We start from the raw sequence: 55870 nt of genomic DNA, 5'->3' as shown, positions 1-55870 counted from the left end.
CCCGGCGGACCGTGCGGCCGACCTCCTCGCGGACGGCGCCGTCCAGCTCGGGCAGGCGGTTGTCCAGCCGGAGCAGTTCGGCGTCGACGACCTCGGCCGCGCGGCGGCGCAGCGCGGTCACGGTCGGCGTCACCTCGGCGCTGCGCTGCCCGGCGAGGTACTCGCGCACCTCGTCGAGCACGATCCCGGTCGCCTTGGCGGTCTGGCGCTCGGTGGTCGGCGTGCCCGCCTCGCGCATCCGGCGCTGGATGGTGGCCAGGTCGACCACCCGGACGCCGTCGAGCTCGCCGACCTCGGGGTCGACGTCCCGGGGCAGGCCGAGGTCGCAGACGACGAGGGCGCGGCCGCCGCGCGGCAGCACGTGCTCGGGGCCGAAGACGGCGTCCTGCGCGCCGGTGCAGCAGATCACGACGTCGGCTTCGCGGACCGCGTCGGCGACGGCGGACAGCGGGACCGCGCGGGCCGGCACGCCCTGCTCGGTGACGTTCGCGGCGAGCCGGCGGGCGCGGGCGTCGGTGCGGTTGGCGACGGTGATCTCGCCGATCCCGGCCTTCCGCAGCTGCGACGCGCTCAGCGCGCCCATCGAGCCGGCGCCGACGATGACGGCGTGCTTGCCGCTGACGTCCCCGGCCGCGGCGAGCGCTTCGGACACGACCGACGCGCCGAGCTGGTCGAGCCCGGTTTCGGTGTGCACGCGCTTGCCGACGCGCAGGGTGGTCTGGATCAGCTCGTGCAGCGTGCGGCCGACGGTGCCGGCCTCGCGCGCGGTGGCGTAGGCGGACCGGATCTGGCCGAGGATCTGCGTCTCGCCGACGACCATCGAGTCCAGGCCCGAGGTGACGGAGAACAGGTGCTCGACGGCGGCACCGGCGTAGTGGACGTACAGGCTGTCGTAGAGCTCGGCGGGGGCCATCCCGGCCTGGCGGGCGAGCACCTCGGAGACGTCGTTGAGGCCGCCGTGGAAGGTCTCGACGACCGCGTAGACCTCGATCCGGTTGCAGGTCGAGACGAGCATGACCTCACTGACGTGTGTGGCCTGCTGCAGCTCGTCGAGCACCTTGCCGATCTCGGGCGCGGGGATCGCGACGCGTTCGAGCGTGCTCAGCTCCGCACTCCGATGCGAGAGACCGACCGCCAACACGCTCATTAGGCCACCATCCCTTCTGCAGCCCGAACCGATAGGGTTGTGACCACTCGGTCCCGGTGGGTGCATGGCCTAGCGTGCGTGCCGCTTGACGGCCAGCATGAGTACTGCCAGCCCCGCCGGGCCGAGGCCGCTTTACCGGCCTTAGGAACATGCCCCGACCTGGCCGAGGGCCGATTAATGAGCTTCCGGACAGCGTCCTCACCACCGAGCGGGTCCTTCACCGTCAGAGAAGGAGCACCGCGCGCGTGTTCGCGGGATGGGACTGGGCCAGCGGCTCGCACGATGTGACCGTGATCGACCAGGCCGGGACGAGGACCGACCGATGGGCGCTGGCCCACGCCGAAACCGGAATTGCCGGCACCCTGGCCAGGCTGCGCCGCCACGGCGATCCGGCCGGGCTGCCGGTAGCGATCGAGACCACCCGGGGACTGGTCGTGGACCGGCTGCTGGCTGCTGGGCACCCCGTGATTCCCATACACCCCAACGCCTTCAACGCCGTCCGGCCCCGCTGGGGCGCAGCCCGGGCCAAAAGCGACCCCGGCGACTCGTTCAAACTCGCGGACTACCTGCGCACCGACGGCCACCAGCTGCGGACCTTGACACCCACGCTGCCCGAGACACTGGAGCTGCAAGCGCTGACCCGGCAACGCGCCGACCACGTCGAAGCGCGCGTCGCGGCGGTCAACCAGCTCGCTGCGCTGCTGGATGAGCACTGGCCCGGCGGGAAAGCCGTGTTCGCAAGCCTGGACAGTGACATCGCCCTGGCCTTCCTGGACCGCTACCCCACGCCCGCGGACGCGGCCCGCTTGACCGCCGGCCGGCTGGAAGCGTTCTGCAAACGCCACGGCTACTCCGGCAAACGACCCGGCAGTGCGCTGATCGAGCGGCTGCGCACCGCCCCCGCGGCGGCCTCCCGGCTGGGCCGGACTGTGATCACCCGGCTGGTCGGTGTCCAAGTGCAGCTGGTGCGGTCCCTGCGTGTCACCATCCGCGAACTGGATGCCGCCATCGCCGAGGCAGTCAAGACGCATCCCTGGGCCGAACTGATCGCCGGACTGCCCCGGATCGGCTCCGTCAACCTCGGTCAAGTCATCGGTGAGATCGGCCCCATGCTCGAACGCGCCAACGGCTGCGCGCAACTGGCCGCCGAGACCGGTGCGGCACCGGTCACCAAGGAATCCGGGAAACACCGCCAGGTCAACTTCCGGCACGCGGTCAACCGCCGAGCCCGGCAAGCCCTGATGACCTTCGCCGACAACAGCCGGCACGACAGCGACTGGGCCGCCACGATCTACAACAACGCGCGTTCCCGAGGCAAACGCCACCCCCACGCGGTGCGGATCCTGGCCCGCGCCTGGCTGCGCGTCATCTGGGCCTGCTGGCGCGACAGAACCTGCTACGACCCTGCCATCCACCACACCACCACCAAGATCAACACAGTGGAAGGGTTGACTTAGGAAACTCATGCGCACACCTCGCTAACGCTCGGCGTGGCCTGAGCGGCGAGCGCTGTGTTGTTTGATTCACTCGCAAGCTCGCTCATGAGCGCACCACCATTTCCCGTCCGCCGTCCGGACCCGAGCCGTTCCGCCTGCCGTTCCCATTCTCGGCCTGGAGAACCCCACCCGGTAACCCGGAATTGCCCTGATTACCGGCGGCGTCGTCCGCTCGGCGGGCCACATGGAACGAGAGTATCTGCAGCTCCACGGCCAAATCCACTTTGCGGACCTCGATGTGAGCAGGAACCTGCAGCACGACGGGAGCAAAGTTGAGGATGCACTGGACACCGCCCGCGACCAGCCGGTCACACACCGACTGCGCCGCGGTGGGCGGGGTGGCGATGACGCCGATGGAGATGCCGCGCTCGGCGCAGATGCGCGGGATGTCGTCCATGTGCGAGACCGGGAGGCCGCCGACCGGCACCCCGATCAGGTCCGCGTCCAGGTCGAACAGGGCTTCGACCGGGAAGCCGCGCCCCGGGAAGCCGCCGTAGTTGGCCAGCGCGTGGCCCAGGTTCCCGATGCCGACCACGGCCACCTTGTGCTGGCGGGTCAGGCCCAGGATGCGCTCGATCTGGCTGACCAGGACGCCGACCTCGTAGCCGACGCCGCGGGTGCCGTAGGAGCCCAGATAGGAGAGGTCTTTGCGCAATTTCGCGGAATTGACGCCGGCCGCCTGCGACAGCTCTTCGCTGGACACGGTCGTCGCGCCCTGTTCGGACATCCCGGACAGCACGCGCAGGTAGACGGCGAGCCGCGCGACGGCGGCCTCGGGGATGGACTTCGCCCGGACGGCCTCGGGGGCATCCCCGTTGCGGCCCGGCTCACCGGCGGGCACCGCGGGCATCTCGGCGGTGGGGGCGTTGTCGGCGTCCGGGCCTGCCGGACGGCGGGGCCGCCGGGGCGCCCGGCCCGGGGAGTCCGCCGCGTCGCGCCTCCCCCGCTGTGTCACCACGCCGTCGTCTCCTGCCCGCTGTGCACGTCTGGCGGCCATCGCCATTCGGAACTGTGTCTTGACCCAGGACCCGGTGTCCGGTTCGATACCGGCCCGTCCCGGGCGATGGCCCTACGGTAGACCACTTGTGAACGCACGCACAAAGTCACTGGTCGGAGGCGGTTCCGCGGGCCGCGGGATCATGACGCGACGTCAGAATCCTTGTCCGCCAGGCACTTTCCGCTTCGGCGCGGTCCGGCGGTGATCGACTGCCGGTCCACGGGGGCGCGGCGAACGGGCCACCCGACCCGACGAGCGGCACCGGCGGACCGATCGCGGCGCGCTTTCAGCCGGGGATGGTGCCCGGCGTGAGGACCTGCCCGATCACGAACAGGGTCGCGTTCTTCGTCGGGATGTTGCCGCAGAGGACCGGCACGCCGTTGACGGCAAGGCGCTCGCCGGAGCCGTCGAACGCGAGCGGCCCGCCACCGCCGTCGCGGGTTCGCGCGCCGCCCGCGCGCTGCAGGCCCGCGGCGTCGAGGCGCTGGTCGAGCACGTGGTAGTCGAGCACGGACACCCGCCGGGCGGACGGCCCGGCCGCCGCGAAGGCCGCGTCCACCGGCGCGAAGACGGTGAGGGCCCGCGCACCGTCGAGCGGGTCGGCGGCGTGGGCCGCTTCGACCGCCTCGACCCACTCGCCGAGCACGGCACTCGCCGCCGCCGCGCGGACGACGGGCAGGTCCGCCATGGCCGCCAAGCGGCCGCGAAGCTGGCCACAGCCGGGCCCGAAGACGCCCGGGCCGGCGACGGGCGCGGTGGTGGTCACCGGGGCGGGCGGCGTGACGGAGGTCGCACCCGGTCCGGTGGTCGCGTCGCCGGCGTGGATGCCGTTGTCGCACCCGGCCAGCAGCGCCAGGGACGCGGCCAGCGGGACCACCCGGCGGAAAGGGCTCATCCGGTGATCTTCGCCGGGGTTTTCGCCCGCCTCATCCGCACTCACCACATCGGGCGACGGGCTCAGCGGGCGTCGAGGGTCACCGAGTGCCAGCCGGTGGCGCCGTCCGGGGCCGGGTCGGCGCGGTTCTCCGTCTGCGTGTAGCCGCCCTGGTCGGTCGCCCGGACCGACGCCTGGTGCGTGCCCTTCGGCACGTCGAGCTCGATCCACCACATCCGCCAGGTGTCCTTGCTCACCTCGGCCGACAGCGTGGCCTCCCGCCACTCCCCCTGGTCCAGCCGGACCTCGACCTTCGCGATCCCGATGTGCTGCGCCCACGCCGTGCCGGCCAGCCGGACCTTGCCCGCGGTGACACCCGCGAACCCGCTCGGCGTGTCGATCCGCGACTCGGTCTTGATCGGCGCCTGCTCCGCCCACCCGCGGCTCAGCCAGTACGCCTGCCGGGCGTCCCACTTCGCGAACTCCAGCGACTCGACCCACTTCGTCGCCGACACGTAGCCGTAGAGACCGGGGATGACGATCCGCGCCGGGAAGCCGTGCTCGACCGGCAGCGGTTCGCCGTTCATCCCGATCGCCAGCATCGCGCCGCGGGTCCGGTCGAGGGCGACGGCCGCCGGGGTGCCGCACGTCCAGCCGTCGACGCTGGTGGCGAACATCTGCTCCGCACCCGGCTGCACCCCTGCTTCGTCGAGCAGGTCGGCGAGGTCGACGCCGAGCCAGGCCGCGTTCGAGATCAGCGGCCCGCCGACCTCGTTGGACACGCACGCCAGCGTCACCCGGCGCTCGACCAGCGGCCGGTTGCGGATGTCGGCGTAGGAGAAGGTCACCTCGCGGTCGACCATCCCGTGGATCTTCAGGCTCCAGTCCTCGGCGCGCAGTTGCGGCACGACCAGCGCGGTGTCGATGCGGTAGAAGTCCGCGTTCGGCGTGATGAACGGCGGCGACCCGAGCTTCGCGAAGTCCGCGTCCGCGGGCAGCGGCGGCTCGGTGCGCGCGGGCACGAGCGGCCCGACGGCGGCCCGCGAGTCCTCGGCGTTCGTGCTGGTCCCGGCCACCTGGCCGACGACGGCCGCGATCCCCGACCCGGCGGCCACGCCGACCCCGGCCCGCAGGAACTTCCGCCGCGACGCCCCCGCCAAGCCTCCCCCCGAAACCTCCGAGGGGGCACTTTCACGTAAAAGTGCCCTCCGGTGGAGGAAGGTGAACACGGCCAGGCCGGCGACCAGGGCGGCGACCGGCGCGAGCAGGGAGACCTGGCCCAGGTCGCTGCGCACGTACACCGCCGCGACCCCGACGGCACCGAGCACGAAGACGAGCACCTGCCCGGCCCGCGGCGTCCGGCGCGACAGCTGCCCGGCCAGCAGCGCGCACAGCACCAGCACCACCGCGAGCCCGATCTTGAGGACCGGCTTGTCCCAGGTGCCCAGCGTCCGCTCGGCCCACTTCACGAGCACCGTCGGGCTGTGGTCGATGACGTAGTTCGCCACCGCGATGAACGGCGACGCCGTGTAGCCGACGAAGCCGGCGACCAGGTGCCCGACGCCGAGCGCGGCGGCCAGGGCGAGGAGGCCGATCAGCGTCGCGACCGGCAGGGAAAGCTGTCGCGGCGGCGCGTCCTGCAGAGTGCTCACGCCTCCATCTTCGGAGCGGGCGCGGGAAGCGGCTGCCCGATCCGGCTTACGGACGTGTTACGGCTGCCGCGGCGCCCGGTCCGAACGCCATGAAAGGGTCGTTCATGGCGTCCGACGTCATGAACGACCCTTTCATGACATTGCGGGCGCCGGATCAGGACAGCGCGCGCCGCAGCCTGTCCTCCTCGACGCGCCAGTACCCGTGCTCGGCGCCGTCGACCAGGATCACCGGCACGCGGTCGCCGTACTCCGCCCGCCACTCCGGGTCGGTGTCGACGTCCTCGGCCGTCCAGGCGACGCCGAGCTCGCCGCAGATCCGCGCGACCTCCGCCTCCGCGACCTCGCAGAGGTGGCAGCCGTCCCGGCCCATCACCGTCACTTCGTGCGCCATGCCGTCAGTACTACCGCAACCGGACCCGGCGCAGCTTGCCGGTCGCCGAATGCGGCAGCGACTCGGCGAACTCGACCAGGTGCGGCACCTTGTACCCGGCCAGGTGGGCCGCGCAGTGGTCGACCACCTGCTGCTCGGACAGCGAGGCCCCGGCCGCGGGCACGACGACGGCCTTGACCGCCTCGCCGCTGCGCTCGTCGACGACGCCGACGACCGCGGCCTCGGCCACCTCGGCCAGCTGCCCGATGACCTCCTCCACCTCGCGCGGGAAGACGTTGAAGCCGTTGACGATGATCAGGTCGTTGGCCCGGTCGACCAGGTGCAGGTCGCCGTCGGTGTCGAGGTAGCCGACGTCGCCGGTGCGGAACCAGCCCTCGTCGTCCGGCCCGTGGTCGCCGTCGGGCCAGTAGCCGGAGAACAGGTTGGCGCCGCGGATCGACACCAGCCCGGTCTCGCCCTCGGCCTCGAAGACGTCGTCGACGTCGTCCGGGTCGAGCGGCACGGCCTGGTCGGTGCCGTCGCTGTCCACCAGCCGCAGCTCGATCCCGGGCAGCGGCCGCCCGACCGAGCCCGGCTTCGGGTAGCCGGTGACCAGCGTGGACGTCACCACCGGCGCGCATTCGGTGAGGCCGTAGCCCTCGTAGACGTCGAGGCCGGTGGCCTCGCGGATGGCGGTGAGCACCTTCGGGTGCAGCGGCGCGGCGCCCGACGTCATCCGCCGCACGGTGGCCAGGCCGCGGCGGAGCTCGTCGGCGCCGAACGCGGCGAACTCGCCGTACATCGTCGGGACGCCGGTGATCGAGGTGACGCGGTGCTCGGCGCAGTCGTCCAGCGTGCGCTGGGCTTCGAAGCGCTCCGAGAGCACGGCGGTCGCGCCGACCGCGGTGGCCTGCAGCAGGCCGGGGCCGAGGCCGTAGACGTGGAAGAGCGGGATGGTGATCAGCACGCGGTCGTCCTGCTCGAGGGCGCCTTCGAGCGCGCTGATCTGCTCCAGGTTCGCCAGCAGCGCGCGGTGCGACAGCATCACCCCGCGCGGCGGCCCGGTGGTGCCGGACGTGTACGAAATGACCGCGATGTCCTCCCCGGACCGGCCGGCGTCGGCGGGCTCGCCTCCTCCGTCCGGGTCACCCCCGGACGTGACAACGCTCACGCCGTCCGGGAGGTCGTCCTCGGCGTCGCGCTGGACGACGACCTTCGCGCCGCTGTGGGCGAGCAGCTTCTCGAGCTCGGGCCCGGGCACCTGCGGTGACAGCGGCACGACGACGGCACCCGCCCGCAGCGCGCCGAAGAAGGCGACCACGAAGTCCACCGACGTCGGCAGCCGCAGCGCGACCCGGTCGCCGGGGCCGACGCCGGCGGCCACCAGCCGGCGGGCCAGGGCCTGGGCGGCCGCGTCGGCCTCGCGGTACGTCAGGCCGCGTCCGGTGCCGGTTTCGAGCACGGCCGGGTGCTCCGGCCACGTCGCCGCGGCCCGTGTGAGCAGCCCGCCGACCCCCGGCTGCGTCCCCTCTGGAGCACTCACCCGCGAACCACCTCTCCTCGCTCGGCGTGAACCGTTGCAAGTCTGTCATCTGAAGCGACGTCATGGGTGCTGACCGCGAGCGTCGCGTCTGCGCAACCCCGGAACCACTACCTACTTAGCGGTAACTACACGTATGCTGCACTGCGTCGCGCCGGTGTCGATGATCACCGGAGCGACCGGAGAGAGGGAGTCGCCGTGAGGAACTTGCCTGCCCACGAGGTCGTGGGGCATGCGAGCCGGCCGGCCCCTGCTCGTCCGGATTCCGGGGGTTCCCAGGCCCGCTGGGTCGAAGCCACCGCCGGAGGTGCCGCCCGATGACCGTGCCGACCGCCGTGAGCCGTGGGCCCGTCTTCATGTTCGCCGAGCGCGTCTTCGGCCGGACGTCCGCTGTGCCGCTGAGCAGGCAGGCGGCCGACGACGAGCGCGCCGAGGCGGCGAAGGCCGAGGCCTGGGACCTGGTGCGGGCCGCGCAGGACGGCGACTCGTCCGCGTTCGGCCGGCTCTACGACCGCTACGTCGACGTCGTCTACCGGTACGTGCTGTTCCGCCTCGGCGACCGCGACCTCGCCGAGGACGTCACCAGCGAGACGTTCCTGCGCGCGCTGCGCCGCATCACGTCGGTGAGCTACCAGGGCCGTGACGTCGGGGCCTGGTTCGTCACCATCGCCCGCAACCTCGTGCTCGACCACGTGAAGTCGAGCCGGTTCAAGCTCGAGGTGGTCACCGACGAGGTCACCGAGCCCGGTTCGGCGCCGTTCAGCGTCGGCGCGGCCGCCCAGGCCGGCCCCGAGCAGGAGGCGATCAGCCGCGCCACCCGCGCGGAGCTCCTGCGCTGCGTCGCGGAACTGGGCGACGACCAGCGGGAATGCATCGTCCTGCGGTTCCTGCAGGGCCTGTCGGTGGCCGAGACGGCCGAGATCATGAACCGCAACGAAGGCGCCATCAAGGCGCTCCAGCACCGCGCGGTACGCCGATTGGCACAACTTCTGCCCACCGGATTGCGCTGAACCCGCGAACTTTTCCGTTCGTCGACCGAAACCGGTAACCCTGGCGGCCTCCGGATCGTTACCCCACATGGACCGGTGTCAGGCCGGCCGAGGCCCGGATGGAGAGAGCAGCGCCGTGAGGTTTGCGCGTGAGCGAGCCGAGATCGAGCGGTTCGCGCGTGCCCTGGAGCCGTCGCCGGTACGCCGGGACGACGAGTTCGCCGACGAGCTCGCCCTCGTCGGCGCCCTGCGCGACCTCGGCGCGGCCGGTGCCCCGGACCTGGAGACCCGGCAGCGGATCCGCGCGGAGATCGCGGGCCGCCTGGAGACGGCGGCGGCCACCACCCCACGTCGGAGGTGGCGGCCGCGGACCGCCGACCTGGTGGCCGCCGCGCTGTTCCTCTTCCTGGTGCTGTCGGGGCTGACGCTGGTGCTCTCGCGCAGCGCGTTGCCCGGTGACCCGCTGTACGGCGTCAAACGAGCCGGCGAGTCGACGGCGCTGGGCCTGACGTTCGGCGAGCAGGAGAAGGCGCACAAGCACCTCGAGTTCGCCACCAACCGGATCACCGAGCTGGGCGAACTGGCCGCCGAAGGCGGGAGCGAGGCCGACTACCGGACGGCGTACGACGACTTCGCCGCCGACCTGCAGGCCGGCGTCGCCCAGCTGTCCGCCGTCGCGACCAGCGACGGCGGCGGCACGCAGGCGCTGTCGGACCTGCGGCTGTGGGCGCGCAACCAGGCGGCGCGGCTGACCGCGCAGCCGCTCCCGGCCGACGCGGCGCCGGTGTTCGGCGACGTCCGTGACCTGCTGGGCAAGGTCCAGGAGCGCACGACCGGGCTGGTGGCGCGGATGAACTGCTACCAGATCACCACGGGCGCGTCCGACGAGCTGGGCCCGCTCCCGGCGACCGGCGCGTGCACGCAGCGGCCCGCCCCGGCCGCAGGCGGCCAGCCGACGACGGCGCCGGTCTCGCCCTCGTCGGCGGAGGGCACGTCCCCGACGGCGACGGGCACGCAGCTGCCGCCGTCGGACGCCGCGGCGACCCCGGGCATCCCGGCACCGACCGGCGGGGTGACGCCACCCCCGGTGTATGGCGGGCCGGCGACGTCGTCCCGGCCGCCGTCGCCGACCACGACGACGTCCCAGCCGCCGCTGATCTCGGTCCCGCCCCTGCTGCCGGGCCTGCCGCCGATCGTCATCGGCTGAGGTCCGGCCCACACCTGCGACGACACGGTGGGCGGCTCGCTACGCTGTGCGAAGGAGACGTGGAGGCGGTGTACGTGTCAGCTTGGCGTGGCAAGGACAAGAGTCAGGAGCTCGAACGGCTCGCCGAGCTGGCGGGCGAGGCGTCGGCCGAGGCCGCGCACGCCCTGTCCGAACCGCCGGCCCCGCCCGCGCCCCCGGACCTGACCGCGGCCGCCTTCTTCGACGTCGACAACACGATGATGATGGGCGCGTCGATCTTCTACTTCGCCCGCGGCCTGGCGGCGCGCAAGTTCTTCACGTCGTCCGACCTGGCGGGCTTCGTGTGGGGCCAGATCAAGTTCCGGCTCGGTGGCCGCGAGAACAAAGAGGACATCAAGACCCACCGCGAGCGCGCACTGTCCTTTGTGGCCGGCCGCACGGTGGCGGAGCTGACGTCGATCAGCGAAGAGATCTACGACGAGCTGATGGCGGACAAGATCTGGTCCGGCACGCGCGCGCTCGCCCAGATGCACCTGGACGCGGGCCAGCGGGTCTGGCTGGTGACGGCCACGCCGATCGAGCTGGCGGCGATCATTTCGCGGCGGCTCGGTCTCACGGGTGCCCTGGGCACGGTGGCCGAAACCCGGGACGGCGTGTACACGGGCCGCCTGGTGGGCGACCTGCTGCACGGCCGGGCGAAGGCACACGCGGTGCGGGCGCTGGCCTCCCGCGAGGGCCTGAACCTCAAGCGCTGCACGGCGTACTCGGACTCGGCGAACGACATCCCGATGCTGTCGGTGGTCGGCACGGCGGTGGCGGTGAACCCGGACGGCGGCCTCCGGGACGTGGCCCGGGCCCGCGGCTGGGAGATCCGCGACTTCCGCACGGGCCGCAAGGCGGCGAAGATCGGCGTGCCGTCGGTGCTGGGCGCCGGGGCACTGGCCGGCGCCGTGGCGGCCGGGATGGCCTACCGCCGCCGCTGAGCCCGGGCCGAACACGCCCCAATGTGGCGTTGGGTGCGTCCAGCGCACCGAACGCCACATTCGGTGCGTCCAGCGCACCGAACGCCACATTCGGTGCGTCCAGCGCACCCAACGCCACATTCGGTGCGTCCAGCGCACCCAACGCCACATTCGGTGCGTCCAGCGCACCCAACGCCACATTCGGTGCACCCAACGCACCCAATGCCACATTGGGGCGCTTGAGACTTGAGCCGGGCTCGGCCGGTGAGTGCGGCGTCCGCCGGTAGCGCCTGCACTACCCCGTTTCGGGTGCGCGCGGGAATGACCCGACCGCCGCCGGCTGGTGTGCTTTTCCCATGGGAAAAGCAGCTTCGGCGAAGGGCAGTGCGGTGGCGACCCGAGTGGACATCGAAGAACGGACCGGCGGCGGGGGCGGGCTGCGGGACAGCATCCGCAGACGCCCGCTGACGTGCTTCTTCCTCCTGGCCAACCTGCTGAGCTGGGTGGCGTGGACGCCGTACATCCTCTCGGAGAACGGACTGGGCGTCCTGCACTTCCGGTTCCCCGAACTGCTCGGCACCGCGCAGTTCGCCGGCGTCCTGCCGGGCGCCTACCTCGGCCCGATCGGCGCCGCGTTCCTGGTCACCGCGATCGCCGACGGGCGCACCGGCCTGCGCCGCTGGGCCGGGCGGCTGTTCAGGTGGCGGGTCAGCTGGCTCTGGTACGTCGGCGTCGTGCTCAGCGTGCCCGCCCTGCTCACCCTCACCACGATGGCGCTGTCCGAGCAGAACCCGGTCGTCCCGGCCGTGGCGACGCTGGTGGCCTACCTGCCGGGCCTGGTGCTGCAGATGGTCACGACCGGGCTCGCGGAAGAACCCGGCTGGCGGGACTTCGCCCTCCCCCGCCTCCAGCAGCGCTACGGGCCGCTCGGCGGCACGCTGATCCTCGGCCCGCTCTGGGGCGTGTGGCACCTGCCGCTGTTCTTCAGCGAGTGGGGTGGCTGGCCGGACGTCACCTGGCTGACGGTGCTCGAGTTCGTCGCCACCTGCGTCACCTTCAGCATCATCATGACCTGGGTGTTCAACCGCACCGGCCAGAGCCTGCCGCTGGCGATGTTGCTGCACGTCAGCGTCAACAACTTCTTCTCCATCGCCTGGGCGGAGATGTTCCCGTCGCTGACGGTCCGTGACACGACGCACGCGTTCCTGCTCGCCTCGACGGCGGTGGCGCTGGTGCTGCTCGTCGCGACCCGGGGACGGCTGGGCTACCGGCCGAAAACCCGCGAACTGGCCGGCTGACCCCGCAGCTGGGCGGCTGAGCCCGGCGGCGGGGCTCAGCCGCGGAAGACGGACTTCCGCTGCGAAAGCCGCTGGTACAGCGTCTGCTGGATCGACTCGCGCACCTGGTCGGTCAGCTGGAACACCAGCATCGGGTCGTCGACCGCGTCCGGGCCGTAGGCGTCCGTCGCGATCGGCGCGCCGAACTCGATGCTCCACTTCGTCGGCAGCGGGACCGCGCCCAGCAGGCCGAACATCGGGAAGAACGGCGTCACCGGGAAGTACGGCAGGCCGAGCATCCGCGCCAGCACCTTGATGTCGCCGAGCTTCGGGTAGATCTCCTCGGCGCCGATCACCGACACCGGGATGATCGGCACGCCCGCCTTCAGCGCGGCCGACACGAAGCCGCCGCGGCCGAAGCGCTGCAGCTTGTAGCGGGAGGCGAACGGCTTGCCGACGCCCTTGAAGCCCTCCGGCCACACCCCGACCAGCTCGCCCTTGCGCAGCAGGCGCTCGGCGTCGGCGTGGCAGGCCAGCGTCTGGCCGGACTTGCGGGCGAACGACCCCACCAGCGGCACCTGGAACACCAGGTCGGCGCCGAGGCCGCGCAGGTGGCGGCCGCCGGTCTCGTCGTGGACCGCCACCGCCGTCATCAGGGAGTCGAGCGGGATCGTGCCCGAGTGGTTGGACACCAGCAGCGCACCGCCGGTCTCCGGGAGGTTTTCGACGCCGTAGGTGTCGACGCGGAACCACTTCTTGTACAGCGCGCGCAGCGGCGGGAGGAACACCGCCTCGGTCAGCTCGGCGTCGAAGCCGAACTCGTCGACCGTGTAGTCGCCGGTCAGCCGGTCGCGGAGGAAGCCGAGCGCCGAACGCGCGGCGTCCGAAAGCGACTCTTCCGGCCGGGGCGCCGCCGGGGAAGGCCGCTCGACGCCGCCGGGGAAGGCAACGACCGGCGCCTGCTCCTGTTCCCGGAGGTCGCGCTCGGCCTCCACGGCTTCCGGCTTCTCCCGGCCCGGTCCGTGCAGGGGGATGACCTGCGCCTCGGCACCGCCCACCGTTCCCGCCTCGCTTCCGAAGTCGTCCAAGTCGTGTGGCCTGCCTGTAACAATCGGAGCTTCGCTCCGGGCCGGGGGCTCCGCCACCCGGACCCCCGAAAAGCCCTTCATCGGCTCTGCCCCGTCGCCGCGGCGACGAGCACCTTGCCGGCCAGTCCGGCCAGCTTGCCGCCGTCGAGCACCGGACGGAGCCCGCGTCCCACGATGTAGTCGTCGAACGCCTCGCGCGTGGTCCACCGCGGGGTGTACCCGAACTCCTGCTTCAGCTTGGTGATGTCGACGACCCGGCCGAAGTTCAGCAACCGGACCTGGTCGGCGGAGAAGTCCACGACGCGGGCGCCGCGCAGAACCTTGCCGACCGACGGCACCACACTCCGCGGCATCGGCAGCTCGACCCGGCCGGCTCGCCGGATCGCCTGCGAGAGGGTGAGTACCCCCTCCGCGCCGACGTTGAACACGCCGGGCTTGTCGTGCAGGGTCGCCCGTTCCAGCACGGACAGCGCGTCCGCGGAGTGCAGCAGCTGGATGCGGGCGTCGTAGCCGAAGACCGTCGGCACCACCGGCAGCGCGAAGTAGCGCGCCAGCACTGTGTCGGTTTCCGGGCCGATGATGTTGGCGAAGCGGAACAGCGTGGTCGTGATGTCCGGGCGGCGGCGCACCAGGCCGCGCACGTACCCCTCCATCTCGACGGCGTCCTTCGCGTACCCGCTGGTCGACGTCGGGATGAGCTCGGAGTCCTCGGTGAACACCGCCTGCGAGCGGGCGCCGGCGCCGTAGACGGCCGCCGTCGACTTGACCACCAGCTTCCGGACCTGCGGCGAGCGCTGGCAGGCGGCGAGCAGCCGCATGGTGCCGATGACGTTGACTTCCTTGATCGCCGTGCGACGGCCTGGCCCGGCGGGGTGCGCGGTGACGGACGCGTGCACCACCGTGTCCACCTTGGCCGTGCTGATCACCTTGGCTATCAACGGGTTCCTGATATCCGCGCGGACGAACTCCGCGTGCCCCATGCGCTGCAGGACCGCCTTGTCGGGCGGGACGGTGTCGACACCGATGACCCGTTCGAAGTCGGGGTTGTTGCCCAGCCGGGCGAGCAGTTTCCCGCCCAGTTCGCCGGCGACCCCGGTGACGAGCACGATGTTCGACGGCATGCGACTCCCTGCGGCGTGGGGCAAGTGGGGGGTGGACGGTCACCCGAGGCGCGCGAACCTGCACTCACTGGAAGCATCGCGCGGACGCCCTTGAGATGTTACCGCTCTTCAGTGGTAGCTCCGGGCCGTCTCACGTGCTATTAACACCGGTTTCCCCGGAAAGCGACGAACGCCTCACTCGAACGGGCGGCACGTGCCCACCAAATGGACGTGGCCCGTCCAGAGACTGGACGGGCCACGGTCACGCTCAGCAGGCTTACTTGCCGGCCTTACGACGCTGGACGCGCGTACGGCGAAGCAGCTTGCGGTGCTTCTTCTTCGACATGCGCTTGCGGCGCTTCTTGATCACAGAGCCCATGGGCGCTCCTTAGGTCGACGTCGGTCACGCTGCCCGGCGCAGCGTCCAACGGGTGGAGCGCACAGGCACGAGCGGTTTTCCAGGTTACCCGTTACGCGTGGCGGGCCGGTCGGCGGGCACGTCGTAGCGCTGCGCGCCGCTGGCCACGGCGTGCCCGGCGGCCGGTCAGCCTACGTCGTAATAGGCACCCTGGAGGTACTCGTGCACTGCTTTCTCCGGCACCCGGAAGGACTTCCCGACCCTGACGGCGGGCAGCTCACCCGAGTGCACGAGACGGTAGACGGTCATCTTGGAGACCCGCATCAGCGTGGCCACTTCGGCGACCGTCAGGAACTGGACCTGCCCGACAGCGGGCAAATCCTCCTTCTTGTTCGGCGACATGTTTACCGCGTCCTTCGACACGTGTCGCGCCACGAGGCTTCCCCACCTGTGGTATCGACACGCACGTGCTCTATCGAGAGTAGCGGGACTGGTGGGACTAATGCGACGCCTGTCACCGAGATGGGCTCCTACCTGCGCTAACGCACAAGCACCCGCGCGTGCAAGACCGGGGCAATCGCCCTTTCCGGCGAAATCGGGCCTTGCCGAGCTTCACCGACCGGTCCTTCGCCGCCTCGATGGCAACTCCTCGACTACGGCCCACCCGCGGACCAGGCCGACCAGCCAGCCGAGCTGCTCCGGCGCGAGCCCGGACCCGCGGCGCGCGCGGCACACGAGCGAGCGAACCGCCCGCCGCGTCAGCCCTCGTGCGCCTTGCCGAGCTCCACCGACCGGTCCTTCGCCGCCTCGATGGCGGCCAGCAGGGCGGCCCGCACCCCGTGCTTCTCCAGCTCGCGGATGGCGTTGATGGTCGTCCCGGCCGGTGATGTCACGGCCTCGCGCAGCAGCACCGGGTGCTCGTCGGATTCGGCGAGCATCTTCGCCGCGCCGACGGCCGACTGGATGATCAGCTGGCCGGCCAGTGCCCGGGGCAGGCCCAGCAGGATCCCGGCGTCGATCATGGCCTCGACCAGGTAGAAAAAGTACGCAGGCCCAGACCCCGACAGCGCCGTCACGGCGTCCTGCTGGCTCTCGGGCACCTCGACGACCTGCCCGACGTGCGAGAGCAGGTCGCGCACGACGGCGAGGTGCTCGGCGGTCGCGTACCGGCCGGCGGAGATGGCGCTCATGGCCTCGTTGACCAGCATCGGCGTGTTCGGCATGACCCGCACGACCGGCACGCCTTCGGCCAGCCGCCGCTCGTACAGCGAAGTCGGCAGCCCGGCACACAGCGACACGACCAGCGACGACGCCCCGAGCAGCGGCGCGAGCTCGTCGAGCACGGGCTCGATGTCCTGCGGCTTCACGGCGACGACCAGGATGTCGGCCCGCTTGGCGGCTTCCTCGACCTCGACGCCGCGGATGCCGTAGCGGCTGGTGAGCTCCTCGACGCGCGCCGGGTACCGCTCGGTGAAGAGGAGGTCGCCGGCTTCGTGGCCGCCGTGCAGCAGCCCCGAGAGCAACGCCTCGCCGATCTTGCCCGCACCCAGCACCGCGATGACCGTCATGGGCCAAGCGTGCCAAACCCCGCCGGGGCTCAGCCGCCCGGGGCGGGGGCCAGGCCCAGCTGCCGGGCCTGGCACACGAGCCGCCCCTGGGCGTCCACCACCGTCGCGTCCGAATCGAACCAGGACTCGTGCACCGACCGAGACTCCACCACCACGCGCAGCCAGCCCGGCGCCGGCCTCGTCCGCAGCAACGCCGTCAGCTGCACGGTCGGCGCCCAGCCGATCCGGCCCAGGTTCATCACGACCGGCGGGTTCACGTCCGACGCCAGCAGCGAAAAGTACGGGTCCACCAGGCTGTGCCGGGGCCGGACCCACAGCCGCATCCGGGGTGGCTCGCCCGTGCGGCCGGCCAGGTAGCCCGCCGTCGCCGGGTCGAGGCGGACTTCGCACCCCTTGGCCAGGTTGAACGGCCCCTCCGTGCTCTCCGCCATCGCCAGCGCGCCCGGTGGCGGCTCGGCAGGCATCGACGGCACGTCCGTCCACTCCGGGCGGCGCATCGGCAGCCGGCCCGTGGTCACCCTGGCTTCGACGCAGCTGCGGCCACGCTGCTCCAGGCGGACCTCGACCACCGTCGCGCGGCGGCCGACCTTGCGGACGTCCGTGCGCAGCAGCACCGGGCCGAGCGCGGGCGCGTGCAGGAACTCCGCGCTGACGACCAGCGGCTCCGCGTGCGGCTCACCGCGCTCGTGCAGGGCGGCGATCGCCGCCCTGGCCAGCAGGGCGAGCAGGAAACCCCCGTGCGGGTGGGAGCCGATGGCCCATTCCGCACGCAGCACCGCGGTGAAGGTGCCGTCCCCCAGCGACCGCGCCGCACTCGCCGTGTCGAAGGACACGGCGGTGCCGTCCATTGCGCTCACGAACGGTCCGCGCCATTTCGGGAATCCGGATAGGTGACGAGCAACGAGAGCGACGGGTTCACGGTCCGAACTTTACGGGTTGTACCGGCGGAAATGCACTCGGGAGTAGCTATACCGGGTGCGGTTATTGCCCGAGGTGGAACCGGGCGAACAACAACGCCTCGGCCAGGTCGCGGACGCGCTGGGCGGCCGTGACGGCGTGCCGGGTGTTGATCTCCAGCACGATCTGGCCGGAAAAACCGTTGCTGACCAGCTTCTCGAGCAGTTCGGCGCACGGCTGGCCGCCGCGGCCGGGTACCAGGTGTTCGTCCTTCGGGAGGCCGGTGCCGTCCGCCAGGTGGACGTGCGCGAGGCCGTCCCCCATCCGCTGCGCCAGCGCCAGCGCGTCCATGCCGGCTGCCGCTGTGTGGGACAGGTCGAGCGTGTAGTGCCGGAACCCGACGTCCGTCGGATCGATCGACGGCCGGAACGCGGAGACCCGCGAATTCTTCGAACCACCCGGTGGCCGGACCTTGAACATGTTTTCGACGGCGATTTCGATCCCGCTCGAGTCCTCCAGTTCGGCGACCAGATCGCCGAACGAGTCGCCGTACCGGCGCTGCCAGCGGAACGGCGGGTGCACCACCACCGTGCGCGCGCCGAGCTCGAGCGCGGCGTCGACGGACATCCGCAGCCGCACCACCGGATCCGGCGACCAGATCCGCTGGGTGATCAGCAGCGACGGCGAGTGCACCGACAGCACGGGCACGCCGGTGCGGCGCGACAGCCGCCGCAGCGCGGTGACGTCCTGGCTGACCGGGTCGGCCCAGACCATCACCTCGACGCCGTCGTAGCCGAGCTCGGCGGCCAGCTCGAAGGCCGTCCCCGCCTTGAGGGGCCACACGGACGCCGTGCTGAGTCCGACGGGGACCGGCTGCTCGTCTGTCACGGGCGCCATCCTGCCTCGTCACCGCGCGTGGGCGACGCCGCCGGGCCGCCAAGGCGACGCGGGTCACCGCCTCAGCGGCCGACCAGCAGCAACGCGGCGGGCGACACGGTCACCACCAGGCCCACCAGCACCGCGAGCACCGTCGTCTGCAGGTCTTCGGCGCGGCGGATCTTCCGCACGATCCAGACCAGCGCGACGACCACCAGCAGCGCGGCGACCAGGGCGGCGGCCGGGATGTTCACCCACAGCCAGTTGAAGCCGAGCCAGACGGCGGCCCCGCCGACGACACCCATCGCCAGCTGACCCGCCAGTGCCAGCCACTGCTTGCCGGGCGAAGCCGCGGGTTCCGGCTCCGCGGCCGGCTCCGGCGCGTCGTCGTACTCGTCGTCTTCGTAGCCTTCGCCCTGCTCGTAGCCGTAGTCGTCCTGCTCGAAGTCCGGGCCGTCCGGCGGGTAGCCGTCGGCGAACTCGCGCTCGTAGGGCTCGAGGTCGTCCGGGATCGGCGCGCGCGAGGCCCGGTCGCCGGGCGCGAACGGCATCGGCGGCGGGTACGCGCCGGTCGGCGGCCCCGCGTCGTAGGCGGCCTGGTAGCCGCTGCTTTCCGGGGCGAAGCCGTCGGGCTCGAAGTCGTCCTCGGGGTAGCCGTCGTCCGGGGCGTCGGTGGGCACCGCCGGCATGACGCCGATCTCGGTGTCCTCCATCTGCTCCTTCTGCCGCCGCTTGCGCCAGTTCGCGAGCCCCGCGGGCGAAGACGGCTCCGGCGGCTCGGGCTTCTTGCCCTTCGGCGGCACCGGCGGTACCAGCGGGTCTTCGTCGCCGACGGCGGAGAACTGCTCGGTGTGGTCCTCGCGCTTCGGCTCCGGACGACGCGCCGGGGCGCGGCGCGGGCGGCCGGGCGCGGCGGGCGGCGTCGCGAACGACCCGCTGGCCATCGGGCCGGGCGGCACGTCGATGTCGGCGTCCGGGGTGCCGTTGAGGCCGTCGAGCCGGGCCGACAGCGGTCCGCCGGGCGGCGGGGGCGTCGGCAGCTGCTGGGACGGCTGCGGCGGCACCGGCAGCTGCTGCGACGGCTGCGGCGGGCCGGGACGGCGCCGGACCGGCGGCACGGCGCCGCGGGTCTCCTCGGCGGCCGGCGACGGCGGGGTCGGCAGCTGCTGGGACGGCTGCGGCGGCACGGGCAGCTGTTGCGACGGCTGCGGCGGCACCGGCAGCTGCTGCGACGGCGGGGGCTGGCGCCGCGGCGCGGCGCGCGGGGGCACCGGCAGCCGGTCGGAGTCCTGCGGCCGCGGGGGCACCGGCAGCCGGTCGGAATCCTGCGGCCGCGGCGGCACCGGCTCGGGCGGAGCCGGGCGCGCGAACTGGCCCGATTCCTGCGGCGGCCGGGCGAACTGGCCGGAGTCCTGCGGGACCGGGCGGGCGTACTGGCCGGACTCCGCGCCACCGGGGGCGGGCCGCGCCGGGGGCGGCGGCACCGGCCGGGAGTCCGGCGGGACCGCGCGGGGCGCGGGCGGCGGCGGGGACTGCGGTTCGGCGCGGCGGCGCCCGGCGGGCCGGGCCTGCGGGGCGGGCGGCGGCGCGCCTTCCGACGCCACCCGGTCGATGATCGCCTGCGGGCCGGTGTCGCTCACGCCGGGTCGCCGGTGCGAACCGGTCGCGCCGGGCGGGGCCGCCGGGGCTTCGGGGGTGCCGGGTTCGTCGTCGTCATCGGCGGCACGCCGACGACGACGGCGGCCGCCGTCGACCTGGGCACCGTGCTGGGCGAGCAGCTCAGCCACGGTCTTCTGCGGCTGGTCGCCTCCGGTCTGGTCCGTCATACCTGGTGATCCCCTGCGCGCTCTGGGTTCTCGGCACTCGGCGAAGCGGTACCTGACGGCACACCGGCGGCGCCGCGCGCGCTGTACACCGACCTCTGCATGTCCGTCACCTCTCCACCGTGCCCGTTATCCGTCCGGGAAGTCCAGCCGCGTGCTTTCACCGGTCCTCCTGTGCGCCGAAGCGCCCGACGAGAGCGGCTCCAGTCTCATCCGCGCCGTTCGAATGGTCCAGCCGCCGCAGGATGACACCCTCTCGCAGAGCCCACGGGCAGATCTCGAGTTCCGGCACCCCGAGCGCCCGCATCGTGGCCTGCGCGACGAGCGCGCCCGCCACCAGCTGGTGCGCCCGGCTCGAACTGACGCCTTCGAGCTGCGCGAGATCGGCCGAAGGCATCCGCGAGACGAAGGCCAGGAGCTGGCGCAATGCGGTGTCGGTGAGGGTACGTCGCACGCGCGGCCCCGCGGCCGAGGGGGCGGCGCCGGTCAGCCGGGCCAGCGAGCGGAACGTCTTCGACGTCGCCACGACCCGATCGGGTTCACCCCATTTGGTGACCTTGCGCGTGAGGTCGGTGAGCTGGTCGTCCAGCCACGCGGACGTCGCGACGAGCTCGGAGCGCGTCGGCGGGTCGTGCCTGAACCGGGTGCGCGTGGTGCGCCCGGCGCCGAGGGGCAGGGATTCGGCCAGGACGGGCTCCTCGTCGCGGCCCATCGCGACCTCGAGCGAGCCGCCGCCGATGTCGAGCACCAGCAGCTGCCCGGCCGACCAGCCGTACCAGCGCCGGACGGCGAGGAACGTGAGCCTCGCTTCGTCGGTGCCCGAAAGGACCTGCAGCTCGACGCCGGTTTTCTCGGCCACCCTGGCCAGGACCTTGGCGGAGTTCTTCGCTTCGCGGACCGCGGAGGTGGCGAAGGCCATCAGCTCTTCGCAGCCCAGCCGCGCGGCGGACTCCTTGGCCGATTCGACGGCGGTCACCAGCTCGTCGGCGCCGGCCTTGGCGAGCTCGCCACCGGGGGTGATCTGCTCGGCCAGCCGCAGCACGGACTTTTCGGAATGCATCGGCGTCGGGTGGGCGCCACGGTGGGCGTCGACCACGAGCAGGTGGACGGTGTTGGAACCGACGTCGAGTACCCCTAGGCGCACGGGGGTCCAGGGTACCGGCCCCAGCGTCAGGTCTCGAACATGTAACCAACAACACTCGCTCCGGCCACGGGGCACTTTCACGTGAAAGTGCCCCGGCGCGGCCACCCAGGGGGCACTTTCACGTGAAAGTGGCGGGCTTACGTCTCGAACTTGTAGCCCAGCCCGCGCACCGTGACGAGGTGCCGCGGCGAGCCCGGGTCCGGCTCGATCTTCGAGCGCAGCCGCTTCACGTGGACGTCGAGCGTCTTCGTGTCGCCCACGTAGTCCGCGCCCCACACCCGGTCGATCAGCTGCCCGCGCGTCAGCACCCGGCCGACGTTGCGCAGCAGGTACTCCAGCAGGTCGAACTCCTTCAGCGGCAGCGACACCTCGGCGCCGTCCACCGTCACCACGTGGCGCTCGACGTCCATCCGGACCGGGCCCGCCGAAAGCACCAGCGGGGCCAGCTCGCCGTCGGAACCCGGCTCGCCGCCGCGGCGCAGCACCGCCCGCACCCGGGCGATCAGCTCGCGCGCCGAGTACGGCTTCGTCACGTAGTCGTCCGCGCCCAGCTCCAGGCCCACGACCTTGTCGATCTCGCTGTCGCGGGCGGTCACCATGATGACCGGCACGGCCGAGCGCTGGCGCAGCTGCTTGCAGACGTCGGTGCCGCTCATCCCGGGCAGCATCAGGTCGAGCAGCACGATGTCGGCGCCGTTGCGGTCGAACTCCTCCAGCGCGGCCTGGCCCGTCCCGGCGACGGCCGCGGTGAACCCTTCCTTGCGCAGCAGGAAGGCGAGGGGGTCGGCGAACGACTCCTCGTCCTCGACGATGAGAACCCTGGTCACAGGTTTCCTCCATGATCTGGGCTGTCCTGCCCGGTAACCACGAGCCTCGGGGTGCGCTCGGGGGTCTTCTCCTGCCGCGGTGCCGGCGAGGTCTTGGCGGCCCGCGCCGGCTCGGGGGCCGGGTCCGGGCTGACGTGCGCGGGGATGCGCAGGGTGAACGTCGAACCGGTGCCGGGACGGCTCCACAGCCCGACCGAGCCGCCGTGGTTGGCCGCGACGTGCTTGACGATCGCCAGACCGAGGCCGGTGCCGCCGGTGGCGCGCGAGCGGGCCTTGTCGGCGCGGTAGAAGCGCTCGAACACGCGCTGCTGCTCGTCCTCGGCGATGCCGATGCCGCGGTCGGTGACGGCGATCTCGACCATCCCGTCGGCCAGCCGCCTGCTGATGGAGACCGGGCTGCCGGCCGGCGAGTACGCGACGGCGTTCTCCAGCAGGTTCGACAGCGCGGTGACCAGCAGCGTCCGGTCGCCCTCGACGAGCAGGCCACTGGGGTTGTCGGAGGTGACGCTGATGTCCGCGGACTCGGCCGAGAGCGTCGTGCGGCCGAGCGCCTCGCGGACGACCGCGTCGACCTCGACGACGTTGAGGTCGGGCAGCCGTTCGGCGCCCTGGAGCCGCGACAGCGCGATCAGCTCGGTGACGAGCTGGCCGAGCCGGGTCGACTCGCGCAGGATCTTGCCGCCGAAACGGCGGACCTCCTCGACGTCCTCGGCGGCGTCGAGGACGGCCTCGGTGAGCAGCGCGATCGCCCCGACCGGGGTCTTGAGCTCGTGGCTGACGTTGGCGACGAAGTCGCGGCGCACGGCCTCCAGCCGGATGGCCTCGGAGTGGTCGACGGCCTCGACGACGGTGAAGCCGTCGCCGAGCGGCCGGACCTGGCCGAGGACCGCTTCCGGCTGGCGGCCGCGCGCCTCGAGCGGCGAGAGGTCGATCTCGAGCGGCTCGTCGGTCTCGGCGACCTGCTCGGCGGCCTTGCGGGCCCGCGGGTCGGCCTGGTTGACCTTGACCAGGCCCAGCTCGTAGGCGCGCGGGTTGTGCAGCACCATGTCGCCGAACCGGTTGAGCACGACGATGCCGTTGTTCGAGGAGCGGACCAGCCGTTCGAGGAGCTCGGCGACGGTCGGGCCCGGCGGCCGGGCCTCTTCCCGGCGGGTGCGCGCCCGCGCCAGGAAGTAGCCGACCACCGCACCGGCCACCAGTGCGCCGATGGCCAGTGCGAGTGAAACAGGCGTGGTCACGGGCCGATCGTAAGCTGAGAAGTGGCCCTTCGGCCTAGCGTTGTCCGCCTTGTCGTGAGCACCGCGACACCTGCGGAGGACATGTTCGCCGGGGCTTCAGGCGGCGTTCACCCGATCGATTCCCCGGCGAGACATTCCGGCGAAATCACCCGAGGGCCGCCAGATCTTCGTCGGTCAGCTTCAGCGCCGCCGCGGCGACGTTCTGCTCGAGGTGCCCGACGTCGCCGGTGCCGGGGATGGCGAGGACGTTCGGTCCCTGGTGGAGGGTCCACGCGAGCCGCACCTGCGCCGCGGTGACGTCGTGGCGGCGCGCGACCTCGGCGACCCGCGTGTCCTCGCCGGTTCCGCTCGCGACGGCGAAGAACGGCACGAAGGCGATCCTGCGCTCGGCGCACAGCCGGACGAGCTCGTCGTCCTCGCGGCGGGCGGTGAGGCCGTACTGGTTCTGGACGCAGACGACCGGCGCGATCGCGAGGGCCTCGGTGAGGTGTTCCGGGCCGACGTTGGAGATGCCCAGCTCGCGGATCAGCCCGGCTTCGCGCAGTTCGGCGAGCACGCCGAAGCCCTCGGCGAGCGAGCCGGTGCCGCGGTCGAGGCTCTGCCCGATCCGGTAGTTGACGACGTCGAGGTGGTCGAGGCCCAGCTCGCGCAGGTTTTCCTCGACCTGGGCGCGCAGCTGGTCCGGCCGTGCGGTGTAGAAGTTGCCTTCGTAGTCGCGTCCCGGGCCGATCTTGGTGGTGATGACCAGGTCGTCGTAGGGCGCCAGCGCGGTGTTGAGCAGCTCGTTGGCCGAGCGCGGCCCGGCGAAGTAGAAGGCGGCCGTGTCGAAGTGGTTCACGCCCAGCTCGACGGCGCGGCGCAGGACGGCGAGCGACGTCTCGCGGGCGCGGATGCCGCCGTCCGAAGTGGACATCAGGCGCATGGCGCCGAACCCGAGCCGGTTGACTTCGAAGGAGCCGAGCTGCCAGGTGCCCGCCGCGGCGGCGGGAGCGGTGGTGTTCGTGGTCATGGCTCCAGCCTTCCGGCGGGGCCCGCGTGACCACCGGGTTTGGCATCTTGCTGCCACACTGGAACGCGTGGAGAAGGTGACTGACGTCGTCATGGTGCGCGGCGAGGCGGAGCTGTTCGAGCGGACGGCGCACCTCTTCGAGGTCGCGACGGAGATTTCCTGCGCCGCCCGTGACCTGCACACGTGGTCGGTGGCGCACCCGGCAGCGCCCGAGCGGGAGCAGTCGGTGCGCGGGATGACGATCCGCAAGGTGTACCAACCGGGGGTGCTGCTCGACCCCGCGCTCGCCGGGCACCTGCGGCGGATGGCGGACAACGGCGCGGGCATCCGGATCACCGAGCGCGAGATCAACGAGACGATCCTGCTCGACCGGCGGATCGCGATCGTGGCAGGCGACCGCGTCGGCGGGGTGCGCGGCTACACCGTGATCAGCAGCCCGGCCCTGGTCCAGGGGATTCAGTCGCTGTTCGAGGCGGCCTGGCACGGCGCCACCGACCTCGAGGCCTACCAGGCCCGGTTCACCGAGCTGGGCGCGCGCGAGATCCTGGAGCAGCTGGCGTCCGGCTGCAAGGACGAGACGGCGGCCCGGGTCCTCGGCGTCAGCCTGCGGACCTACCGGCGCCGGGTGGCCGAGCTGATGGAGCTGCTCGGCGCGTCTTCGCGGTTCCAGGCCGGGGCCCGCGCCCGCGAGGCCGGCCTCCTCTAGCTGCCGCGCGTCGCAAGTCGTTCGCTGTCCGGCGTGACCGAAGCCGTGCGTCCCAAGCGCCCCAATGTGGCGTTGGTTGCGTCAGACGCACCGAACGCCACATTGGGTGCGTCAGACGCACCGAACGCCACATTGGGGCGCATCGCCCCGCCACCTCGCCAACGAACCTCGGACGCGCGACACCAGCTCAGCCCCGCAACGCCTCCACCGGCTCGATCGACGCCGCCCGCACGGCCGGGTAGGCCCCCGCCAGCAACCCCACCACCGCACCCACCAGCGGCGCCGGGAACACCGCCCACGGATCCAGCACCGCCGTCCAGCCGCGGGCCAGCGCCACGAACACCACGGTCAGCACCCCGATGCTCGCCCCGGCCAGCCCGCCGAGCAGGCCCAGCACGCCGGACTCCGCCACGAACTGCACCGCGATGTGCCGCCGCCGGGCGCCGAGCGCGCGGCGCAGGCCGATCTCCGCCGCCCGCTCCATCACCGAGACCAGCGTCGTGTTCGCGATGCCCACCGCGCCGATCACCAGCGCCAGCCCGGCCAGCAGCAGGAAGAGGCTGTCGACGTCCGCCGTGACGCTGTCGCGCAGCGTGCGGGGATCCGGTGGGGCCGCCGCCGACAGCAGCTGTGGGGCGTCCGGGCGCAGCGCCGTCGGCAACTGCCCCGCCACCAGCTGCGCGCTGCCCAGCCGGGTCTCGACCAGCATCTTCGCCGGGTCGTCCGGGGACGGCACGCCGTAGCGGGCCACCGCCGTGCCCGCCGGGATCAGCACACCCAGCCCGGCCTGCGGGAGGCGCTGCGGGCTGCCGACGATCCCGATCACCGTGTAGGCGTCGTTCCCGACGAACACCGCCGGCTGCGAGTCGAGCCTGCCGATGCCCAGCTGGGCCGCCGCGGCCGCGCCGAGCAGGGCCACGCGCTCGGCGCGCCGCTCGTGGAACTCGTCGAACAGGGCGCCCGTGGTCACCGGGGTGTGCGCCGCGCGCAACGCGCCCGGGGAGACCGCGTAGACGTCCAGCCCGCGCGCGTCCCGCGCCGCCGGCAGCGCCCGGGCGCTCACCTGCGTCCCCGGCGGCACCGGCACCTTCCAGTACCGGCCCGCGTCGACGACGCCGTTGAGCGCGCGGGCCCGCTGATCGGCGTCGGCCGGGAAGTTGAGCACCGGCTCCACCGTGCGGGTCCTCGCGCCGGCGTCGGTGACCGTGACCTCGGTGGCCGAAAGCACCGTGAAGCGGGCGCTGATCTGCCCGGCCGACGTCGCCGTGAAGCCCAGGATCGCCACCAGCGACGCCGTGCCGACGACCGTGCCGAGCATCGTCAGCAGCGACCGCGCCGGCCGCTGGAGCAGCCCGGCCAGCGCCTCCGCGGCGAGGTCCTTGACGCCGAGCGCCGAGCGCTTCACGGCACACGCTCGCGGAGCCTGCCGTCGGAGATCTCGACGACCCGCCCGGCGCGGGCCGCGACCACCGGGTCGTGCGTGATCATCACGATCGTCAGCCCGTCGGCGTGCAGGCCGCCGAACAGGTCCAGCACCGTCTGCGTCGTCGCCGTGTCGAGGTTGCCGGTCGGCTCGTCGCACAGCAGCAGCCGGGGCCGGTTCACCAGCGCCCGCGCCACGGCCACCCGCTGCCGCTCGCCGCCGGACATGGTCGTGGGCAGCGCGTCGAGCCGGTGCGCGAGCCCGACCCGGTCCAGCGCCTCGCGGGCCAGCCCGGCCCGGTGCGCCCGCGGCGTGCGGTTGTAGAGCATGGCGAGCTCGACGTTCTCCGTGGCCGTGCGGTGCGCGAGCAGGTGGAACGCCTGGAAGACGAACCCGATCGCGGCGCCGCGCAGGGTGGTGCGGTCGGCGTCCGTGAGCGCGGCGACGTCCCGGCCGTCGAGCTCGTAGACGCCCTCGGTCGGGGCGTCGAGCAGCCCGAGCAGGTGCAGCAGCGTCGACTTGCCCGACCCCGACGGGCCGACCACCGCGACGTACTCCCCGCCGTGCACGACGAGGTCGGCCGGGTGCAGCGCGTGCACCGGCGGCGTCCCCGGGTAGGTCCGCCGCACCCCGCGCAGGGCGATCACCGGCGCCGTCACCGGCCGACCACCACCCGGTCGCCCTCGGCCAGGCCGCCCGCGACCGGCTCGACCTCGACCAGCCCGGCGCCGGACTTGCCCGCGCGGACCTCGACCGTGCGCTGGCCACCGTCGGCCGCGGCGACGACGACGTGCGTGCGGCCGTCGGCCGACGACGTGATGGCCGCCGACGGCACGGCGAGCACCGGCCCCGCGGTCTGCGCGAACTTCAGCGTCAGCCGGACGTCCTGGCCGATCAGGCCGGCGTCGAGCGGCTGGTCCGGGGTGATCGTCACCGGCACGAAGGACTGGCCGGACGCCTGCCCCTGGGTCTGGTTCTCCTGCGCGCCCGGTTTCGCGCCGTCCTGCGGCTGCCCGACCTCGGTCACCTTCCCGGTGCCGTGGAACCCGGTGACCTCGGCGTCGATCTCGGCCACCGCGCCGGGCCGCACCAGGGTGCGGTCCGCCGGGTCGAGCCGGCCCGCCACCTCGAGCTGCCCGGACGACAGCGTCACCAGCGGTGCTTCGACCGGGGCGCCGACCTTCCCGCCGAACTTCGTCACCCGCGCCGGGAAGGACGGCAGGAACACGAACTCGGCCAGCGGCACCATCGGCCCGGTGCGGGTCCGCAGGCCGGCCAGCCGGTTGCGGGCCGTGGCGAGGTCGGCTTCCGCGTCGGCGACCGCGGTCGGCGCCCCGCCCGCCTTGGCGTCCCGCACCCGGCGTTCGGCCTGGGTGACGGCGTCCTCGGCCGCCTGCAGCGCCGTCTCGTCCTGGCCGGTGGCGCCGCCGGTCGTCGGGGCGCTGAAGCCGAGCGAGCGGTAGTAGGCGGTGACGGCGCGCTTGGTCGCCGCGCCGAAGACGCCGGCCGCGTCCCCCGCCGACGAGAAGCCCAGCTCCTGCAGGGCCTGCCGGAGCTGGGTGACGTCCTTGCCGCTGTCGCCCGGCCGCAGGTCGCGGTAGGCGGGCTCGGCGCCGTGCAGGGCGACGAGCGGGCGGCCCGCCACCTCGGCGAGCACGTTGCCGGCGGCGACCAGCTCGCCCGCCTGCTTCCGGACCGCGGTGACGACCGGCTTGGCCCCGGCCGCGGCCTCGCCGCCGGCCGACGGCGCGGGCGTCACCTCGACGTCCTGCGCGCCCGCCACCGTGCCACGCAGCACCACGGTGGCGCCGACGACCTGCCGCGTCACCGGCGCGGTGAGCACCGACGGCGTCACCGGCGCCTGCTCGGCGGCGACCTGCGCCGGCGACTTGACGAAGGTGGCGCCGAGCACCCCGCCGACGGTCAGCAGCACGAGCCCGCCGACGGCCAGGAGCAGGACGCGGCGACGGCGGCGCAGCACGCTCCCGCCCGGGGCCGGCTCGTCAGCCACCGGTCGCGACGATCTGTTCGGCGTTCTTCAGCACGGCCTGCCAGGCGTCCTGCAGCTGCTTCAGCGCCGGCGCGTTCTGCTCCAGCAGCGTCTGCTGGTAGCCGGTCTGCACGGCCAGCCACACGCCCGGAAGGTTCGTCCGGGCCTTGCAGGTGACATCGGCGACGGCGGTGGCGAGCTCGGCAGGCGACGGCGGCGACGGCCACTTCTGCCGCCGCGGCTCGGCCGGGGACTTGTAGGAGAACCCGGACTCCGCCATGCAGGCGCTCCACGCGCCCATCGCGGCGACCACCCGGCGGTCGCCCTGTGTCCGCTCGCCCGACTGGCCGACGAGCCGCCCGGGCAGTTCCTTGTCGAGCCGGTCGTATTCGGGGGCGCTGACCACGGCCGTGCTCAGGCAGCCGCCCGAGCCCGAGGTGTCCGGCGGCAGGAAGCCGTAGAGCGCCTTGACGTACGCGGCGCCGTGGTCCTGCACCAGCTTGTCGAGCGTCGGGATCCGCCCTTGTTCGGCGGCCGCCTGGATGCTGCCGCTGCCGGGCGGCGAGTACCCGGATTCGCGGGCGGCCTTGATGTCGTTGAGCCCGTAGTCGGGCAGCGACGCGCTCGGCCGCTCGGCGCCGCCCGAGCTCGCGGGCTGGTAGGAGAAGCCTTTGTCCCGCATGCACTTCGCGATGAGGATGGCGTTCGCCTTCTCGAGGGTTTCCCGGTGCCCCTTGGCCAGCCCGACGTACGGGTCGAGCGGCAGGTGCACCTCACCGGCGGCCGCCGGAGCCGGCGGCGGGTTCGCCGGGATGACGGGTTCGGGCAGCGCCGCGGCGGCGCCCGGATCACCGGCGGGGGGATCCGAGCACGCGGCACCCAGGACCAGAAGCGCCCCCAGGACCGGAATGAGAACCGAAAATCGCTTCATGCGGCGTCACGTTACCACTCTTGGAAAGGGACAGGAACGGAAATGTCGACGGTTCCCGGGGCGGGCGCGCACCGTCCCGGGAACCGTTATGTGTCAGTGCGATTCCCGCCGGGAATCACCGTGGGAATCAGAAGCTGCAGCCACTGCCGTCGACACTGAGGAAGTCGCCGCGGCTCCAGCCGATGACGCCCGTGGTGTCGTTGCGGTGGTAGCCCCAGTAGTAGCCGTCGCTCGCCAGCTGGGCGACGGTGGTGCACTCGCCCTGCCCGGGGTAGCCGAGGCCGTTGGTGCTGCCGGTCACCGGGGCGCTGCGGATGCGGATGCCGCTGCCGAGGTAGTCGCCGTGCCAGCCTGCCGAAGCGACCCCCGTGCCGACCATCAGGAAGGCGGCCACCGCCGCGCCGACCGTGACAATGGTTTTGCGCATGGTTCGATAACCCCATCTCGAATGAGAATCGTTACGCGGAAGAGCGCGCACGCGCACTCACCGCAGTTCGACTTCCATCGCGCCGTCGAGCGTCATTCACCCCCTCTGGTTCGCGGCTCGACGCCAGAACCGGAGGACTCACCGGAAGTACCGCGGAATGTTCAGCGAACCCGGGAAAACGCTACGAATCACGCGGCGACCGCCGCGTGGTTTACTGCTGCTCCCCCGGAAACCCCCGCTGCCAGAAAGCCCTCCCAAGGGGAAACATATCGCAGAACCGGACATCCGGCCATGATCCGCGGGCCGACGGATCAGGTTCACCCCATCGGCGGAGCCGGGTGGGGGGAGGAAGTTGTTACAGGCCAACAAAACTACCCGAACGGGCGGCAGCCCGGCCGAATAACGAGCAGCCGGCAGAAATTGCCCCGGAAACCGTGAAGGCCACGTCGCGGGACTCGCGGTCCCACGACGTGGCCTTCGGTGTCTCGGCGCTCAGCGGCCCTGGTTCGCCACCGCGGCAGCAGCCTCCTTGGCGGCGTCCGGGTCGAGGTACTCGCCGCCCGGCTTCAGCGGCTTGAGGTCTTCGCCCAGGTCGTAGCGCAGCGGGATGCCGGTCGGGATGTTCAGGCCCGCGATGTCGGCGTCGGAGATGCCGTCGAGGTGCTTGACCAGTGCGCGCAGGGAGTTGCCGTGCGCGGCGACCAGCACGGTCTTGCCCGCGCGCAGGTCCGGCACGATCTCGGACTCCCAGTACGGCAGCAGCCGCTCGACGACGTCCTTCAGGCACTCCGTCAGCGGGGCCGCGTCGCCGAGGTTCGCGTAGCGGGCGTCGCCGGCCTGGCTCCACTTGTCGTTCGGGTCGATCGGCGGCGGCGGGGTGTCGTACGAGCGGCGCCAGAGCATGAACTGCTCCTCGCCGAACTCGTTCAGCGTCTGCTTCTTGTCCTTGCCCTGCAGCGCGCCGTAGTGACGCTCGTTGAGCCGCCAGTCGCGCTTGACCGGGATCCAGTGCCGGTCCGCGGCGTCCAGTGCGATGTTCGCCGTGGCGATCGCGCGGCGCAGCAGCGAGGTGTGCACCACGTCCGGGAGCAGCCCGGCGTCGGCCAGCAGCCGGCCGCCCTGGCGGGCTTCGCCCTCGCCCTGCTCCGACAGCGGTACGTCCACCCAGCCGGTGAACAGGTTTTCCGCGTTCCACGTGCTCTGCCCGTGCCGCAGCAGCACCAACGTCCCAATCTCGGCCATGCCTGACAGCCTGCCAGAACGCGCCCCGCAACCGACCGGTGACCTCCACCGCACCGACATCGCACCGACCGTCCTACCCAGAGTGTGTTACCGAGCAGTAACACCTCACTCTTCGACAAGTCCAGGTGCCAACAGCGCGCAAAATCCCGGCCGTGGACTGCGCACCGTTATCGATGTTTCCGAAGTTCACTCGAACGGGCTAGCCGGTAGTCTTGTGATTACCGGCCGGGATCTGACAGGTTGACTAAGTCCCGAGCGGCCGGATTCCACGCACTCCCCGGCCCGATCGGGCGTCGACCGCGGCTCGTCTCCCCCCTGCCGAGCCGCGGCCCGCCGGCCCCGTTGGCACCCCCCTCGTCACCGGGTCCTGATCGGCGGGAACTTCAGCGGGGCGGCTCGAGATCGCGACTCCCCCTCCCTCGAGCCGTCCCGCCTGTTCCGTTCAGCTCTCGGTCGGCGCCGGTTCCGGTGCCGCCACCGGACGGCGACGGCGGTGCAGCCACCAGCCGAGCCAGCCCAGCGGGGCGAGGAACAGCAGGAAGGGCGCGATCGCGCCCAGCACCGTCAGCAGGCCGCCGCCGAAGATCAGGAACGCCTCCCAGCCGCCGGCCAGCCCGCCGAGGAACCCGCTGCGGTCTTCGGACGGCGGTGGCGGCGCGGCGACGCTGCGGATCGTCATCGCCACCGTCGCCATCGCGACGCTGCCGGCCAGGGAGTTCCGCTGCTGCTGCAGCGACTCGAGCGTCGCCTCGCGGCTCGTGAGCTCACTCTCCACCGAAGCGATCTCCGACACCGAAGTCGCCCTCGCGAGCAACGCGCGCATCCGCTCCACGGACGCCCGCTGCGTCGCCAGCCGGGCTTCGACGTCGACGACCTTCTCGGTCACGTCCTGGGTGTTCAGCTCCCGCTTCACCAGCGCGCTGCCGAGGTGCGACAGCTGGTCGAGCACGCCGTCGAGCTTGTCGGCGGGCACGGCGAGGCTGAGCGTCGCCAGCTCGTCGCCGGTGCTCTCCTGGCCGGTGTAGCCGCCGGCGCCCTGTGCGACGCTGCGGGCCTGCGCGACGACGTCGGTGACCTTGGGGGCGGTCAGTTCGAGCCGGGCACTGCGCGCGAGCTTGCGATCGGTCGCGCCGGGCTGCGGCGGCGTCACCTTCTCCTGGCCGGCGTTGCCGTTGCCCTGCTGCGGCGCGGCGGGCACCGGCCCGGCCCCGGCACTGTCCGCCATGGACGATTTACCCTCTTGCGCCGCCGAGCACCCCGCCAGCACGAACGCCACGGCCACGGCCGCGAGCCCGGCTCTCCATCTGGTCCGCATCCTGCGTCTCCCTCCAGTTTGGCTGATGAGGAGACGGATGTCCGGTTCAGGGCCGTTGCACGGCCTCGGTCACGACTCGGTCAAGCCGGGTTCGTGCGGCTTCTCCGGGGTGACGAGGTGCTTGAACGCCTGGAGGTTGGCCAACGATTCACCGCGGGAGACGCGCCAGTCCCACTCGCGCCGGATCGACGTCGCGAAGCCGATCTCGAGCAGCGTGTTGAAGTCGCCGTCGGCCGCTTCCAGCACCTGGCCGAGCACCTTGTCGAGCTCGTCGGCGCTCATGGTCTCCTTGCCGAACCGGCCCACCAGGTAGATGTCGCCGAGACTGTCCACTGTGTAGTGCACCCCGTAGAGCTTGGCGTTGCGCTGCAACAGGAACCGGTAGACGTCCTCATGGGACTCGTCGGGACGGCGGCAGACGAAGGCCTCCACCGAGAACGCGTGGTCGCCGTCGACCAGCCACGCGTTCGTCTGCAGCTTCTTCGTGCCCGGCAGCGTGACGAAGTACTTGCCCGGCCCGCGCCTGTCGTACTTCAGCTCCGCGGAGTCCAAAGTAGACCGGATCAGCTCGTCCAGGCTCACACCGCCACCTCCGCGCGCAGGTCCAGCGCGCGGGAGAACGCGCTCGTGGCCTGAGCATAGATGTCGAGGAGCGCGTCCGTCGTGCGGCGCCAGGAGAACCGGCGCGCGTGCACGACGGCGTTGGCGCCGAGTTCGGCGCGGCGGTCCGGCCGGAGCGCGACGGCGGCCAGCGCGTCCGCCCACTCGTCGGCGCCGTGCCCGGGCACCAGCAGCCCGGAGACGCCGTGCGGCACGGCCACCGGCAGCCCGCCGACCTCCGCCGCGACGACCGGCGTCCCGCAGGCCTGCGCCTCGAGGGCGACCAGGCCGAACGACTCGTTGTAGCTGGGCACCGCGACGACGTCGGCGGCGCGGAAGACCCGGGCGAGCGCCTCGCCCGGCTGCGGCGGCAGGAACCGGACCTGCCGCTCGATGCCGAGGGCGACGGCGAGCTCGCGCAGCGCCTGCGGCTGCTCCAGCCCGGTCCCCGACGGCCCGCCGACGATCAGCACGACCAGCCGCGCGGCCAGCTCGGGACGGCGGCGCAGCATGGCGGCCGCGGCGTGCAGCAGCACGTCCGGCGCCTTCAGCGGCTGGATCCGGCCGGCGAAGGCGAGCACGACGTCTTCGTCGGCCAGGCCGAGTTCGGCGCGCGCGACGGACTTCGATCCCGGCGTGAAGCGCTCGAGGTCGACGCCCGGCGGCACGGCGTGCACGGCGTCCGGCGCGGCGTCGTAGAGGTCGATGAGCTGGCGCGCCTCGACCGCGGTGTTGGCGACCAGCCGGTCGGCCTCGGCGACCACCTGCTCCTCGCCGATCACGCGGGTGCGCGGTTCCGGCTTGTCGCCCTCGGCGAGCGCGGCGTTCTTCACCTTCGCCAGCGTGTGCGCGGTGTGCACGAGCGGCACGGACCAGCGGTCGCGGGCGAGCCAGCCGACCTGGCCCGACAGCCAGTAGTGGGAGTGGATGAGGTCGTAGTGGCCGGGCTCGTGGAAGGCCTCGGTGCGCAGCACGCCGGAGGTGAACGCGCACAGCTGGGCGGGCAGCTCGTCGCGGCCGAGCGGCTCGAACGGGCCGGCAGGCACGTGCCGCACGGTCACGCCGGGCGCCAGCTCGGCCACCGGCGGCTGGCCGGACGCGGTCGCCCGGGTGAACACCTCGACCTCGACGCCGCGGCGGGCCATCTCGGTCGCGGTCTGGCTGACGTAGACGTTCAGCCCGCCGGCGTCGCCCGTTCCGGGCTGCTCGAGCGGGGAGGTGTGCACGGACAGCACCGCGATCCGGCGCGGCACAGCGCGGAACCTTCGGATGTTGCTGGTCACCTTGGTCACGTCTCCTGCGTACTTCAGCATTCCTCGGCGAACTGCCGGAGCGCCGCGTCGAACTCGGCCGCGGACTCGGCGAAGGGCGCGTGCCCCCCGTCAACGAACCAACGCCCGACCGCACCCGGAATCTTCCCGATGGCGTGCTCGGCCGCCGAGGGCTCGATCACGCGGTCGGCCGTACCGTGCACGACCAGTGTCGGTTTGTCGATCCCGGCCAGCACTTCTCCGCTGCCGACGTCCCGGCGGAACAGCGCCGAGCGGACCGAAGGCGGCACGCTGAGAGAAGCACCGAGCAGGGCCTGGACCTGCGCGCCGGGCACCGGCCCGGTGGCCATCCCGCGGCTGAACGCGGTGAGCGCCGGGACCGCGATGTCCGGATCGTCCGAAAGCATCGCGCGCATGTGCTCGCGCATCAACGGGCCGACGCGCCCGCCCGGCCGGTCGCGGCCGATCTCGGTGATGGCGCCCACCAGCACGAGGCCGCGTAGCCGTGCGGTGCCGTGCACCCGGATGTGGTCGGTCAGCACCAGGCCGCCGTAGGACCAGGCGACGACGACCGCGTCCGGGCCGGCGAAGTCGAGCACGGCGGCGAGGTCGTCGGCCCAGACTTCCGGGTTGTCGTACCCGGTCACCGGGACGTCGGAGGCACCGTGGCCCCGGAGGTCCACTGCGACCAGGCGGCACCGCTCGGACAGTGCCGGGTCGGCGAGCTGCGCGTCCCAGCACCGGGCCGATTGCGCCCAGCCGTGCACGAACACGATCGGCGTGCTGTTCGCCTCGCCCTCGACCCGCAGGCCGAGCCGGACCCCGCCGTGCCCGACGACTTCGGTGCGCACCGGCTACTTCGCTCCCAGCCCTTGCCAGGCCGCCCAGCTGAAGTTCCAGTCCTTGACGTCGGAGTTCATCGGCGGGGACAGCTTCGAGCCGGTGATCTCGACCGGGTCGCCGATGATCGCCGAGTCGAAGTAGTCCTTGGCGTCGGCTTCCAGCAGGTTGACGCAGCCGTGGGAGTTGTTGTTCTTGCCGATGTTGGCCGCGTTGTCCTGGTTCTCGTGGATGAACTCGCCGTGGTTGGAGAACCGGCAGGCCCACTTCTTGTTGACGTTCGTGTAGCCGTAGCGGGCGTTGTCGAAGATCGCCGACGGCTCCTTGCTCATGATGATGTAGGTGCCGTTCGGGGTGTTGCGGTCGACCTCGGCGTCCAGCCCGTTCGCGCACGGGTAGCTCTTGACCTGCGCGCCGTTGCGGTAGACGCGCATCTGGTGGTCCGGGGTGTTGACCTTGACCACCTGGTTGCGGCCGATCTTGAACTTCGTGGTGACGTCGGCCTTGCCGTACGCGCCGCCGCCGAGGTCGACGCCGTACAGCTTCGCTTCGACGTTCACGGTGATGTTCTGCGGCCAGTACTCCTTCGGCCGGTAGTCGACCTGGCTGTCGGACAGCCAGCCCCACGCGCCTTCGACCTCCTTGTCCGTCTTCACGGACAGGGCCTTCTCGACAGCCTTGCGGTCCTTGACCGGCGACGCGAACTTGACGCTGATCGGCATGGCGACGCCGACGGTCTGGTCGTCGGCCGGGTTCAGCGTCGCGCGGACCTGCTTGGCCGGGGTGATGGTGGTGAACTTGCCGGTGAACTCGACCGGCTTGCCGTCGCTGCCGGTGGCCTTGGCCGAGTAGGTGTAGGTCTTGCCGTACCCGAGCGGCTCGGAGCTGGTCCAGGTGAGCCCGTCCGGCGCGAGGTCGCCCTTGACGTCCTTGCCGCCTTCGGCGCTCAGCTTGCACTCGGTGAGCTTGCCGTCGGCGACCTTGAGCACGGCGGGCTTGAGGACCGGCACGTCCTTGGCGTCGGCGGCGGGCTCGGCCGTGATCTTCGCCACGGGCTTCGCGCCCTCGCCGTCGGCGCCGGCCGCCCCGGTGGGCAGCGCGGTGCCGCCGTTCTCGCTCGAACACGCGGCGGCGACCAGTGCGGCTCCAGCCGCCAGAGCAGCCTTGAAGACCGTACGCCGTTCGATCACCGAAAACCTCCTGGAATCCCCCGCCGACCAGCGGGCACACGCCTTTAGCGCTGGTGGCCCAGCCGACGTTACCTGCTGGAAGGTCAAGACCAACCGTTCAGGTGGCGGACGTCTTTGTCGACAAAGACGTCCTACACACGTACGGGTTGCCCGGTTCGGCTCAAATCACGCAGTTGATCAGCAGCGGTTCGGGGTGCAGCCGGACGCCGAACCGCTCGTGGACGCCGTCACGGACCTCGCGGGCCAGGGCGAGCAGGTCCTCCGTCGTCGCGTCGCCGCGGTTCGTCAGCGCCAGGGTGTGCTTCGTCGACAGCGAAACACGGTTCCCCGGACCGGGGTACCCCTTGGCGAAGCCGGCGCGCTCGATGAGCCAGGCCGCGGACAGCTTGACGCCGCCGTCGGCCGGGTACTGCGGCACTTCGGCGCCGACAGTCTCGGTGATCCGCTTCACCACCGCTTCGGCCTCGGCCCACGGGACGATCGGGTTGGTGAAGAACGAGCCGGCGCTCCAGGTGTCGTGGTCGGCCGGGTCGAGCACCATGCCCTTGCCGCGACGCAGCTCGAGAACCGCGGAGCGCGCGTCGGCGGCCGGGACGCGCGCGCCGATCCCGACGCCGAGCGTGCGCGCCAGCTCGGCGTAGCGGATGGGAGCGGAGAGGCCGTCTTCGCGGACCTCGAACCGGACAGAAAGGACGACTCCGGTGTCCGTGCCCTTCAAAACGCTGGTGCGGTAGGCGAAACCGAGCTCGTCGGCCTTGAGCGTGCGCACCTCGCGCGTCCCGCGGTCGTACAGCTCGACCGAGACGATGGACTCGGCGACCTCGCAGCCGTACGCGCCGACGTTCTGGATCGGCGTCGCCCCGACGCTGCCGGGGATGCCGGAGAGGCATTCGAGCCCGCCCAGCCCGGCCTCGACCAGGCCGGCGACGAAGGCGTCCCAGTTCTGGCCGGCCTGGACTTCGACGTGTTCGCCGTCACGGCGCCAGCCGGTGTTCGCCACCTCGACGAGCGTGCCGTCGAACCCCGCGTCGCCGACGACCAGGTTGGAGCCGCCGCCGAGCAGCAGCACCGGCTCGCCCGCCGCGTCCGCCTCGCGGACGGCCGCGACGAGGTCTTCGCTGGTCACGGCGCTGACGAAGCGGCGGGCCGGGCCGCCGAGGCGCAGCGTCGTGTACGCGGCGAGCTTCGGGAGGGCGGGAGTTCGGGCGGAGTTCACGCGTCTGACGGTACTGTCCGGCTCATGGGATCCCGGATCGAGCACCGCGCCGAGTTCGCCGCCGACGTCGCGGCCACGTACGCGGCCGTCGCGGGCGAGCCGGCGCTGCGGGCGCGCCTGGCGGAGCTCGGCGGCCACGACGCGGCCCTACTGGCGTACGAGGTGTCCGGCACGGACCTGCGCTACCAGCTGCGGCAGGGCATCAGCGCGGACAAGCTGCCGCAGGCGGTCCGGACGCTGCACAAGGGCGACCTGATGGTCACCCGCACGCAGACCTGGCGGGTGAGCAAGGACGGCACCGGACGGCAGGGCAACGCCACGGTCGAGGTCGGCGGCGTCCCGGGCGACATCTCCGCGCGGACCGCGTTGCTGGCCGACGGCGACCGGACCGTGCTGCGGATCAGCGGCGAGGTCTCGGTCCGCATCCCGCTGTTCGGCGGGAAGCTGGAGAGCGTGATCGCCGAGCAGGTCACGAAGCTGCTGGAGCGCGAAGCCGAATTCACGGCGAAGTGGCTCACCGAACCAAACTGACCCCGGTCGGCGCACCGACCCGCGGCACGACCAACCCGAACCGCCTGCGCCGGGTGGACCGCTGGATCGCCTCGTCGCCGCGGACGTCGCGGCTGCTCCGCGCGGTCGACGCACCGTTGGTGGTCGACCTCGGCTACGGCGCCTCCCCGGTGACGACGGTCGAGCTGGCCCGCCGGCTGCGCCGCGTCCGGCCGGACGTCCGCGTGCTGGGCCTGGAGCTGGATCCGGTGCGGGTCGAGGCCGCGTTGCCGGCCGCGGCACCGCCGCTGCTGGACTTCCGCCGCGGCGGGTTCGAGCTGGCCGGGACGCGCCCGGTGCTGGTGCGGGCGTTCAACGTGCTCCGGCAGTACGCCGAGGACGAGGTCGCCGGCGCGTGGGGCCTGATGCTGGACTCGATGCCCGCCGAGGGCCTGCTGGTCGAGGGCACGTGCGACGAGATCGGCAGGCTGTCGTCCTGGGTGCTGGTGGGTCGCGCCGGTCCGGTCTCGCTGACGCTCTCGATGCGGCTGGCCGGACTGGAAAGGCCGTCGACGGTCGCCGAGCGGCTGCCGAAGGCGCTGATCCACCGGAACGTCCCGGGCGAGCGGGTGCACGACCTGCTGACGGCACTGGACGCGTGCTGGGCGACGGCGGCTCCGCACCAGGCGTTCGGCGTGCGTTCCCGCTGGCTGGAGACGGCCCGGCTGCTGGCCGCGCGGGGCTGGCCGGTGCTGGGCCCGCCGTCCCGGATCCGCCTCGGCGAGCTGACGGTCCCCTGGCCGGCGGTCGCCCCCGCCTGAAGCGCGGCGGCGACGTCATGAACGACTCTTTCATGACGTCCGGTGACATGAACGACTCTTTCATGACGTTCACCGGGCCACCCCCGCTGCGTCACCCGTGGGTGACCTGCGGTGATCACCATTGAGCCGTGGAACTCCTGGGGCAGGTCACCGAGCTGCTGCGTGACGCGCTCGGCTCGCCGTGGCTGTGGGTGCTCGTCTTCGCCGTGTCCGGTTTGGACGCTTTGCTGCCGTTCATGCCCAGCGAGACCACCGTCGTCACGGTCGCCGTGCTGCTCGGGCCCGATCCGGCGCGGCTCGCCCTGCTCGCCGCGGTGGCGGCCGGCGGGGCGTGGGCGGGTGACTGCCTCGGGTACGCCGTCGGCCGGTCCGCCGGTCCGCGGGCGATCGCGCGGCTGCAGCGCGGGCCGGACGGGCGCCGCCGGTACGCCTGGGCCCGCGACCAGGTGCGGCGCAACGGCGGGCTGCTCATCGTCGCGGCCCGGTACCTGCCGGGCGGGCGGGTCGCCAGCGCGCTCGCGAACGGCAGCCTCGGCTACCCGTTGCGCCGGTTCGTGCCGCTCGACGCGGCCGGGGCGGCGATCTGGGCCGTGTACAGCGTGCTGATCGGCTTCGCGGGCGGAGCGACCTTCGCGGACGAGCCGGTGAAGGGCCTGCTGCTGTCGTTCGGCCTCGGGCTCGGCCTGGTCGGCGCGATCGAGTTTGGACGGCGGCTCAGGCTGCGCGCGCTACGGTCGGCGGATGGATTTCCTCGAGGTCGTCGACGTCCACACCGACGCGCTGAAGCGGGCCGCGCTGGCGGCGGGCCCGGCGGCCCCGGTCCGGAACTGTCCGAAGTGGACTATCCATGACCTGATCCGGCACCTGGCTTGGGTACACGCCTTCGCCGTCGCGACGGCCATGAACCGCGAGCCGGACGCGACGCCGCCGGAGGACTGGGACGACCTGCTCGGGTGGTGGGACGGGCAGCGCCTGGCCGCGCGCGAAGCACTCGGCCGGCCGCCGGAGACGCCCGCGCGCTCGCCGTTCCCCGGGTTCGAGATCACGGTCGGCGACTGGGCGCGGCGGATGGCGCACGAGGCCGCGGTCCACCGGCTCGACGCGGAGTCCGCGCTCGACCCCGTCCCGGCGACGCGGCTCTCCCCCGCGTTCACCCTCGACGGCATCGACGAGTACGCGACGTTCCTCGTCCCGCGCCGCTCACCCCGCTACCCGGTGGCGACGACGGTCCACCTCACGGCCGCCGGGCGCACCTGGGCCCTGTACCTGACGCCGGGCGAGCACGCCCGCGCCGGCGAGCCGGGCACCCCGGACGTCGAGCTGAGCGGCGACCCCGACGATGTCTACCGCGCGCTGTGGGGCCGCCCGAACTCGGCGACCGTCGTGGGCGACCCGGCTCTGCTCGCACCGCTCGCGGCGCCCTGACCAGCGCGGGGGAGAATGCTCGGCGTGACCGCTCCCGAACGCCGCTACGTCATCACCTTCGGCTGCCCCGACCGCACCGGCATCATCGCCCGGATCTCCGGGTTCCTCGCCGACCACGGCGGCTGGATCGTCGAGGCGGCTTACCACACGGACCCGGACACGGGCTGGTTCTTCACCCGCCAGGTGGTCCGGGCCGACTCGCTGCCGTTCGACGCCGCCGGGCTGCGCGCCCGCTTCGGCGAGGTGGCCGCGGACCTCTCCGCCGAGTCGAGCTGGCAGGTCAGCGACACCGGCGAGCGGCGCCGCGCGGTGGTCCTCGTCTCCAAGGCCGGGCACTGCCTGTACGACCTGCTCGGCCGGGTCGCCTCCGGCGAGCTGGACGTCGACATCGCCGCGGTGATCGGCAACCACGAGTCGCTGGCCGACATCACCCGCGCGCACGGCATCCCGTTCCACCACGTGCCGTTCCCGGCCGACGGCAAACAGGAAGCGTTCGAGCAGGTCCGGAAGCTGGTCGACGAGCACGAACCGCACGCGGTGGTGCTGGCCCGGTTCATGCAGATCCTGCCCGCGGACCTGTGCCGCGAGTGGGCGGGCCGGGCGATCAACATCCACCACAGCTTCCTGCCGTCGTTCATCGGCGCGAAGCCGTACCACCAGGCGCACACGCGCGGGGTCAAGCTGGTCGGCGCGACCTGCCACTACGTGACGGCGGACCTCGACGCGGGCCCGATCATCGAGCAGGACGTCATCCGCGTCGACCACGGCGACTCGGTCGAGGACATGGTCCGCAAGGGCCGCGACATCGAGAAGGTCACGCTGGCCCGCGGCCTCCGGTGGCACCTGGAGAACCGCGTGCTGGTGCACGGCAACCGGACAGTGGTGTTCTGATCCGGTTGCCGTGCCCGCGAGTCACGCGCCGATCGTGGCCGCGTCGATGACGAACCGGTAGCGCACGTCGGAGTTCTCGACGCGCTCGTAGGCCTCGTTGACCTTGTCGGCCGAGATCGTCTCGATCTCCGCGCCGATGCCGTGCTTCGCGCAGAAGTCCAGCATTTCCTGGGTCTCGGCGATGCCGCCGATCATCGAGCCGGCGAGCACCTTGTTGCCGCCGAGCAGCGAGAAGGCGTTGTAGGCCAGCGGCTCGCCGGGCGCGCCGACGTTGACCATGGCGCCGCCGACCCGCAGCAGGCCGAGGTAGGCGTCCACCGGCAGCTTGGCCGACACGGTGTTGAGGATGATGTCGAACTTGCCGCGCAGGACGTCGAACGTGGCCTCGTCGCTGGTGGCGTAGTAGTCCTTCGCGCCCAGCTTCAGGCCGTCTTCCTGCTTCTTGAGGCTCTGGCTCAGCACGGTGACCTCGGCGCCCATCGCGGCGGCGATCTTGACGGCCATGTGGCCGAGCCCGCCGAGGCCGATCACGGCGACCTTCTTGCCGGGGCCGGCGCCCCAGTGGTGCAGCGGCGAGTAGGTGGTGATGCCCGCGCACAGCAGCGGCGCGGCGACGTCGAGGTCGATGCCCTCGGGGATGCGGCAGACGAAGGCGTCCTTCACGACGATCTGCCGGCTGTAGCCGCCGTAGGTGTTCTCGCCGTCGAAGCCGACGCCGTTGTAGGTCTGGACGTTGCCCTTGACGCAGAACTGCTCGGTACCGGCCAGGCAGTACTCGCACTCGCCGCAGGAGTCGACCATGCAGCCGACGCCGACGCGGTCGCCGACCTGGTACTTCGTGACGGCCGAACCGACCGCGGCGACCACGCCGGCGATCTCGTGGCCCGGGACCATCGGGAAGATCGCCTGGCCCCAGTCCTCCTTGGCCTGGTGGATGTCGCTGTGGCAGATGCCGGCGTAGGCGATGTCGATCAGCACGTCGTTCGGACGCAGGTCACGGCGCTCGATCGTGGTCGGCGCCAGCGGCGCGCCCGGCGCCGGAGCGGCGATGGCGTGCGTGGTGGTGCTCATGGAACCCTCCAAGTTCAAGTACCGTCGTAAGTGGTCTCTTACATCTCTACGTAAGAGCCCTCTTACATATTTCGAACGAGAGATGTGATCCGGGTCATGGGCGGCAAGTACCACCACGGCGACCTTCGCGGCGAGCTCGTGCGCGTATCCCTGGACCTGATCGCCGAACACGGCTGGGCAGCCTTCTCGGTCGCCGAGGTCGCACGCCGGGCGAAGGTGAGCCCCGGTGCGCCGTACCGGCACTTCGCCTCGCGGGAGAGCCTGCTCGCCGAGGTGGCGGGCAACGTCGCCTGCCAGCTCGCCGACCGCGTCACCGAGGCGGCGGGCGCGCACGAAGACCCGGTGGACGCCCTGGCCGCGGCGGCGGGCGCGTACACGCGGTACGTCATCGAGCGCCGGGCCGGGATGAACGTGATCTACGCGGACGGCCTCCACGGCCCGGAGCACACCGGCCTCCACGAGCAGACCCGGCGCCTGACGGACCAGTTCCTGCTGCGCTGCCTGGCCGTCGCCCCCGACCCGGCGACCGCGCTGGAGCTGATGGAGCAGCTGTTCACCCAGGCTCACGGCTACGGCACGTTCCAGCTCGACGGCGTCTTCGTGAAGCACGGGTATTCGACGGACCTGGTGGTGCGCAAGTCCGAGGAGGCCGCGCGCGCGGCCATCGTGGGCCGGATTGCCGGTGGTGCCCGCTAGGTTGGGCACATGGCGATCATCGACTCACACGAGGCCCTGCGCGAGGTGATCGGCGAGGTCGCCGAGCTGACGCAGCGGAAGGTCATCGACCGGATCGACGAGCACGCGCGCAACCTGATCGCGCACTCGCCGTTCGTCCTGCTGGCCACGTCGGCCCCGGACGGCAGCTGTGACGTCTCACCGCGTGGCGACCCGGCGGGCTCGGTGCTGGTGCTCGACGAGAAGACGCTGGTGCTGGCGGACAGGCCGGGCAACAAGCTGATCGACAGCTTCCGCAACATCGTCGACAACCCGCACGCGGGGCTGTTGTTCCTGGTGCCGGGCATGAACGAGACCCTGCGGGTCAACGGCCGGGCGACCTTGGTCTCGGACGGGCCGTTCTTCGACTCGCTGGTGGTCAAGGGGAAACGGCCGACGCTGGCCGTCGTCGTCGAGGTCCAAGAGCTGTACATGCACTGCGCCAAGGCGTTCCTGCGGTCGTCGCTGTGGCAGCCGGAGACCTGGCCGGACCGCTCGACGCTGCCTTCGCTGGGCACGATCATGCGCGACCAGATGTCCCTCGCGGTGTCCGCGGAGGAGCTGGACGCGAGGCTCAACGAACGGGCGTTGAACCAGCAATACTGAACGGATGCTGTGCGTCCTCGACGTCAACGAGACCCTGCTCGACCTGGCCGCGCTGGACGCCACGATCGGCGGCCCCGAGCTGCGGCGCGAGTGGTTCGGGCTGGCGATCCACACCGTGCTGACCGTCACGGCCACCGGCGGCTACCGCGACTTCGCGGGCATCGCCGGCGACGCCGCGATCGAGGTCGCGGCCCGGCACGGGCGCGAGCCGGATCTCCCCGCGATCGCGGCGGGGCTGCGTTCGCTGCCCGCCCATCCGGACGTCGAGCCGGGCCTGGTGCAGCTGCGCGAAGCGGGTCACACCGTCGTCGCGCTGACGAACTCGCCGCTCGCCACGGCCGAGGCGCAGCTGCAGAACGCCGGGCTGGCCCCGCTGCTCGACCGGATCTTCTCGGCCGAGCAGGTCGGCAGGCTGAAGCCGGCGCCCGAGCCGTACCGGCAGGTCACGGCCGCCTACCCCGGCGAGCGCGCGGTGCTGGTCGCGGCGCACGACTGGGACATCGCGGGCGCCCAGGCCGCGGGCCTCGAGACGGCGTTGCTCACCCGTCCCGGTGTCCACCCGCTGCCCGGCTCGCCCGCGCCCACCTACACCGCGTCGACCCTGCCGGAGCTGGCCGCGCTCCTCTAGTCGGCGATGCGGACCAGCATCTTGCCGGTGTTGGCGCCCGACAGCAGGCCGAGGAACGCCTCGGGCGCGTTGCGGATGCCGTCCACGAAGGTCTCCGAGTACTTGATCTCGCCGGAGCTGACCAGCGGCGCGATCTCGCTGACGAACTGCTGCTGCAGGTGCCAGTGGTCGATCACCAGCAGGCCGCGGATGGTGAGCCGCTTGGCGATGACCTGCGCGAGGTTGCGCGGCGCCGGCGTCGGCTCGGTCGCGTTGTACGTGGAGATCATCCCGCAGATGACGATCCGGCCGTGCAGGGTGATCGCGTCGATCGCGGCTTCGAGGTGGTCGCCGCCGACGTTGTCGAAGTAGACGTCGATGCCCTCCGGCGCCGCCTTGTGCAGCTGCTCGACGACCGGGCCGTCCTTGTAGTTGAAGGCGGCGTCGAAGCCGAGGTCGTCGATCAGGTGGCGGACCTTCTCCGCCGAACCCGCCGAGCCGATGACGCGCTTGGCGCCCTTCAGCTTCGCGATCTGCCCGACGAGCGAGCCGACCGCGCCGGCCGCGCCGGAGACGAACACCGTGTCGCCCGGCTTGAACTCGGCCGACTCCAGCAGGCCCGAGTACGCGGTCAGGCCCGGCATGCCGAGCACGCCGAGGTAGGTCGACAGCGGCGCGGCGGCCCCGTCGACCTTGACGTACCGGCCCGCGTCGAGCACGGCGTGGGTGCGCCAGCCCCCCTGGTGCAGCACGTGGTCGCCCACCTTGACGTCGTCGACGTTCGACTCGACGACCTCGCCGACCGCCCCGCCGGACATGACCTCGCCGACCTGGAACGGCGGCGCGTAGGACTTGACGTCCTTCATCCGGCCGCGCATCGCCGGGTCGACGCTCATGATCAGGTTGCGCACCAGGATCTGGCCGTCGCCCGCCGACGGCACCTCGGTGTCGACGATCTCGAAGTTGTCGTGCGTCGGAACGCCTTCCGGACGCGAAGCCAGCCGGATCTCGGTCGCCGTGCTCATCGTCGAATCCCTTTCCAGTCTCGAAGCGGGGCAAGCGCCCCGGATTCCACCCGATACAACCAGCTAACCGGGGCGCAGATTCCGATTGTGAGGCGTCACACGATCTCGGCGAGCTTCTCCAGCACGCCGTCGTAGATCTTCTTGAGCCCACCCGGCGCGAAGGTCTTCTCGAAGAAGCCGCCGATGCCACCGGCACCGTCCCAGGTGGTCTCGATCTTCACCACACTGCGTTCACCCGCTTCGGTGACCGTCCACGTGGTGACCATGCTCGAGTTCGCGTCGGTCTCGACCAGCGTCCCCGGCCGCGGCTCGGTGACCGTCGCCTGGACGTCGCGCACCCGCTTGGAGGTCGCCTGCAGCTTCCAGCCGGCCTTGGTCCCGGCGCCGACGCCGCCTTCGGTGACCTGGTAGTCGCGGTAGTGCTCGGTGAGCAGCTTCGGCCGCGTCTCGGCGTAGTCGGCGACGAGCGCGCGAACCTTGTCGGCCGGGGCGTCGATGGTGCGCTCCGCGGTGGCTGTGACCTTTCCCATTTCACTCCTCTTCCCGGCGTACGGATCAGGGTCCACGATTTCACCGAGCACCGCACCCGCGTCGGGCGCCCTCGGCGGTTAGGCTGCCGGCAGCCAACTGATACGAGGGTCATATGAGTTCGGGAGCGCACCGCCGGTCGACCGTGGCGGTGAAAGACGCGCTGCGAGAGCTGCGCAACCAGCTCGCGCTGCTGAACCACCAGGTCAGCGCCCGGGTGGCGCTCAAGGACGTCGACCTCGAGTGCCTGGAGCTGATCGCCCGGCACGGCCCGCTCAGCCCGAGCGCGGTCGCCCGCCGGGCCGGCCTGCACCCGGCGACGATGACCGGCATCCTCGACCGGCTGCAGAAGGGCGGCTGGATCGTCCGCGAGCGCGACCCCGAGGCGGCCGACCGCCGTTCGGTGGCCGTGCGGGCGGTCCCCGGCCGCACCGGGGAGCTGTTCCGGCTCTACGCGGGGATGAACACCGCGATGGACGAGCTCTGCGCCGGCTACAGCGAGGACGAGCTGGCCCTGATCGCCGGATTCCTGCGCCGCGCGACGGCGGCGGGCCAGGCCGAGACAGCGGCCTTGACGAGCGGCTGAGCAGCGGTTTCTGTGTTGTACTCGGGGACATGTGGCAGTCAGGCGACGCGTACGAGGCCTACATCGGACGGTGGAGCCGCCGGATCGCGGAGCGGTTCGTCCGGCAGCTGGACATCCCGGCGAGCCGGCGCTGGCTCGACGTCGGCTGCGGCACGGGCGCGCTGACATCGGCGGTGCTGACGGCGGCCGACCCGGCGGAGGTCGTCGGCGTCGACCCGTCGGAAGGCTTCCTGAAGACGGCCCGCGCACGGGTGACCGACCCGCGGGCGACGTTCACGCTCGCCGACGCCCGCTCGCTGCCGTTCCCGGACGACCGGTTCGACGTGGTGGTGTCGGGCCTGGTCCTGAACTTCGTGCCCGAGCCGCCCCGCGCGGCGGCGGAGATCGCCCGGGTGACCGCGCCGGGCGGGCTGGCCGCGGCGTACCTGTGGGACCTCGCCGAAGGCATGGAGCTGATCCGCAGCTTCTGGGACGCGGCCGCCGAGTTCGACCCCGCGACGGTCGCCGAGCTGGACGAGGGCAGCCGGTTCACCCTGTGCCGCCCGGAGCCGCTGGGCCGGCTGTGGACGGACGCGGGCTTCACGGCGGTGTCCGTCGGAGAGATCGGGATCCCGACGGTGTTCGCGGACTTCGACGACTACTGGCAGCCGTTCCTCGGCGCACAGGGCCCGGCACCGTCGTACCTGGCGACGTTGCCGGAGACCGACCGCGACCGCCTGCGAGAACTGCTGCGCGACCGCCTGCCCACGAACCCGGACGGCTCGATCCCGCTGACAGCCCGGGCGTGGGTCGTCAGCGGGACCGCGTAGCTCACAGCCCGGCCTGCGCCAGCCAGTCCTTGGCGACGTCCGCCGCCTTCTCGCCGTCGGAGTCCACGCGCTTGTTCAGGTCGCGCATGATGTCCGTGGTCAGCTTCGCGCTCACCGCGTTCACGGCGTTGGCGAAGTCGGCCCCGCGCTCGTCGAGCACCTTCTTGTTCACCGCGGGCACGACGTTCTCGGTCGGCACGATGTTGAGGTCGTCCTTCAGCACGGTGTAGGCCGGGTCGCCGGTCAGCGGGCTGACCGAGTCGACCGGGATGACCGTGACGGCCCCGGACTTGAGCTGCTGGACGCGCGGGCCGGCTTCCTGGATGGTCTGGAAGCTGATGTTGGTCAGCTGGTAGACGTCCGTGAAGCCCTTGAAGCACGGAAGGCGCTTCTCGCACTCCGGCGGGCCGGCCATGACGACCTTGTCGAGCTTCTTCAGGTCGCTGATCGACGCGATGCCCTTTTCCTTGGCCAGGTCGGACTTGATGATGTAGGTGTTCTTGTCCTCGGCGGCCGCGAAGTTCAGCAGCGCGACACCGCTGGGCTCGAACAGCTTCGCCAGCTGATCGTGCTCTTCCTGCGCGGTCTTGCCGGCCTCCTGGCCGAAGCCGGTGGTGATCGCCGCACCCTGGTACTCCGGGATGAACTGCAGCTCACCGGACTTCAGCGACGGGTAGATCAGCTCGCGCGAGCCGAGGTTCAGCTTGCGCGTCACCGGGTAGCCCTTGGCCTCCAGCGCCTGCGCGTAGATCTCGGCGAGGATCTGGCTGTCGGTGAAGTTGAAGGACGCGACGACGATCGGCGCGCCACCCTTGCTCTGCGCGGCGGGTTTGTCACCGCTGTCGCCGCCGCCGCAGGCGGTCAAGCCGAGCGTGGCCGCGAGGGCCACCGCCACCACGGACGCGTTCCGGAACCAGCGCACGAATCCCCACTCCCTCGTCACTCGAACAGACGAAAGGACCCTAGCCCCGACCTCCGACAAGAATCCACATCGTGGGAGAAGGCGCCCGGTATTCCCACTCCGCGGAATATTTGGGCCCGATCGGGGTAGGGTCGGCCGGTGCACGTGACGCCACTGGCCGCTGACAGCGGGCCCCCGATCTTCCAGTGGAAGTGGGTGGACCGCAACGCCGACGACATCGTCCAGCGCCTGGTCGAGCACATCTCGCTGACCGGCGCCGCCCTCGGCATCGGCCTGGTCGTCTCGATCGCGCTCGCCGTGGTCTCCCTGCGTTACCGCTGGTCGTACCCGGTGATCTTGGGTACGGCGGGCGCGCTGTACGTGATCCCGAGCCTGGGCGCGTTCGCGGTGCTGGTGCCGTTCTTCGGGCTGACTTTCGTTTCGGCGATGATCCCGCTCGCGACGTACACGCTGCTCATCCTGATCCGCAACATCGTCACCGGAGTCGAGCAGGTGCCGAACGAGGTCCGCGAGGCCGCGGTCGGCATGGGGTACACGCGCGGCAGGCTGCTCTGGCAGATCGAGCTGCCGCTGGCCCTGCCGGTGGTGATCGCCGGCCTGCGCGTCGCGGCGGTGACGACGATCGGCCTGGTGACGGTCACCTCGATGCTCGGCCTCGGCGGCCTGGGTTATTTCATTCGGGCGGGCATCCAGACGGCGACCCCCAACCCGACGATGATCATCGTCGGCGTGGTCCTGTCGGTGGTGCTGGCGGTGGTGGTCGACCTGGTCCTCTGGCTCAGCGAGCGCGTGCTGGCGCCTTGGTCGCGGAAGGTGCGGACGCGATGAGCTTCCTCGACCAGCTGAACGCGTGGCTCGCGGACCCGAACCGCTGGAGCTGGACGGACAAGGCCGGCGTCCCGTACCGCACGCTGGAGCACCTCAGGTTTTCCCTGCTGGCCCTGGCGATCGCGGCGGTGTTGACGATCCCGGCGGCACTCTGGCTGGCCCACTACCGCCGCGGCGCGTTCCTCGCCAGCAGCGCGGTCAACATAGGACGCGCGATCCCGAGTTTCGGGTTGATCATCCTGTTCTGGTTCCTGGCGAGCCGCTGGGAGCTGGACACGGCGTTCTGGCCGTTGCTGCTCGCCCTGGTCGCGTTGGCGATGCCCCCGTTGTTCACGAACACGTACGCGGGCGTGGTGTCCCTGGAGCAGGAGACGATCGACGCGGCCCGCGGAACGGGCCACCGCGAGTGGCAGATCATGCTCCGCCTCGAGCTCCCGTTGGCTTCCCCCGTGATCCTGGCGGGCGCACGGGTGGCGTTCCTCCAGCTGATAGCAACGGTGGCCATCGGAGCAATCGTCAACGACGGCGGCGGCCTGGGCCGCTACATAGTCGACGGCTTCGCATTGGGAGCACAGGGTTACGGAGCGATCTTCGCGGGCGGCCTGGCCGCGGTGGCGCTCGCCCTGCTCTGCGACGGCGCGTTCGCATTGATCACCCGCGCGGCAACCCCCCGCGGCCTCGCACTGCAGAACGCCCGCCGCGGCTGAGGTCCGCCCAGGACCGCCGCCCGGCGACGATCCTGGACTCTGTTTTTTGTCCGTCAGGGCTTCTCGAAGTGCTGGTAGTCGATCGGGGTGTCCCAGGACCCGCCCCAGGTCCAGCCGCGGGAGGTGAAGGCCCGCTCGGTGACATCGCCGGCGTGGATCATGCCGGGCAAGGCCTGCGTCCGGTCGACGTAGGGCGCACCGTTGGGCGGGTAGACCTTGCCGCTGCCGGAGATGTAGGGGTTCTGCACGGTGTTGATGTCGATCGCGCGGCCGTAGGAGTGGTTGGACCAGGCTGTGCCGCCGGTGATCGCCCGGCAGTTGAACGCCGAGGTGTTGTTGGCCGCCATGGAGGCGTCGTCGTCGGAGTCGTACTTTTCGACGGTCTCCATCCGTTCGATGGGGAACCGCCCGAAGTACAGGTCACCGAAGATCCGCGCGACCTCGAAGGCCCGGTCGGCGTTGACGACCAGTTCGCCCCGGTGCACGGCCCCGTCAAAGCCCAGGAAGCTCAGGTTGATCAGCCGAAGCTGATCAGGCCCGACGGGGCACCCGGCCCGCCAGCTGTTCCCGAGCCGTTCGGCGGTAACGGGCTTGATGACGGCGACATAGGCGGGCAGCCCACTCCCGGCCGGCGCCGCGAGTTCCACGGTGTTCGTACCGGTGACGGCCGGCGCCGGCGCGGCCACGGCCACGACCGCGGAGAGGCTGAACGTGATGAGGGCAAGAATTTTCGTTCTCAGTTTCATGATCCCCCCACGCCTCCCGGCGGCGGCCGGCTGAGTCACCGTCGGATACGCCACACCGACGCAACCGCGGGCCCTGCTGGGGAGTTGACGGCGGAGGCAAATCGCCGCCGGCCGGTGTGGCGGTGGGAGCTGGCGGGGGTGTTGCCGGACTTGGTCGACACCGGGCTTTGTGGATGCCGGCAGGCCTGGCCGGCTGGCGATCTGGACCCGGCCGAGCCGATGGCGCCGCCGCGCGATTGCCCGCGCCACCGGGCCTCCGGGCTCCGGGCTCCGGGCTCCGGGCTCCGGGCTCCGGGCTCCGGGCTCCGGGCTCCGGGCTCCGGGCTCCGGGCTCCGGGCGAGTGAAGCGGTTTCTGGACAACTCCACCTCGCAACCGGAGGCCTTCACCTGCCTTCGTGGCAGGCCGGACCTGTCGCCGCCGGCTTGGGGCCCACCCCCTCCCCTCCCAGCCGTTAGAACGCGCCGATCAGGATCAGCACGCCGAGCGCGATCAGGACCACCGGCAGCAGCACGTGGCCCCACCGGGCGAGCACCTGGGCGATGCCCGGCCGGGTCGCGAGGAACCGGCCGGCGACGCACCACGCCGCCACGCCCGCCAGGAACACCGCCACGTAGCCCGCCAGGCCCGCGGGTCCGGTCGCGGCGAACGCGGGGACGTACACGCCGACGTTGTCGCCGCCGTTGGCGAAGCACACCGTTGCGATCCCGGCCACGCCGGCCGCCGGTGGGGGCTCGTCGTCGTCCTGGCGCAACGCCTGCCAGGCCGCGCGGAGGCCGAGCAGCACCGGCAGCAGGCCCAGCCAGCGGACGGCGCCGTCCGGCAGCAGGCCGGCTCCGAGCGCACCCGCGACCGAAACCGCCAGGATCGCGGCGAAGCCGAGGAACTGCCCGGTCACGACCTTGAGCTCACCGCGACGTCCGGGCTGGCCGGCGGCCTGGCCGAAGAACACCGCGAGCAGCACCAAGTCGTCGACGTTCGTCACCGCGAACATCGCGGCCGCGCGTCCGAGCAGTCCGACGTCCACGCCCACTCCACCTCCGCGGGAAAACCGCTTGGCGAAGTCCGGCGCGGCACAGGACGATTCTGCCCATGCCCTCCGTCACGCGCCGCGGCTACACCGGTCCGGCCGACCTGCGGGCCATGCAGAGCCTGGCCGCGCGGATCTGGTCGAAGGCGAGTTCACTGCACGTCGGAGACCTCGCGTGGCAGCGGTTCCAGCACGCCGGCCGAGAAGCCGAATGGCCGACCGTGCTGTGGGAAGCGGATGGCGAAGTCGTCGCGTGGGGCTGGACTTCGCTACCCGGTGAACTGACGCTGCTCGTGGATCCCGCGCACCCCGAACTCGCGTCCGAGGTGCTCGCCTGGTTCGAAGACACCGCCTCCGCGGCCGAGCTCACTGTCACCGTGCTCGACGCCGAGGAGCATGTCATCGCCGCGCTCGAGCTTGGCGGTTATGCGCTTCGGCAAAGCCCTGTTTTCCAGTCGTATATGTCTCGCCTCCTCGTGGATCTACCTGAGCCGGTCGTGCCGGCCGGCTTCACGCTCCGGCCGGTCGGCCCGGACGACCTGGACCGCCGCGTGGCCGTGCACCGCACGGTCTGGCACCCGTCGAGGGTGACCGAACCGAGCTACCGGGCCGTGATGGCCGCCTGGCCGTACCGGGCCGAACTGGACTGGGTCGTCGAGGCGCCCGACGGCCGGTTCGCCGCGCAGTGCCTGATCTGGCTCGACGAACGCAATGCCGTCGGCGAGCTGGAGCCCGTCGGAACCTTGCCGGAGTTCCGCCGCACCGGGCTTGCCCGCGCGGTGTGCCTCGCCGCGCTGCACGCGGCCCACCACGCCGGCGCTCGCGAAGCCGTCGTGTACCCGGTGATCAACCATCCGAAATCCGCAGCTGCCCTCCCTCTGTATCGCGATCTGGGCTTCCGCCCGTATGCCCGCACCCTCACCTTCACGCGGACCCGCCGTCGTATCCCTCCTTTCCCGGGGTCCGCGTCCCCGGAGGGCGCTCACCAACGAACGTAGCGCGCCGCCTCCGCCGGATGTCCGATTCGGCGGCCTCCGGCGGCCGGTTGTCCACAGGAGGGCGAACTTGTGGACAACCCCGTGGATTTTCCTGCTGCAGCCCCGAAATCGTCGGCGGCGCGCGATAGTGTCGAGACGGGGGGCGCCCCCGCGGGCCAGGGCGGATTCCGGCAATGCCGGTCGCGCACGACCCTTTGCCGGATTGCCTTTCGCCGGTCGGCTGTTCGCTGGGGTGACCTTCCGCTGGGCACCGTTCGCCCGGGGAGACTTCCGCCAGGCACCCTTTCCCTGGGCGACCTCCCGCCGAGCGCTATTCGCCGGGCAGCCTTGCGCCGGGGCCGGCCCTTGGCGCCGTCGCAGGTGTCACGAAAAGACTGGCCCAAAGAAAGTCATTCGCAACGCCCGAAACCCGCTGCCGCAACCCCGCCAGGCCAAAGCGACCAAGCACTCAGCTCATCGTCGCCAAGTCGTCAAAGAAAGCCGCCCGGCACGCGGCAACCAACCGCTCGATCTCGGGCCCCAGCGGGCGGTCCTCGTCCACCGGCGCCACCACCGACCGCACCCACGCATAACCCGCGCGCAACCCCGGCACACCTTCCCCACCGGCCAAATACCGAGCCTGCGACGCCGTGATCAGCTCGCAGGCCGTGATCGCAAACAGGTGCGACGCCGCCGCTCGCAACTGCTCGCCCGCCGCTGCCGCAAACGCTTGCACGTCCTCCTGGCCCGCCGACGTGTCGATCGAACCGAGCGTCGCCGGAACAGCGAGCCTGCGCAATGCGTGCAGCTCGCCCGCTGCTCGCTTGTGCAGCGGTGCCAAGCCCGCGCGCGGTCCCGGGTCGGCCGTCAGCTGGGCCGGCAATCCGCTGAACCGCTCGTCCAGCAGCCGGTGCGTCCGCTGCACCGAAACCTCGCCGAGGTGCACCAGGGCCGCCGTCACCGCGTCCATTCGCAGGCCCAGGTCCACCGCGTGGTAGCCGGTGCCCGGCAGGAACGAGCCGTCGACGAAGGATGGCGAATCGCCCGGGATCGTCTCCCACCGTCGCCGGGTTTCGTGCAGGTCGTCGTTGACGCGGGATGCGTGCGCCAGTGCCCGGGGCGCGACCCGCACCGAAAGGGGCGCCTGCACCACGCCGGGCCGTACCGGGCCGGTGCCCACCAGCCCGGTCAGCTCGTGCAGCAGCGTCCGCAGGTGGTCGTCGCCGCCTGCCGTGGCCGGGGAAAACACCGCGCGTGGTGCGCCGAGCACGTCGATCGCCATCGCCGCCGTGAGCGTCTGCAGGTCGATGAGCTGCTGGGTTTCGGTCCAGCCGCGCTGCGCGTGCATCACCGCCAGCGGAGACCCCTGCAGCAGCGAGGCACCTTCTTTCGGCCCCAGCACGAACGGCGTGGCACCACGCGCGGCGAGCGCCGCAGCGGCCGGCACCTCGACGCCGTCCTCCAGGACCGTGCCGATGCCGAGGAACGTCTGGAACGCGTGCGACAGCGCGATGATCTCGCCCGAACTACCGAGCCCGGAACGCGGGACGGCGGGCGTGAAGCCGTCGTTCAAGCGGTCGACCAGGAACTGCACCAGCTCCGGGCTCACCCCCGACCACGGCTGCAGGAAGTCGCGCAGCCGGGCGACGAGCAACGCGCGGACGTCCTCCGGCGGCAGCCACGGCGGCCCGCCGACCGCGCGGCCGATCAGCAGGTTGCGCTGGTGCTCGGCCTGCTCGTCCTCACTGAGCACGACACCCGCGAGCCTGCCCATCCCCGTGGTGACGCCGTAGACCGGTTCCGCCCGGTCCGCAAGGGCGGTCAAGAGCTCTTCCCGACGCCGTTTCAGGGCTTCTACCTGCGCTTTGTCCAGAATCCACCGTTCACTCTCGGCGAACTCGCTGTCGGAGACGATCATCGGTAGGGCAACATGGTGCCGACGCCGGAAGCCTCCGCACGGGCGAGGATCATGGTCGCCACCGCGATGTCCGTTGTGGACAGTCCGCGGTGCCAGAACAGGATCCGTTCGGCGTCGTGCTCGCGGCCGGGTTTGCTGCCCGCCACGATGTCGCCGATCTCGGCGTGGACCTTGTCCTCGGTGAGCAGGCCGGCGTTGAGCTGCGGGCGCAGGGCGCCGAACCGCGGGTTGCCGGACCGCGATTCGCGCCAGTCGTCGACGACGAGCTTGTCGACGTCCTCGAGCAGCGTGAGCTCGAGCGCGCTGATCGTGCCGTAGGGCACCAGGAAGGTGCCCGGCCGGAGGAACTCGCGGCGCACGAGCGCCTCGGGCTCGACGAGCCGGGATGCCTCCACCTGGATGTCCGCGCCGTCCAAGGTCTCCTCGGCCGTGGCGCAGACGCGGACGTCCTTGCCGAGCCGTTCGGACAGCCGGCGGCCGAAGTCCTCGCGGGACTCCGGGCGCTTGCTGGTCACGCGGATCTCGGCGAAGTCGAACAACGAGTCGAGCAGCACGACGTTCCACCAGGCGGTACCGCGGGCGCCGATGTGCCCGAGCACCCGGGAACCCGGCCGGGCCAGGTACTTCGCGCCGACGGCGGTCATCGCGCCGGTGCGGGCCTCGGTGATCATCGTGCCGTCGACGATGGCCCGCGGCATGCCGGTGTCCGGGTCGAGCAGCAGGATCAACGCCATTTCCGAAGGGAGGCCCTGTTCGAAGTTCCCCACGAAGTCACCGACGACCTTCACGCCGCTGACCTGCTTCGCCGACAAGTGGCCGCGAAGGATGTTGAAGTGACCCTTGCCGCCGTTGTCCGGCACGAGGTGCGTACGCGGCTCGAAGACGACCTGACCGCGGCCGTGGTCGGCGAGCACGTCTTCGACCGCGCCGACGATGTCGGCGTCCGTGACACCGAGTGAGTCGATGTCGGCGCCGGTCAGGTACCGGAGCCAGACGGACGTCACCGGGCGAGGTCCTCGATGACCTCCGCGCCGGGCAGGGCGGCCAGCGCGGCGCCGGAGATCAGCAGCTTGCTGCCGCGGATCCCGCTGCCGATGACGAGCTCGGGCGCCTCGGCGACGCGGCTGTCGAGCAGGATGGGCCATTCGGCGGGCAGGCCGACGGGCGTGATGCCGCCGTACTCCATGCCGGTGAGCGAGACGGCTTCGTCCATCGGCGCGAACGACGCCTTGCGGACGTCGAGGCGGCGCTTGATCACGCCGTTGACGTCGGCGCGAGTCGTCGCGAGCACGAGCGCGGCCGCGAAGCGGACTTCGCCGGCGCGCTTGCCGGCGACGACGACGCAGTTCGCGGACGCTTCGAGCGGCGAGCCGTAGGCCTCGCAGAAGGCGGCGGTGTCGGCGAGCGACGGGTCGATCTCGGCGACGCCGACGGCGTCCGGGTCGGCGAGCGCGGCCAGGGCCTTGGCCACGGGCTCGGCAAGCAGGTCAGTACGCGTGGGGGCGGGAACGACGGTGAGGCTCCCGGCGATCGTCCAGGTCACCCCGCCAGACTAGCTACCAGCTGGAGCCGCCGCGCTGGACCTCGATCAGCTTCGGGCGG

Annotated in this window: 59 protein-coding genes (2 of these 59 only partly in view); 19 read left to right on the top strand and 40 right to left on the bottom strand. The window is 71.9% G+C overall.

Going from position 1 to position 55870, the window contains the following annotated elements:
• Window positions 1–1147, bottom strand: the 5' portion of a protein-coding gene (locus BLW76_RS00610) for a glutamyl-tRNA reductase (RefSeq protein WP_091303865.1). The gene continues 161 nt to the left of window position 1, outside the view; only the first 1147 of its 1308 coding nucleotides appear in the window; the start codon lies at window positions 1145–1147; the stop codon falls past the left edge of the window.
• A gap of 245 nt (window positions 1148–1392) precedes the next feature.
• Here BLW76_RS00610 and BLW76_RS00605 point away from each other — a divergent pair, with 245 nt between their 5' ends.
• Window positions 1393–2604: an IS110 family RNA-guided transposase gene (locus tag BLW76_RS00605; protein ID WP_091303863.1), complete on the top strand. Its 1212-nt coding sequence runs from the start codon at window positions 1393–1395 to the stop codon at window positions 2602–2604.
• Window positions 2605–2686: 82 nt separating this feature from the next.
• Here the strand turns inward: BLW76_RS00605 and BLW76_RS00600 are convergent, their stop codons facing one another.
• From BLW76_RS00600 to BLW76_RS00580, 5 genes are all read right to left on the bottom strand, one after another.
• The gene (locus BLW76_RS00600) at window positions 2687–3601 is read right to left on the bottom strand and encodes a redox-sensing transcriptional repressor Rex (protein ID WP_091303860.1); all 915 of its coding nucleotides are present in this window, start codon (window positions 3599–3601) and stop codon (window positions 2687–2689) included.
• Window positions 3602–3926: 325 nt separating this feature from the next.
• Complete coding sequence (locus BLW76_RS00595; protein WP_091303859.1) at window positions 3927–4535, bottom strand: fasciclin domain-containing protein; 609 nt, start codon at window positions 4533–4535, stop codon at window positions 3927–3929.
• A 62-nt stretch (window positions 4536–4597) separates the two neighbouring features.
• Window positions 4598–6166: a molybdopterin-dependent oxidoreductase gene (locus tag BLW76_RS00590; RefSeq protein WP_091303858.1), complete on the bottom strand. Its 1569-nt coding sequence runs from the start codon at window positions 6164–6166 to the stop codon at window positions 4598–4600.
• 154 nt (window positions 6167–6320) lie between these two features.
• The gene (locus BLW76_RS00585) at window positions 6321–6557 is read right to left on the bottom strand and encodes a glutaredoxin family protein (protein ID WP_091303856.1); all 237 of its coding nucleotides are present in this window, start codon (window positions 6555–6557) and stop codon (window positions 6321–6323) included.
• A 10-nt stretch (window positions 6558–6567) separates the two neighbouring features.
• Entirely contained in the window at window positions 6568–8079 is a 1512-nt protein-coding gene (locus BLW76_RS00580) for an AMP-binding protein (protein ID WP_091303854.1), read from the bottom strand.
• 314 nt (window positions 8080–8393) lie between these two features.
• Here BLW76_RS00580 and BLW76_RS00575 point away from each other — a divergent pair, with 314 nt between their 5' ends.
• The 4 genes from BLW76_RS00575 (at window position 8394) to BLW76_RS00555 (ending at window position 12511) form a co-directional block, all read left to right on the top strand.
• A complete protein-coding gene (locus BLW76_RS00575; RefSeq protein ID WP_091303852.1) occupies window positions 8394–9086 on the top strand; it encodes a sigma-70 family RNA polymerase sigma factor in 693 nt (230 codons plus the stop codon).
• Window positions 9087–9201: 115 nt separating this feature from the next.
• Window positions 9202–10272: a DUF5667 domain-containing protein gene (locus tag BLW76_RS00570; RefSeq protein WP_091303850.1), complete on the top strand. Its 1071-nt coding sequence runs from the start codon at window positions 9202–9204 to the stop codon at window positions 10270–10272.
• Window positions 10273–10346: 74 nt separating this feature from the next.
• Window positions 10347–11234, top strand: a complete 888-nt coding sequence (locus BLW76_RS00565) for an HAD family hydrolase (RefSeq protein ID WP_229902778.1) — start codon at window positions 10347–10349, stop codon at window positions 11232–11234.
• Window positions 11235–11569: 335 nt separating this feature from the next.
• Entirely contained in the window at window positions 11570–12511 is a 942-nt protein-coding gene (locus BLW76_RS00555; protein ID WP_091303847.1) for a CPBP family intramembrane glutamic endopeptidase, read from the top strand.
• A 35-nt stretch (window positions 12512–12546) separates the two neighbouring features.
• On the opposite strand, the gene BLW76_RS00550 is transcribed toward BLW76_RS00555, so the two are convergent.
• The 12 genes from BLW76_RS00550 to BLW76_RS00495 form a co-directional block, all read right to left on the bottom strand.
• A complete protein-coding gene (locus BLW76_RS00550) occupies window positions 12547–13578 on the bottom strand; it encodes a lysophospholipid acyltransferase family protein (RefSeq protein WP_091303846.1) in 1032 nt (343 codons plus the stop codon).
• A 77-nt stretch (window positions 13579–13655) separates the two neighbouring features.
• Window positions 13656–14699 carry an NAD-dependent epimerase/dehydratase family protein gene (locus BLW76_RS00545; protein ID WP_091303845.1) on the bottom strand — a complete coding sequence of 348 codons (1044 nt, stop codon included), beginning with the start codon at window positions 14697–14699 and terminating at the stop codon, window positions 13656–13658.
• Window positions 14700–14955: 256 nt separating this feature from the next.
• Window positions 14956–15057 (bottom strand): 30S ribosomal protein bS22, encoded by a 102-nt coding sequence (locus BLW76_RS00540; protein ID WP_007030867.1) that lies wholly within the window; start codon window positions 15055–15057, stop codon window positions 14956–14958.
• Between the two features lie 165 nt (window positions 15058–15222).
• Window positions 15223–15438 (bottom strand): helix-turn-helix domain-containing protein, encoded by a 216-nt coding sequence (locus tag BLW76_RS00535; protein WP_013222402.1) that lies wholly within the window; start codon window positions 15436–15438, stop codon window positions 15223–15225.
• Between the two features lie 356 nt (window positions 15439–15794).
• Complete coding sequence (gene proC, locus BLW76_RS00530) at window positions 15795–16604, bottom strand: pyrroline-5-carboxylate reductase (RefSeq protein ID WP_091303844.1); 810 nt, start codon at window positions 16602–16604, stop codon at window positions 15795–15797.
• A gap of 29 nt (window positions 16605–16633) precedes the next feature.
• The gene (locus tag BLW76_RS00525; protein ID WP_091303843.1) at window positions 16634–17452 is read right to left on the bottom strand and encodes a thioesterase family protein; all 819 of its coding nucleotides are present in this window, start codon (window positions 17450–17452) and stop codon (window positions 16634–16636) included.
• 133 nt (window positions 17453–17585) lie between these two features.
• Window positions 17586–18398, bottom strand: a complete 813-nt coding sequence (locus BLW76_RS00520; protein ID WP_208613180.1) for a sugar phosphate isomerase/epimerase family protein — start codon at window positions 18396–18398, stop codon at window positions 17586–17588.
• A gap of 62 nt (window positions 18399–18460) precedes the next feature.
• Window positions 18461–20203, bottom strand: a complete 1743-nt coding sequence (locus tag BLW76_RS00515) for a hypothetical protein (RefSeq protein WP_208613179.1) — start codon at window positions 20201–20203, stop codon at window positions 18461–18463.
• 157 nt (window positions 20204–20360) lie between these two features.
• Window positions 20361–21344: a Ppx/GppA family phosphatase gene (locus tag BLW76_RS00510; RefSeq protein WP_091303841.1), complete on the bottom strand. Its 984-nt coding sequence runs from the start codon at window positions 21342–21344 to the stop codon at window positions 20361–20363.
• Between the two features lie 137 nt (window positions 21345–21481).
• A complete protein-coding gene (locus BLW76_RS00505) occupies window positions 21482–22171 on the bottom strand; it encodes a response regulator transcription factor (RefSeq protein WP_091303839.1) in 690 nt (229 codons plus the stop codon).
• On the bottom strand, window positions 22168–23409 hold the full coding sequence (locus BLW76_RS00500) for a sensor histidine kinase (RefSeq protein ID WP_167384411.1): 1242 nt from the start codon (window positions 23407–23409) through the stop codon (window positions 22168–22170). The genes BLW76_RS00505 and BLW76_RS00500 overlap by 4 nt, the downstream gene beginning before the upstream one ends.
• 145 nt (window positions 23410–23554) lie before the next feature.
• Window positions 23555–24418, bottom strand: coding sequence for an aldo/keto reductase (locus BLW76_RS00495; RefSeq protein ID WP_091303838.1), 864 nt, complete (start codon window positions 24416–24418; stop codon window positions 23555–23557).
• Between the two features lie 67 nt (window positions 24419–24485).
• On the opposite strand from BLW76_RS00495, the gene BLW76_RS00490 reads away from it, so the two are divergent.
• The gene (locus BLW76_RS00490) at window positions 24486–25124 is read left to right on the top strand and encodes a helix-turn-helix domain-containing protein (RefSeq protein WP_091303836.1); all 639 of its coding nucleotides are present in this window, start codon (window positions 24486–24488) and stop codon (window positions 25122–25124) included.
• Window positions 25125–25311: 187 nt separating this feature from the next.
• Here the strand turns inward: BLW76_RS00490 and BLW76_RS00485 are convergent, their stop codons facing one another.
• The 12 genes from BLW76_RS00485 to BLW76_RS00430 all read right to left on the bottom strand — a co-directional run bounded on the left by BLW76_RS00485 (window position 25312) and on the right by BLW76_RS00430 (window position 37569).
• Window positions 25312–26529: an ABC transporter permease gene (locus tag BLW76_RS00485; protein WP_244169994.1), complete on the bottom strand. Its 1218-nt coding sequence runs from the start codon at window positions 26527–26529 to the stop codon at window positions 25312–25314.
• Window positions 26526–27206: an ABC transporter ATP-binding protein gene (locus BLW76_RS00480; protein WP_091303835.1), complete on the bottom strand. Its 681-nt coding sequence runs from the start codon at window positions 27204–27206 to the stop codon at window positions 26526–26528. Before BLW76_RS00480 ends, BLW76_RS00485 begins: the two co-directional genes overlap by 4 nt.
• A complete protein-coding gene (locus tag BLW76_RS00475) occupies window positions 27203–28558 on the bottom strand; it encodes a peptidoglycan-binding protein (RefSeq protein WP_091303833.1) in 1356 nt (451 codons plus the stop codon). Before BLW76_RS00475 ends, BLW76_RS00480 begins: the two co-directional genes overlap by 4 nt.
• The gene (locus BLW76_RS00470) at window positions 28551–29468 is read right to left on the bottom strand and encodes a hypothetical protein (protein WP_091303831.1); all 918 of its coding nucleotides are present in this window, start codon (window positions 29466–29468) and stop codon (window positions 28551–28553) included. Before BLW76_RS00470 ends, BLW76_RS00475 begins: the two co-directional genes overlap by 8 nt.
• A 127-nt stretch (window positions 29469–29595) precedes the next feature.
• A complete protein-coding gene (locus BLW76_RS00465; protein ID WP_091303829.1) occupies window positions 29596–29895 on the bottom strand; it encodes a hypothetical protein in 300 nt (99 codons plus the stop codon).
• A gap of 492 nt (window positions 29896–30387) precedes the next feature.
• A complete protein-coding gene (locus BLW76_RS00460) occupies window positions 30388–31137 on the bottom strand; it encodes a phosphoglyceromutase (protein WP_091303828.1) in 750 nt (249 codons plus the stop codon).
• 442 nt (window positions 31138–31579) lie between these two features.
• On the bottom strand, window positions 31580–32452 hold the full coding sequence (locus BLW76_RS00455; RefSeq protein WP_208613178.1) for a DUF4349 domain-containing protein: 873 nt from the start codon (window positions 32450–32452) through the stop codon (window positions 31580–31582).
• Window positions 32453–32521: 69 nt separating this feature from the next.
• Entirely contained in the window at window positions 32522–33034 is a 513-nt protein-coding gene (locus tag BLW76_RS00450) for a type III secretion system chaperone family protein (protein ID WP_091303824.1), read from the bottom strand.
• Window positions 33031–34335 (bottom strand): D-inositol-3-phosphate glycosyltransferase, encoded by a 1305-nt coding sequence (gene mshA, locus BLW76_RS00445; protein WP_354842455.1) that lies wholly within the window; start codon window positions 34333–34335, stop codon window positions 33031–33033. The genes BLW76_RS00450 and mshA overlap by 4 nt, the downstream gene beginning before the upstream one ends.
• A gap of 23 nt (window positions 34336–34358) precedes the next feature.
• Window positions 34359–35174 (bottom strand): alpha/beta fold hydrolase, encoded by an 816-nt coding sequence (locus BLW76_RS00440; protein ID WP_091303823.1) that lies wholly within the window; start codon window positions 35172–35174, stop codon window positions 34359–34361.
• Between the two features lie 3 nt (window positions 35175–35177).
• Window positions 35178–36353, bottom strand: coding sequence for a L,D-transpeptidase (locus tag BLW76_RS00435; protein WP_091303822.1), 1176 nt, complete (start codon window positions 36351–36353; stop codon window positions 35178–35180).
• A gap of 160 nt (window positions 36354–36513) precedes the next feature.
• Complete coding sequence (locus BLW76_RS00430) at window positions 36514–37569, bottom strand: UDP-N-acetylmuramate dehydrogenase (RefSeq protein ID WP_091303821.1); 1056 nt, start codon at window positions 37567–37569, stop codon at window positions 36514–36516.
• A gap of 24 nt (window positions 37570–37593) precedes the next feature.
• Between BLW76_RS00430 and BLW76_RS00425 the strand changes: the two genes are divergently transcribed.
• The 5 genes from BLW76_RS00425 to purU all read left to right on the top strand — a co-directional run bounded on the left by BLW76_RS00425 (window position 37594) and on the right by purU (window position 41195).
• Window positions 37594–38100 (top strand): DUF2505 domain-containing protein, encoded by a 507-nt coding sequence (locus BLW76_RS00425; protein WP_091303820.1) that lies wholly within the window; start codon window positions 37594–37596, stop codon window positions 38098–38100.
• A complete protein-coding gene (locus BLW76_RS00420) occupies window positions 38079–38879 on the top strand; it encodes an SAM-dependent methyltransferase (protein WP_091303819.1) in 801 nt (266 codons plus the stop codon). Before BLW76_RS00425 ends, BLW76_RS00420 begins: the two co-directional genes overlap by 22 nt.
• 128 nt (window positions 38880–39007) lie before the next feature.
• Window positions 39008–39730: a DedA family protein gene (locus tag BLW76_RS00415; protein ID WP_091303818.1), complete on the top strand. Its 723-nt coding sequence runs from the start codon at window positions 39008–39010 to the stop codon at window positions 39728–39730.
• Entirely contained in the window at window positions 39621–40304 is a 684-nt protein-coding gene (locus tag BLW76_RS00410; protein ID WP_091303814.1) for a maleylpyruvate isomerase family mycothiol-dependent enzyme, read from the top strand. Before BLW76_RS00415 ends, BLW76_RS00410 begins: the two co-directional genes overlap by 110 nt.
• Before the next feature lie 15 nt (window positions 40305–40319).
• Complete coding sequence (gene purU / locus BLW76_RS00405; protein ID WP_208613177.1) at window positions 40320–41195, top strand: formyltetrahydrofolate deformylase; 876 nt, start codon at window positions 40320–40322, stop codon at window positions 41193–41195.
• A gap of 21 nt (window positions 41196–41216) precedes the next feature.
• On the opposite strand, the gene BLW76_RS00400 is transcribed toward purU, so the two are convergent.
• Window positions 41217–42266 (bottom strand): NAD(P)-dependent alcohol dehydrogenase, encoded by a 1050-nt coding sequence (locus tag BLW76_RS00400; protein WP_091303813.1) that lies wholly within the window; start codon window positions 42264–42266, stop codon window positions 41217–41219.
• A 96-nt stretch (window positions 42267–42362) separates the two neighbouring features.
• On the opposite strand from BLW76_RS00400, the gene BLW76_RS00395 reads away from it, so the two are divergent.
• Genes BLW76_RS00395 through BLW76_RS00385 form a run of 3 tightly spaced genes read left to right on the top strand, consistent with a single transcriptional unit; the run spans window position 42363 to window position 44214 of the window.
• Window positions 42363–42962, top strand: coding sequence for a TetR/AcrR family transcriptional regulator (locus BLW76_RS00395; protein WP_244169992.1), 600 nt, complete (start codon window positions 42363–42365; stop codon window positions 42960–42962).
• 9 nt (window positions 42963–42971) lie between these two features.
• The gene (locus BLW76_RS00390) at window positions 42972–43586 is read left to right on the top strand and encodes a pyridoxamine 5'-phosphate oxidase family protein (RefSeq protein ID WP_091303811.1); all 615 of its coding nucleotides are present in this window, start codon (window positions 42972–42974) and stop codon (window positions 43584–43586) included.
• Window positions 43587–43590: 4 nt separating this feature from the next.
• Window positions 43591–44214, top strand: coding sequence for an HAD family hydrolase (locus tag BLW76_RS00385; RefSeq protein WP_091303810.1), 624 nt, complete (start codon window positions 43591–43593; stop codon window positions 44212–44214).
• On the opposite strand, the gene BLW76_RS00380 is transcribed toward BLW76_RS00385, so the two are convergent.
• Both BLW76_RS00380 and BLW76_RS00375 read right to left on the bottom strand, forming a co-directional pair.
• Window positions 44211–45218, bottom strand: coding sequence for an NADP-dependent oxidoreductase (locus BLW76_RS00380; protein ID WP_091303808.1), 1008 nt, complete (start codon window positions 45216–45218; stop codon window positions 44211–44213). The genes BLW76_RS00385 and BLW76_RS00380 overlap by 4 nt on opposite strands.
• A gap of 95 nt (window positions 45219–45313) precedes the next feature.
• On the bottom strand, window positions 45314–45748 hold the full coding sequence (locus tag BLW76_RS00375) for an SRPBCC family protein (protein WP_091303806.1): 435 nt from the start codon (window positions 45746–45748) through the stop codon (window positions 45314–45316).
• A 113-nt stretch (window positions 45749–45861) separates the two neighbouring features.
• Here BLW76_RS00375 and BLW76_RS00370 point away from each other — a divergent pair, with 113 nt between their 5' ends.
• Window positions 45862–46332 (top strand): MarR family transcriptional regulator, encoded by a 471-nt coding sequence (locus tag BLW76_RS00370; RefSeq protein WP_091303803.1) that lies wholly within the window; start codon window positions 45862–45864, stop codon window positions 46330–46332.
• A gap of 29 nt (window positions 46333–46361) precedes the next feature.
• Entirely contained in the window at window positions 46362–47141 is a 780-nt protein-coding gene (locus BLW76_RS00365; protein WP_091303801.1) for a class I SAM-dependent methyltransferase, read from the top strand.
• A gap of 1 nt (window position 47142) precedes the next feature.
• On the opposite strand, the gene BLW76_RS00360 is transcribed toward BLW76_RS00365, so the two are convergent.
• Window positions 47143–48063 (bottom strand): ABC transporter substrate-binding protein, encoded by a 921-nt coding sequence (locus BLW76_RS00360; RefSeq protein ID WP_091303800.1) that lies wholly within the window; start codon window positions 48061–48063, stop codon window positions 47143–47145.
• A 138-nt stretch (window positions 48064–48201) separates the two neighbouring features.
• Here BLW76_RS00360 and BLW76_RS00355 point away from each other — a divergent pair, with 138 nt between their 5' ends.
• Complete coding sequence (locus BLW76_RS00355; RefSeq protein WP_091303798.1) at window positions 48202–48891, top strand: ABC transporter permease; 690 nt, start codon at window positions 48202–48204, stop codon at window positions 48889–48891.
• Entirely contained in the window at window positions 48888–49598 is a 711-nt protein-coding gene (locus BLW76_RS00350) for an ABC transporter permease (protein ID WP_091303796.1), read from the top strand. The genes BLW76_RS00355 and BLW76_RS00350 overlap by 4 nt, the downstream gene beginning before the upstream one ends.
• 53 nt (window positions 49599–49651) lie before the next feature.
• Here the strand turns inward: BLW76_RS00350 and BLW76_RS00345 are convergent, their stop codons facing one another.
• On the bottom strand, window positions 49652–50344 hold the full coding sequence (locus BLW76_RS00345) for a M15 family metallopeptidase (RefSeq protein WP_091303794.1): 693 nt from the start codon (window positions 50342–50344) through the stop codon (window positions 49652–49654).
• A 453-nt stretch (window positions 50345–50797) separates the two neighbouring features.
• The gene (locus BLW76_RS00340) at window positions 50798–51370 is read right to left on the bottom strand and encodes a cadmium resistance transporter (RefSeq protein ID WP_091304052.1); all 573 of its coding nucleotides are present in this window, start codon (window positions 51368–51370) and stop codon (window positions 50798–50800) included.
• A 65-nt stretch (window positions 51371–51435) separates the two neighbouring features.
• Here BLW76_RS00340 and BLW76_RS00335 point away from each other — a divergent pair, with 65 nt between their 5' ends.
• A complete protein-coding gene (locus BLW76_RS00335; RefSeq protein WP_091303793.1) occupies window positions 51436–52371 on the top strand; it encodes a GNAT family N-acetyltransferase in 936 nt (311 codons plus the stop codon).
• 448 nt (window positions 52372–52819) lie between these two features.
• On the opposite strand, the gene BLW76_RS00330 is transcribed toward BLW76_RS00335, so the two are convergent.
• The 4 genes in view from BLW76_RS00330 to BLW76_RS00315 are tightly spaced (at most 13 nt apart) and all read right to left on the bottom strand, a layout consistent with a single transcriptional unit that may run on beyond the window.
• Entirely contained in the window at window positions 52820–54268 is a 1449-nt protein-coding gene (locus BLW76_RS00330) for an aromatic amino acid lyase (protein WP_091303792.1), read from the bottom strand.
• Complete coding sequence (locus BLW76_RS00325; RefSeq protein WP_091303791.1) at window positions 54265–55272, bottom strand: ornithine cyclodeaminase family protein; 1008 nt, start codon at window positions 55270–55272, stop codon at window positions 54265–54267. Before BLW76_RS00325 ends, BLW76_RS00330 begins: the two co-directional genes overlap by 4 nt.
• Window positions 55269–55811 carry a YbaK/EbsC family protein gene (locus BLW76_RS00320; protein WP_091303790.1) on the bottom strand — a complete coding sequence of 181 codons (543 nt, stop codon included), beginning with the start codon at window positions 55809–55811 and terminating at the stop codon, window positions 55269–55271. The genes BLW76_RS00325 and BLW76_RS00320 overlap by 4 nt, the downstream gene beginning before the upstream one ends.
• A gap of 13 nt (window positions 55812–55824) precedes the next feature.
• On the bottom strand, window positions 55825–55870 hold the end of the coding sequence (locus tag BLW76_RS00315; RefSeq protein WP_043788398.1) for a DUF2516 family protein. It continues 248 nt past the right edge of the window; 46 of the gene's 294 nt are visible here — the last part of the coding sequence; the start codon falls outside the window, past its right edge; the stop codon is at window positions 55825–55827.

Source organism: Amycolatopsis tolypomycina (assembly GCF_900105945.1).
Taxonomy (GTDB): domain Bacteria; phylum Actinomycetota; class Actinomycetes; order Mycobacteriales; family Pseudonocardiaceae; genus Amycolatopsis; species Amycolatopsis tolypomycina.
The sequence above is the reverse complement of the archived record's forward strand: the minus strand, read 5'-3'. Positions and strand labels throughout refer to the sequence as shown.

Coding starts and splice junctions, on each gene's coding strand:
- BLW76_RS00595 (WP_091303859.1), bottom strand. CDS start 4,535: ATGAGCCCTTTCCGCCGGGTGGTCCCGCTGGCCGCGTCCCTGGCGCTG.
- BLW76_RS00585 (WP_091303856.1), bottom strand. CDS start 6,557: ATGGCGCACGAAGTGACGGTGATGGGCCGGGACGGCTGCCACCTCTGC.
- BLW76_RS00575 (WP_091303852.1), top strand. CDS start 8,394: ATGACCGTGCCGACCGCCGTGAGCCGTGGGCCCGTCTTCATGTTCGCC.
- BLW76_RS00555 (WP_091303847.1), top strand. CDS start 11,570: ATGGGAAAAGCAGCTTCGGCGAAGGGCAGTGCGGTGGCGACCCGAGTG.
- BLW76_RS00545 (WP_091303845.1), bottom strand. CDS start 14,699: ATGCCGTCGAACATCGTGCTCGTCACCGGGGTCGCCGGCGAACTGGGC.
- BLW76_RS00540 (WP_007030867.1), bottom strand. CDS start 15,057: ATGGGCTCTGTGATCAAGAAGCGCCGCAAGCGCATGTCGAAGAAGAAG.
- BLW76_RS00535 (WP_013222402.1), bottom strand. CDS start 15,438: ATGTCGCCGAACAAGAAGGAGGATTTGCCCGCTGTCGGGCAGGTCCAG.
- proC (WP_091303844.1), bottom strand. CDS start 16,604: ATGACGGTCATCGCGGTGCTGGGTGCGGGCAAGATCGGCGAGGCGTTG.
- BLW76_RS00525 (WP_091303843.1), bottom strand. CDS start 17,452: ATGGACGGCACCGCCGTGTCCTTCGACACGGCGAGTGCGGCGCGGTCG.
- BLW76_RS00520 (WP_208613180.1), bottom strand. CDS start 18,398: ATGGCGCCCGTGACAGACGAGCAGCCGGTCCCCGTCGGACTCAGCACG.
- BLW76_RS00515 (WP_208613179.1), bottom strand. CDS start 20,203: ATGACGGACCAGACCGGAGGCGACCAGCCGCAGAAGACCGTGGCTGAG.
- BLW76_RS00495 (WP_091303838.1), bottom strand. CDS start 24,418: ATGACCACGAACACCACCGCTCCCGCCGCCGCGGCGGGCACCTGGCAG.
- BLW76_RS00470 (WP_091303831.1), bottom strand. CDS start 29,468: ATGAAGCGATTTTCGGTTCTCATTCCGGTCCTGGGGGCGCTTCTGGTC.
- BLW76_RS00465 (WP_091303829.1), bottom strand. CDS start 29,895: ATGCGCAAAACCATTGTCACGGTCGGCGCGGCGGTGGCCGCCTTCCTG.
- BLW76_RS00460 (WP_091303828.1), bottom strand. CDS start 31,137: ATGGCCGAGATTGGGACGTTGGTGCTGCTGCGGCACGGGCAGAGCACG.
- BLW76_RS00455 (WP_208613178.1), bottom strand. CDS start 32,452: ATGCGGACCAGATGGAGAGCCGGGCTCGCGGCCGTGGCCGTGGCGTTC.
- BLW76_RS00425 (WP_091303820.1), top strand. CDS start 37,594: ATGGGATCCCGGATCGAGCACCGCGCCGAGTTCGCCGCCGACGTCGCG.
- BLW76_RS00410 (WP_091303814.1), top strand. CDS start 39,621: ATGGATTTCCTCGAGGTCGTCGACGTCCACACCGACGCGCTGAAGCGG.
- purU (WP_208613177.1), top strand. CDS start 40,320: ATGCTCGGCGTGACCGCTCCCGAACGCCGCTACGTCATCACCTTCGGC.
- BLW76_RS00400 (WP_091303813.1), bottom strand. CDS start 42,266: ATGAGCACCACCACGCACGCCATCGCCGCTCCGGCGCCGGGCGCGCCG.
- BLW76_RS00395 (WP_244169992.1), top strand. CDS start 42,363: ATGGGCGGCAAGTACCACCACGGCGACCTTCGCGGCGAGCTCGTGCGC.
- BLW76_RS00390 (WP_091303811.1), top strand. CDS start 42,972: ATGGCGATCATCGACTCACACGAGGCCCTGCGCGAGGTGATCGGCGAG.
- BLW76_RS00385 (WP_091303810.1), top strand. CDS start 43,591: ATGCTGTGCGTCCTCGACGTCAACGAGACCCTGCTCGACCTGGCCGCG.
- BLW76_RS00380 (WP_091303808.1), bottom strand. CDS start 45,218: ATGAGCACGGCGACCGAGATCCGGCTGGCTTCGCGTCCGGAAGGCGTT.
- BLW76_RS00375 (WP_091303806.1), bottom strand. CDS start 45,748: ATGGGAAAGGTCACAGCCACCGCGGAGCGCACCATCGACGCCCCGGCC.
- BLW76_RS00370 (WP_091303803.1), top strand. CDS start 45,862: ATGAGTTCGGGAGCGCACCGCCGGTCGACCGTGGCGGTGAAAGACGCG.
- BLW76_RS00365 (WP_091303801.1), top strand. CDS start 46,362: ATGTGGCAGTCAGGCGACGCGTACGAGGCCTACATCGGACGGTGGAGC.
- BLW76_RS00350 (WP_091303796.1), top strand. CDS start 48,888: ATGAGCTTCCTCGACCAGCTGAACGCGTGGCTCGCGGACCCGAACCGC.
- BLW76_RS00345 (WP_091303794.1), bottom strand. CDS start 50,344: ATGAAACTGAGAACGAAAATTCTTGCCCTCATCACGTTCAGCCTCTCC.
- BLW76_RS00335 (WP_091303793.1), top strand. CDS start 51,436: ATGCCCTCCGTCACGCGCCGCGGCTACACCGGTCCGGCCGACCTGCGG.
- BLW76_RS00330 (WP_091303792.1), bottom strand. CDS start 54,268: ATGATCGTCTCCGACAGCGAGTTCGCCGAGAGTGAACGGTGGATTCTG.